Below are 57,671 nucleotides of genomic sequence, written 5' to 3' on the forward strand. Positions count from 1 at the left end.
TCACGGGAACGGCCCGGCGATCCGGGGGGGGGACCTGCTCGGGGTTCCGGGGGGATGTAACCGGGGCGGCCTACCGGATGTTCCCGGCGGCTGCCCGCGCCTGGCGGGTCCTGCCCGGCCAGCGGTTGGTTACCGGGGGGTGTAACCGTGCCGGCCCGGCGGGTGTTCCCACGGTCGGCGGCTACGGATGTATCCGGGGCGGCCGGTCGGGTGTTCCCGGCGGCTGCCGTGCACCGGGCCAGGGGGCCACGGTCGTATGCCAGGTATAACGACCCGGGCCGGCCCCCGATTCCGTCGTCAGGGTGGCCCCGACCACGGGACATCCAGCCCACGACCGGACAGCCACCCACCGGCCTCGCACCCCGAACCAGACACAAACCCTTACCCGGTCAGACCCAGCCTCGGGGGCACATCCGCACCGTCACCCCGGAACGCTTCCTCCCGACGCGGTGCAGGCAACACACCCCTGAAAACTGCGCCGATCATGGCCCACTTCAAAGCCCGTTAGGCTGGCCTTTCGCGAACAGTGGATCCGGCCGCCGGAGATCCCCTCCATCGCCGGCTGGATGGTCCGCCGAAGACTCCTCGCCACCCACATTCGGACAATTGACCCAAAAAGCACAGTCCGACGGGACTCTCGCTGCCCGATCGGCCCAAGATCGTGCTCGATCCAGGAAACAGGGCCCTCAGCCCGTGAACGAGGCAACTACAACCAGGATCGAGCACGATCATGCGAGGCAAACACGCCACCAACCGGCAGGCGCAGACGGGCAGCGCGCGTCGCAGACGGGCAGCGCGCGTCGCAGACGGGCAGCGCGCGTCGCAGACGGGCAGCGCGCGTCGCAGACGGGCAGCGCGCGTCGCAGACGGGCGGCGGGCACGCGAGCCTGCGGCAGACACACGGGCACGCGAGCAGCGGGCAGGCTCAGGGACTTGGCGCCGCTGTTGCGCTGTCGTCGGCTGTCGTGTCCTTGTCGAGGGCGGCCAGGATCGCCTCAGCGGTACGCCGACCCACCCCCGGCACCTCGGTGATCTCCTCAACGGTGGCGGCAGAGAGCCGCTTGAGCGAGCCGAAGTGACGCAGCAGCGCCTTGCGTCGCACCTCCCCCAGGCCGGGCACGTGGTCCAGCGCCGACTCGGTCATGCGCTTGGAGCGGCGCTGCCGATGGAAGGTGATGGCGAACCGGTGGGCCTCGTCGCGGACCCGTTGCAGCAGGTAGAGACCCTCCGAGGTGCGCGGCAGGATGACCGGGAACTCGTCGTCGGGGAGCCAGACCTCCTCCAGCCGCTTGGCCAGCCCGCACAGTGCCACGTCGTCGATGCCCAGGTCGGCGAGGGCCTGCGCGGCCGCCGCGACCTGTGGAGCACCGCCGTCGACGACCACCAACTGCGGTGGGTACGCGAATTTCCGGGGCCGGCCGGTGGTCGGATCGATCAGGACGCCGACCTGCGGTTCGACCGCGTCCTGAGGGGCGGCCGGATCGTCGGCCGACTCGACGCCCACCTCGCCCGTCTCGGCCCTCGCGTCCAGGTAGCGGGCGAAGCGGCGACGGAGCACCTCGGACATCGCGGAGAGGTCGTCGGTGGCGCCTCGGACGATGAACCGCCGGTACTCGTTCTTGCGGGGCAGCCCGTCCTCGAAGACCACCATGCTGGCGACCACGTCGGTGCCCTGGATCTGGGAGATGTCGAAGCACTCGATGCGCAGCGGCGAGGTGCGCATGCCCAGTGCCTCGCTGATCTCGTCCAGTGCTTTGCCCCGGGTGGTGAGGTCACCGGACCGCTTGAGCTTGTGCCGAGTGAGCGCGTCCTTGGCGTTGCGCTCCACCGTCTCCATCAGTGAGCGTTTGTCGCCGCGCTGCGGCACCCGCAGCGACACCCGGCTGCCCCGGTGGTTGGAGAGCCATTCGGCCAGCGCGTCGGCGTCCGCCGGCAGCTCGGGCACCAGCAGCTCCCGGGGCACGTCGGTTTCGCCGTGCTCGCCTCCGTACACCTGGGTGCAGAAGTGGTGTACCAGGTCGCCGGTGGTCAGGTCTTCGGTCTTCTCCACCACCCAACCGCGCTGGCCGCGGACCCGACCGTCGCGGATGTGGAAGACCTGCACGGCCGCTTCGAGGGGGTCGTCGGCGAACGCGACCACGTCGGCGTCGGTGCCGTCGCCCAGCACCACGGTCTGCTTCTCCATGGCCCGGCGCAGCGCGGCCACGTCGTCGCGCAGCCGGGCTGCCCGCTCGAACTCCAGTTGCTCGCTCGCCTCGGTCATCTCGCGCTCGATCTTGCGGACCATGGTGTCGGTGCGCCCGGCCATGAAGTCGCAGAACCCGTCGACGATGGCGCGATGTTCGTCGGCGGAGACGGTGCCGACGCACGGCGCCGAGCACTTGCCGATGTAGCCGAGCAGGCAGGGACGACCGACCTGGCCGGCCCGCTTGAACACCCCGGCGGAGCACGTCCGGGCGGGGAACACCCGCAGCAGCAGGTCGAGGGTCTCCCGGATCGCCCAGGCGTGCGAGTACGGCCCGAAGTAGCGCACCCCCTTGCGCTTCGCGCCGCGCATCACCTGCAGCCGCGGGTATTCCTCGTCGAGGGTGACGGCCAGGTAGGGGTACGACTTGTCGTCGCGGTAGCGGACATTGAACCGGGGATCGTACTGCTTGATCTCGGTGAACTCCTGCTGGAGCGCCTCGACCTCGGTGCCGACGGTGATCCAGTCGACCGACTCGGCGGTGGTGACCATCTGTCGGGTGCGCTCGTGCAGGTTCCAGATGTCGCCGAAGTAGGAGTTGAGCCGGCTGCGCAGGTTCCTCGCCTTGCCGACGTAGATCACCCGGCCGGTGCCGTCGCGAAAGCGGTAGACCCCCGGTGACTCCGGGATGGTGCCGGGTGCGGGGCGGTAGGTCGAGGGGTCAGCCACGCCAGCAAGCCTAGTCCGCAGCACCGACAACCCACCGCCAGCGCGTGATCGACTCGGTCTCCGGGAGGTCGGGGTGTCGAAGGACGCCGGACGCCCCGACCTCCCGGAACGCGAGTCGGTCAAGCGGCTGAGCCGCGCCGCGCGATCCGGCTGTGCCCGGCTAGGGGCAGGCGGGCGGACAGACCGCCCGACCAGAACTGGTCAGTCAGGCGGGCGGCCCGAGCCAGGAGTCAGGCCAGCGAGATCTGATCCCCGGTGACCTTGATGTCTTTGGGCGGCAGCGGCTTGGTGGCCGGGCCGGCCTTCACCGAACCGTCTTCGATCGAGAACTTGCTGCCGTGGCAGGTGCAGTTGATGGTGCCGCCGTCGACGTTCGTCACTGGGCAGTTCTGGTGGGTGCAGATCGGGCTGAAGCCCTTGAACTGGCCGGCAGTGGGCTGGGTGATGACCACGCCGTCGGTGGCGAGGACCTTGCCGCCGCCGACCGGGATGTCGGCGGTGGTGGCCAACGACTGGGCGCCCTGTCGGTCGCCGCCGCCCGCGTCGCCGGTGCTGGGCACCGCCGGGCCGCCGCTGGTCGGGGCGCCGCTGCCGCTGTCGTCGTCGCTGCCGCAGGCAGCCAGGACGACGGCCGCGCCGACCGCCCCGACGCCGGTGAGCAGGGTACGACGGGTCTGCGTACCCGGACCGGTCAGCGCCTGATCGTCACTCATGCCTCGCCTCTCTGTAGCCCACTGCGCCGGTCAGAAAGCCGGCCACACTTCTCCACACGGGCAACTGTGCCGGATGGTTCACCGCGGCATCTGTCCGACCCGGGAAATGGGACGGGGCGGGCCCGGACCGGCTCGCGCACGCCGCAGTCGACGTGTGTGAACCCGATCAGACCCGCCCCGGGGAGTCGAGGTCAGCGAGCGGCGGCCGGCACCTTGCGGCTGGCCCGCGCCTTGGTTACGCCGTTGGCCTTGGCCGCCCGGGTGGTGGCGGCGGCCGCCCCCTTGGCCTCGCCGTCGAGCTTGAGCACCTGGCGCAAGAACTGGCCGGTGTGGCTCTCGGCCACCTCGGCGACCTCCTCGGGGGTGCCGGTGGCGAGCACGGCGCCGCCCCGGTGGCCACCCTCCGGACCCATGTCGATCAGCCAGTCGGCCGTCTTGATCACGTCGAGGTTGTGCTCGATGGTGATCACCGTGTTGCCCTTGTCGACCAGCCCTTCCAGCACCATCAGCAGCTTGCGGATGTCCTCGAAGTGCAGGCCGGTGGTCGGCTCGTCGAGCACGTAGACCGTCCGCCCGGTGGAGCGCTTCTGCAGCTCGGAGGCGAGCTTGACCCGCTGCGCCTCACCGCCGGAGAGGGTCGGCGCGGGCTGGCCGAGGCGTACGTAACCCAAGCCGACGTCGACCAGGGTCTTGAGGTGCCGGTGGATGGCCGGGATGGCGGAGAAGAACTCTGCGGCCTCCTCGATCGGCATCTCCAGCACGTCCGAGACGGTCTTGCCCTTGTAGTGCACCTCGAGGGTCTCCCGGTTGTACCGGGCGCCCTTGCAGACCTCGCAGGGGACGTACACGTCCGGCAGGAAGTTCATCTCGATCTTGATCGTGCCGTCACCGGAGCACGCCTCGCAGCGCCCGCCCTTGACGTTGAACGAGAACCGGCCCGGGCCGTAGCCGCGCACCTTGGCCTCGGTGGTCTCGGCGAAGAGCTTGCGGACGTGGTCCCAGACCCCCGTGTAGGTGGCCGGGTTCGAGCGCGGCGTCCGGCCGATCGGCGACTGGTCCACGCCGACGACCTTGTCCACGTGTTCCAGGCCACCGACCCGGGTGTGCCGGCCCGGCACCAGTCGGGCACCGTTGATCTGGTTGGCCAACACCGCGTACAGGATGTCGTTGACCAGCGTCGACTTGCCCGAGCCGCTGACCCCGGTGACCGCGATCAGCTGGCCCAGCGGAAACGAGACGGTCAGGTTGCGCAGGTTGTGCTCCCGTGCGCCGTGCACCACCAACTCCCGTGCCGGGTCCTGCTGGCGGCGCTTCGTCGGCGTCGGGATCGACCGCCGCCCGGACAGGTACGCCCCGGTGATCGACTCCTTGTTCTTCAGCAGCGCCGGCACGGAGCCGCTGTGCACGATCTTGCCGCCGTGCTCACCCGCGCCGGGCCCGATGTCGACGATCCAGTCGGCCATGCGGATCGTGTCCTCGTCGTGCTCCACCACGATCAGCGTGTTGCCCAGCCCGCGCAGCCGGATCAGAGTCTCGATCAGCCGGTGGTTGTCGCGCTGGTGCAGCCCGATCGACGGCTCGTCGAGCACGTAGAGCACGCCCACCAGGCCGGAGCCGATCTGGGTGGCGAGCCGGATGCGCTGCGCCTCACCGCCGGACAGGGTGCCGGCCGGCCGGTCCAGGGAGAGGTAGTCCAGGCCGACGTCGAGCAGGAACCGCAGCCGGGCGTTGATCTCCTTGAGGACCCGCTCGGCGATCATCTTCTGCCGGTCGGTCAGCTCGATGCCGGCGAGCAGGTCGGCGCAGTCCCCCACGGACAGGTTGCAGACCTCGGCGATGCTCTTGCCGGCCAGCGTGACCGCGAGCACCTCGGGCTTGAGCCGGGCGCCGCCGCACGCCGCGCACGGGACGTCGCGCATGTAGCCCTCGTACTTGTCGCGGGACGACTCGGACTCGGTGTCGGAGTGCCGGCGCTCGATCCACTGCACCACACCCTCGAAACCGGTGTAGTAGGAGCGCTCGCGGCCGTACTTGTTGCGGTAGCGCACGTGCACCTGGTCGTCGGAGCCGTGCAGGATCGTCTTCTGCGCCCGCGCCGGCAAGGCCCGCCACGGGGTGTCGACGTCGAAGTGCTGGGCCTCGCCGAGCGCCTCCAGAAGGCGCAGGAAGTATTCCAGGTTGTGCCCGGAGGACCAGGGCTGGACGGCGCCCTCGCGCAGGCTGCGCTCCGGGTCGGGGACCAGCAGCTCCGGGTCGACCTCCTTCTTGGTGCCCAGGCCGGTGCACTCCGGGCAGGCGCCGTACGGCGCGTTGAAGGAGAAGACCCGGGGCTCGAGATCCTCGATGGCGAGCGGGTGGTCGTTGGGGCAGGCCAGGTGCTCGGAGTAACGGCGCTCCCGGTCCGGGTCGTCCTCCGGCAGGTCGACGAAGTCGAGCAGCACCAGGCCGCTGGACAGGCCCAGGGCCGCCTCGACCGAGTCGGTCAGCCGCTGCTTGGCGCTCGGCTTGACGGTGAGCCGGTCGATCACCACCTCGATGGTGTGCTTCTCCTGCTTCTTGAGCTTCGGCGGCTCGGTCAGCGGGTGCACCACGCCGTCGACCCGGGCCCGGGCGTAGCCCTTGGCCTGCAGCTCGGCGAAGAGGTCGACGTACTCGCCCTTGCGGCCGCGGATGACCGGGGCGAGCACCATGAACTTGGTGCCCTCGGCCATGGCGAGAACCCGGTCGACGATCTGCTGGGGGCTCTGCCGGGAGATCCGCTCGCCGCAGACCGGGCAGTGCGGCTCGCCGATACGGGCGTAGAGCAGGCGCAGGTAGTCGTAGACCTCGGTGATGGTGCCGACGGTCGAGCGCGGGTTGCGCGAGGTGGATTTCTGGTCGATCGAGACGGCGGGGCTCAGGCCCTCGATGAAGTCGACGTCTGGCTTGTCCATCTGGCCGAGGAACTGCCGGGCATACGACGAGAGCGACTCGACGTAGCGGCGCTGCCCCTCAGCGAAGATCGTGTCGAAGGCCAGGCTCGACTTGCCCGACCCGGACAGCCCCGTGAACACGATGAGTGCGTCCCGGGGCAGGTCGAGACTGACGTCACGCAGGTTGTGCTCGCGCGCGCCACGGATGATCAGTCGGTCGGCCACGGTGCGTGTACTCCCGGGAGAAGATAAAGCGGAGGATCTGTCCCGCTCTGGGGTGGTTCTGAGCGGTCGTGCGGGCGCGGAAAACACGCCTCGGCAACTCTAGCCCCGAGGTATGACAGTTTTCCCCGCCCGCACATTCCCCCAGCTCAGCCCGGTCGGCCGCGCCAATCAGAAGCCGCCGGCAGCGCCGGATGAAAGCCGCCGATCAGACGCCGCCGGGAGCGCCGATGAAAGCCGCCGCTCAGAAGCCGTCAGCAGCGCCGGATGAAGCCGCCGATCAGACGCCGCCGGCAGCGCCGATGGAAGACGCCGGTCAGTAGCCTCCGGGCGTCGGTGGCCGGATCGCCCGACGTCGGGCCGAACGCCAGCCGCCACGCCGTTCCGCCGCCGCCCTCGCCTCCCGCCGTCGACTCTCGTGAACAACCTCCCCCTGCAGCCGCTGCCAGTTTTCCCACCGACGGGTGGAGAGCTCGCCGGTGTGCAGGGCCTCGCGGACCGCGCAGGCGGGCTCGCCGTCGTGCCCGCAGTCGGCGTACCGGCAACCCTCGGCCAGCCCGGCGATATCGGCGAACGCCCGGCCCAGCCCGGCCGAGCCGTCCAGCAGGCCGACCGCCCGCACACCGGGTGTGTCGATCACCGCGCCGCCGCCGGGGATCGGTACGAGGGCCCGCCAGGTGGTGGTGTGCCGACCCTTGCCGTCGACCCGCCGGATCGCCTGGGTTGGCATCATCACCGCCCCGGCGAGGGCGTTGACCAGGCTCGACTTGCCGGCACCGGATGGTCCGAGCAGGCCGAGCGTGCGGCCGGGCGCCACTTCGGCGCGCAGCGGGTCCAGACCGATGCCACGCTCGGCGCTGACCGGCAGCACCGGCACCCCGGGAGCGACAGCGGCAAACTGGCGGGCCAGAGCGGCCGGGTCGGCCGCGAGGTCGGCCTTCGTCAGCACCACCAGCGGGCGGGCGCCGGACTCGTGGGCCAGGGAGAGCAGCCGTTCGATCCGGCCCACATCCGGCTCGGGGTGCACCGGCTCCACCACGGCGGCCGCATCGAGGTTGGCGGCCAGCACCTGGCCGCTGGCGTCCTTGCCGGCGGTACGCCGGATCAGCGCGGCCCGCCGCGGCAGCACCGCCTCCACGGTGACGCGGCGGTCCGGCCAGTTCGTGAGCAGCACCCAGTCCCCGGCGCAGGGCAGCGCGGACTGGTCCCGGGCGGCGGCGGCAAGCACCGCCCCGCCCAGGCTGGCCCGGACCGGGCCGGCGGCCGTGAGCACCGTGCAGACCCCCCGGTCCACCCGGGCCACCCGACCCGGGTGGTGCTCGCCGCGTCGCGCGGCGTACGTCGCCCACTCGGCGTCCCAGCCGAGGGCGGTCAGATCGATCGTCATGGCATCCTCATCGGTGTCGAAGCTGGTGATGGCGGAACACGCGTGCCACGTCCGGCATGATCACCACCTCCGTCCGATGTCCCGGTGCCGCGTATGCCGCTGACGGTAGGGTCCGCACCGACGCGCCGAAAGCGATTTCCCCTGCGACGGCGCGACGGCGGACCGCTAGGGTCGACGGGTGACCACGGATCCTCTGCTACTGATGGGCGAGGTGGACGCGGCCACCAGCCGACTACTCCGTACCGCCGCTTCTTTCGACGCCGCGGACCTGGCCGCCGCGTCGCTGCTGCCCGGCTGGACGCGCGGCCACGTGCTGGCGCATCTGGCCCGAAACGCCGACGGCTTCGTCAACCTGCTCACCGCGGCCCGCACCGGGCAGGCGCTACCGATGTACGCCTCGCTGGAGGCCCGCACGGCGGACATCGAAGCCGGTTCGAGTCGGCCACCGGCCGCGCACCTGGACGACCTGCGACGCACCGCGGACCTGTTCTCCGAGGCGGTCGCTGCGATGCCGGCCGAGGCCTGGGCGGCGACGGTGCAGGCGCGGAAGGGCCCGTGGCCAGCGGCGCTGCTCGTCTGGGGCCGGCTCCGCGAGATCGAGGTGCACCACCTCGATCTAGCCGCCGACTACCGGGCCGCGGACTGGTCGGAGACGTTCGCCCACCGACTGCTGCGCGAGGCGGCCAGCCATCACGCCATGGGGCCGACGCCGCCGTCGGTGGTGCTCCGCCTCGACGGCAGCGGGCATGAGGTGGTGATCGGGGAGCGGGTCGGCGCCCCGGTCGTCGCCGGTCCCGCCCCCGACCTCGCCGCCTGGCTGATCGGCCGTGCCGACGGCGCCCCGCTCTCCGTCACCCCCGACGGTCCCCTGCCTACTCCACCGGAATGGATATAGAAACGTCATGACATACAGCGGAGACGTCACGCACGGCGGCGCACCGGCGGTTCGGGAGCTGGACGGGCTGACCATCAGCAAGCTGTCGGTGGGCCCGATGGACAACAACGCCTACCTGCTGCGCTGCACGGGCACCGGTGACCAGGTGCTGATCGACGCCGCCAACGAGGCGCCCCGGCTGCTCGAACTGATCGGTGACGGTGGGCTCACCGCCGTGGTGACGACCCACCAGCACATGGATCACTGGGTGGCACTGGAGGAGGTCGTCGCCAAGACCGGCGCCCGGACGCTGGTGCACGCCGATGACGCGGCGGGGCTGCCGATCGAGGCGGAGCTGCTGACCGAGGGCGACACCGTGTCGGTCGGCGACTGCGCGCTGGAGGTCATCCACATCAAGGGGCACACCCCGGGCTCGATCGCGCTGCTCTACCGCGACCCGGCCGGCACCCCGCACCTGTTCACCGGCGACAGTCTCTTCCCCGGCGGTGTGGGCAACACCGACAAGGACCCGGAGCGCTTCGCCGCGCTGATCGACGACGTCGAGCACAAGCTGTTCGACCAACTACCGGACGACACCTGGTTCTACCCCGGCCACGGCAAGGACAGCACCCTCGGAGCAGAACGCCCAGCCCTCCCCCAGTGGCGAACCCGAGGCTGGTAACCCCAGGCGGCCGAGACGCCCCACCCGGGCCACCCGGCCAACCGGGGCCAGACGGCCCACCGGCCCAGCCGGATCACCAAACGCTGACCGAAAACCACCAAGATCCATAACCCACCGCTGGGCGCGGCACCCCCGGACGGACCCCCACCACGACGGGGGCGGGGGCCCGCCGTGCCCGGCGCAGGGATCAAGCCTGACCGCCCGGAGCCGGGCAGGGCGGGCCCCCGCCCCCGCACCGCAACCAACGGACCCCGCCGAAACCAAGGGCTCAACCAGTCAAAGAGAACAACCGCCGCCGAGCCCCCAGCAGCACGACGGAAGCCAACACCAGCCCGACCCCCATCGTGACCAGCAGCGGGTTGGGCGCCCCCGGCAGCAGCCCGGCCAGCGACCGGGACGCGGCGCCCAGCGCGAGGTAGAGACCGGCCCAGGCGGCCGCGCCGAGCGCGGCGCAGCCGAGAAATCGCCGGTACGACATCCGCAGCCCACCGGCGGCCAGCGGAAGCAGCGCGTTGAACACTGGCAGGAACGGCGCGACGATCATCATCCGGCCGCCTCCGCGACGCAGGATTCCCTCGGCCGCCGTCCAGCGCGTCTCGCCGATCCAGCCGCCGACCCGACTGCGTCGCAGCCGCTCGGAGTAGCGGCGACCGATCAGGAAGCTCAGTGACCAGCCGGCCAGGCAGCCGACCAGCACCGCGGCGAAGGTGGCCAGCCCGGTGGTCGGGCGGCCCACCCCGACGGCGGCCAGGATCGCCACGTCACCGGGGATCAGGACACCCAGCAGGGGTACGGCGTCGAAGAGCATGACGAGCCCGAGCGCACCCATCAGCAGCAGGAGGGGCAGTTCGCCGATCTGGGCCAGCCATTGCGTCATGCCTCGTACGCTATGGCCGCCGCACCACTCTGGACATCCGGTCAGAGCCCCCAGCGACCCCTGGTATCCGCCTCGGGGTCGCCCCTGAGGCGCGCTTGCGCTCAGGCAGGCCGCAGCACCTGCACCCGGCGTAGCGACGAGTCGACCGACGGTTCGGTGGTGGGCACCGGATAGTCGGTCAGCACCGTCAGGCGGTCCGCCGGTAGGTGCCCCCGGCCGGGGTCGCCGACCAGCACGTCGGCACCTCCGGCGGCGGCCCTCTGCAGGAACGGCAGCATCCGGTCTGCCATGGCGCGGTCGTAGAAGACGTCCCCGGCGACCACCAGGTCCGCCTCCGCGTCGGTGCTGTCGAGCAGGTCGTCCCCGAAAGCGTCGACGGCGACCCGGTTGGCCCGCGCGTTGAGTGTGACGGCGGCGACGGCGTACGGGTCGATGTCGTTGGCGACCACCTCCGCGGCGCCGGCCAGCGCGGCGGCGATGGCCACCAGGCCCGACCCGGAAGCGAGGTCGAGCACCCGGCGACCGGCGGCCAGCTCCGGGTTGTCCAGGAGGTGGCGGGCCAGGGCCTGGCCTCCAGCCCAGGCGGACGCCCAGTACGGCGCCGGCAGGGCGTGCCCGGCGGCGGCCTCCATTCGAGCCCACCAGACGATCGCGTCCTCGGCCAGGTACAGCCGCACCTCGGGAACGAACGGGGTGGGCGCCAGCCGGAGCCGGTCCAGGCCGTCGCCGGGCGTCTCGATCTCGCGTTCCAGTTCGGTCAGCGCGTCGGCTGCGGCACCCTTCATCGGCGCAAGCATGCCCCAGCGGCGGGTGGTCGGGGCGGCTTTCGCATGCCGGCGCGCAGAAGTTCACCCGACTTCACACAAAGACCTACGGCACTTCGGCCAGCGGATCCGGGTTTTGCCCGTTACTGTCGAACAGGTACGGGCGATCACCGGCCAGAGGTCGGTGGTCAGCCGCTTTGAACAGGGAGAGATGCATGGCAACCGGCACGGTTAAGTGGTTCAACTCGGAAAAGGGCTTTGGCTTCATCGAGCAGGACGGTGGAGGGCCGGACGTGTTCGTCCACTACTCCGCCATCGCTTCGAGCGGCTACCGGGAGCTCAACGAGGGCCAGAAGGTCGAGTTCGAGGTGACCCAGGGGCAGAAGGGTCCGCAGGCGGACAACGTCCGCCCGATGTAGCTCCGTGCCGGTGACGGCGGCCGGTCTCCGGCCGCCGTCGCAGCGCACTCAAGACGCCGCCGGGGCGGCGGGCAGGTCCCGCCGCCTCCGGATTGGCCCGATCAACAGAAGGACCGGGGTGACCGCCAGCCAGGCGGTCATCACGAAGATTGCCGTCCCGACGCCGTAGCGCGCGCCGATGGCACCGGCCAACACGGCCGCCAGCGGGATCGTGCCGTAGTTGAGCAGATGCATGCTCACCGTCACGCGGCCCAGCAGGTGGTGCGGCGTGTACGTCTGCCGGAAAGCACCCTTGACCACGTTCCCGATGGCCACGCCAAGGCCGATCAGCAGACCCCCGAGGGCCGGCCAGGCCAGCCCGATGCCGGGTGCGGCGAGCGGGATGAGCAGTGCGGGCGGGCCGGTGAGCGCCGCCCCGATCAGCAGTGCCCGCGCGGTGCCACAGCGGCGGGCCAGCGTGGTGGCGAGCAGCGCTCCGATGATTCCGCCGATGCTCATCACCCCGACCAGCGCGCCCACCAGGCCCGGCTCGAGGCGCAACTCGCGGACCAGGAAGACCACCAGGACGGCCTGGTAGCCGATCAGACCGATGTTGCTGGCCGCGCCGAAGACCGCCAGCACCCGCAGGTACGGGTCCCGGATGACGAAGCGCAGCCCCTCGGCGATGTCCCGACGCAGTGACCGGGACGGGTCCACTCGGCGTGCGCGTGGTTCGACGGTGCGGATCCGTAGCAGGAGGACCGCGGAGAGCAGGAACGTGAGCGCGTCCAGCAGCAGCGCGGCGACGGCACCGGTGAGTTGGGCGATCAGACCGGCGAGGCCGGGCCCGACGACGTAGCTCACGGTCTGGGTCGCCTGCAGCTTCGCGTTGCCCTCCGGCAGTTGCTCGGGTCGCAGCAGCACCGGCAGGTACACCTGGTCGGCGGTCTCGAAGAAGACCCGCGCGGCGCCGGCACTGAGGGCGACCAGCAGCAGGTGCACGACGGTGAGCCGGTCCAGCACGGCGGCCATCGGCACGCTGAGGAAGGCCAACGCGCAGAGCAGATCGCAGATCACCATCACCGGTCGACGGGGCAGCCGGTCCACCCACGCGCCGGCCGGCAGACCGATCAGCAGCCAGGGCAGCCAGGCCGCGGCGGTGAGCACCGCCACCTGGAAGGTGCCGGCGTCGAGGACGGCGACCGCGACCAGGGGCAGCGCGACCGTGGTGACGTTGCTGCCGACGCTGCTGACCGCCTGGCCCGCCCAGAGCAGCCTGAAGTCGCGGTGTCGCAGCAGCCCGCCGGCCTCTCGGACCGGGGGCGGGCCGCTGCGGGTGGCGGCGGTCACGGTCGGGCCGGTACGCCGTGCACGAACACGAAGACCGGCCGACGGTCAGCGCCGTCGTCGGGCAGGTCACGGTTGGCCCAGCGCGCGAGAAGGTCGATCATCTCGCGGCTCAGCTCGGCCAGTTCCTCGGGTGTGAGGCGCAGCCAGTGGTCGGTGGAGAACGGCGCGTCGTCCCAGGCGGCCTGTGCGGTCTCGTCAACGGCGTGCCACGCCCGGGCCAGGGCGACGTGCCGGTCCAGGTTGAGCGAGGTGGCCGCGTCGGCGACCGCGCGGGCGGCCGGGTCGGCGTCGAAGTCGGTGTTGGACCAGCGCAGCCCTCGGGTGACCAGCCGCCACCATCGTTCGCGCCGGTCCCGGGCCAGCTCGGGGGCCTCGGTGACCAGATCCGCGGCGGCGAGGACCTTGAGGTGGTGGCTGACGTTCGCGGGCGCCTGGTCGGTGCGCTCGGCGAGCAGGCCGACGGTCGAGGGCCCGTGCACCTTGAGCACGTCCATCAGCCGGCGGCGCAGCGGGTGGGCCATGGCGGCCAGCACCCGCGAGTCGGTGATCTGGCGTACGTCGGGTGTCTCCATGCCACCAGGATGGCATTCGCAACAACTATTGCGCAATATCTATTGCTCAACAGTTGTTGCGGAGTGGAGACGCTGGGAGGGGCGGCCCGGTGGGGGCGGGCCGCCCCTCGCTCAGGCGACGAGCCGGCGGGCCAACTCGTCGGCGACCTGCTTGGCGAGGGTGGGCGGGATGGCCGCGGCGATCTTCTCCGGCGTCAGCGAGGCCAGCACGCCCTGGACGATCGCCGGTTCGTCGGTGAAGTCCCGGCTGGACAACGCGGACAGCGCCGTCTGCAACGCGGTCAGCTGCGCCGCCATCGTCTTCAGGTTGTAGTTGCCGGTCACCGGTGCCCCGGTGTCGTCCCGACCCTCCGCGAGCCGGAGGTAGACCTGTCCGATCGGGTTGCGACCGTCCAGCACGGTGAGGTTCTTGTGAACGGTAGCCAGCCAGTTGTGTTCTTCGGGGGTCATGTCGTCGTCCTCCAGGAGTCCGATGGAGCTGAGGTAGCGGCGGAACATCGGCCGCTGGTCGCGGCCCGCCTTGATGGCGTCACGAAAGAAGCTGAAGTGGGTGTGCCAGCGGTGTGAGCTGTCGCCGGTGGTGCGCTTGCCGAGGCGGTCCCACCGCTTCACCGTGGTGCCGTCGGGGCTGTAGATGATCTCGCGGATGTCACGCGTGTCGGCGGCGTTCGCGGCGCACTGCCCCACACACCAGACCGCGAAGCTGGCCATGGTGTGTGTTCGTCCACCGGAGCGGACCTCGAACTCGCCGACGTCCAGCGCCGCCGCGTCGAGGGTCAGGCCGGCCCGGTCCCGGGGTGACTCCACCACCGAGTAGTCGCCGGTGACCACCCGGTCCGATCCACAGTGGTAGCCGCCCCGGTGGGACGGGTCGCCAACGATGCCGACCTCCGCCGGCTCCAGATCGTCGGGCCCGGGGGCGTTGTCGAGGTGGGTGAGAAGCAGGCTTCGGACGGCCAACAGGTTAGCCGGGGCCCGAGTCATGGGGTCCCCCTCTCTGATGGGCGGGGACCGGGCACGACGTCACACCGCGTACGCGGTGCGGGGCTTCGGGCGAGCCCGGCCTGTTGCTGCACGGCGCCGGGCGTTGGCTCAACGATAGCCCGCGTTTTGGAAGAATGCCCAGCTCAGAGCGGGTCAGTTCAGATTGGAGGTTGCCGAGAGCCAGAGTGGACGATCGGCAACAACAGCGCCGAGGGGTACGCCGGGTCGTGCAGAACCTGCCGCCAACCGGCACGCAGCGTCACCGCCGTACCGAGGGGTTCCCCGGTGCCGGGGTTGCGTGCCCACCGCGGATGGGCCCCACCGGCGACCTGCACCCGCAGCCGGTGCCCGACGGCGAACCGGTACGCGGTCGGCCAGAGCGGCACCGGGACCCGCAGGACCCCGGACGGGTCGGCCGGGAAGCGGTCGGGCGTGACCCGGGCCAGACCGTCGCACACGTTCCACGAACGACCCCGGCGGTCCACGTCGCACAGTCGGACGAAGACGTCCAGGTGCGGCAACTCGGTGCGGACGTGGATCTCCGCACGTACCGGGCCGATCACCTCGACCGGCCCGGTCAGCGGGGCGCTGGTGTAGGTCAGCACGTCGGGGCGCGCCTCGACGCGCCGGTTGTCCACCGGGCCGGCCCGCTGGGCCACGAGCAGCGGCCCACCCAGCGACGGGGTGGGGTCGGCCGGGTCGTACCGGAACTCGTCCGGCGCCGAGGCGACCGGCGGGCGCACCGCCAGCTCACCGCCCGGATGCAGGTGCCAGGCGGTCTCGGCCGCCGGCGGTGGCCAGTCGGGCAGGTCCCGCCAGCCACCGGCGGGACCACCCACGTACAGCCGGACCGGGGCGGACGCGTCACGGCGCGACCGCCCGCCCGCCGCTGGCGCGGCCGTCAGGTGCTCGTCGAGCCAGGCCAGCCCCTCCCGCAGGGCGGCCACGAACAGGCCGGGGCTGCCGTGCGTCCACGGGCCGATCACCAGGCGCGGCTCCGCGCCGACGGCACGCAGGGTGGCGTGGTCGTCGAGCTGAGCGGGCAGGAAGATGTCGTGCCAACCGGTGACCATGACCACCGGCGCTCGCACCCGGGCCACCTGGTCGGCGAAGACGCGGGTCCGCCAGTACACGGCCTCCGGGGTGTGGTGGCGCAACCACTCCTGGAAGAACGGGATCGTCACGCCGGTGGCCACCCGGTCGGCGGCCTCCAGCGGTAGGTGCTCCAGCGCGGCGGCCAGCCGGGGTTGTCCCCGCTTGAGCTCCCACTGCCGGGCCAGCCACGGCACGGTCTGCGCGTGCAGCAGTTCCGCCCAGGTCAGCACGGTGTCCAGGGCGAAGGACTCCCCCGCGTACGTCGAGTCCCGGGTGGCCGAGGCGGTCACCACCGCGACCATCGCTCGCAGCTCCTCGCCGGCGTCGGCGGCCAGTGCCCACTGCGCGAATCCCTGGTAGCTGACCCCGAACATCCCGAGCTGCCCGGACCACCAGGGCTGGCGACGCAGCCAGTCCAGGGTGTCCATTCCGTCGTCGCGCTCGTGCACCAGCGGGGCGAACGTCCCACCGGAGCCGTCGGTGCCCCGGCACGACTGGATCACCGCGTGGCGACCCCGCGCGGCGAGCAGCCGGCCGAGCAGTCGCAGCGGTCCGCCCCGCCCGTACGGGGTGCGGATCAGCACCGTCGGCGCGTCCCGAACGCCCGGGGCGTAGTGATCGGTGCGCAACATCACACCGTCGCGGGCCCGGACCGGGATGTCGCGGGTGACCCGCACCGGGCCGGGTCGGGTCGGTGGCAGCCGCAGCACTGCGCCGGCGAGGCGGGTGACGAGGCGGGCCGGCACCGGTCAGCCCGTCGGGCGGCGGGGCGGCTCGGGCCGGGTGGCGCGCACCTCGTCACGGTGCGCCCGCACAGACTCGCTCATCTCCGCCATGAACCGTTGCACCACTTCCAGCTCGTCCTCGCTGAAGCGGGCCATCACCGTGTCGGTACGGGCGCCCAGCGGCCGGAAGAACTCCATGGCCAGGGCGGCGCCCTGGTCGGCGTAGTGCAGCAGCACCTTGCGCCGGTCGACGGTGTCCCGGTCCCGGCGGATGTGGCCGGCCCGCTCCAGTCGGTCGATCAGGGCGGTGACCGAGCCGGAGGAGAGGTTGAGCCGCTCACCGAGGCGGCCGGGAGTGATCGGGGCGCCCAGCAGCTCGGCGTCCATCACCGCGATCAACGCCTGCAGGTCGGTCGGGTTGAGGCCGTGCAGGTTGGCGAAGGCGTGGCCCACCTGCTGGGCGTCCGCCGCGTACCGCCGGAGGTTGTTGGTGATCTCCGCGACCAGCTGCTCGCGGCGCGTGTCACGCCGCCTGTACATGCCGTGAGTCGCCACCTCGCGCCGGTTCTCCCCCCTCGTCGGTCCTCGGAGTTGCAGCATAGATCAGTCGTAGATAGTGTAGGTAATCAAGATACTCGTATTTCGAAGGACCTTGAGGTCACCTGATGTCTTTCTTCACCAGGGTCGCGCGCGGCCGGTTGGCCGCCTGGCTCACCGTGGCCATCGCGATCGTCGTCGGCGCCGCCGTCTTCGGTATGCCCCAGCCGGACAACCCCCAACCGGTCTCGGCCACCGGCCTGTCGGTGCAGTGGCAGTCGACACAGGTGCAACGCCTGCAGGACCAGCTGCCGTCCAACGAGGTCCAACCCGCCATCGTGGTGGTCAGTCGGGGCGACAGCGCCGCGTTGAGCGAGGACGACCGGGCCGCGGTGGCCACGCGCTCCGAGGAGCTGGGCCGCTTCGCGGTGGGCGGGCAGGTCAGCCCCCCGCAGATCTCCCCGGACGGCACGGTGGCGCTGGTCGCCGTGCCGCTCAGCACCGCCGGTGGCCAGGACGAGGTCGTCGAGACGGTCACTGAGCTGCGCGCCGCTCTGGCGGCGGACCTGCCCGACGGGCTGACCGCCGAGGTCACCGGCTCACCCGCGTTCACCGCCGACCTGTCCTCGGTCTTCGACGGCGCCGACGTCACCCTGCTCGCGGTGACCGCCGCCGTGGTCGCGCTGCTGCTGCTGATCACGTACCGCAGCCCGTTCCTGTGGATCGTGCCGCTCGTGGTCGTCGCGGCGACCGAGCAGATCACCCTGCGCGCGGTGGACACGATCGTGCCGGCCGTCGGCATCAACCTCCAGCAGGGCCAGGTCACCGGCATCGCCAGCGTGCTGGTCTTCGGCGCCGCCACCGACTACGCCCTGCTGCTCATCGCCCGCTATCGGGAGGAGCTGAGGCGCGAGGAGAACCGGTTCGCCGCGATGCGGGCCGCGCTACGCCGCACCGCCGAGCCCATCCTGGCCAGCGGCGGAACCGTGGTGCTCGGCGTCCTCACCCTGCTGCTCAGTGAGCAGGAGACGAACAGGGCACTGGCGGTGGCCTGCGCCACCGGTGTGGTCTTCGCCATGCTCTCCGCGCTGTTCGTGCTTCCCGCCGTGCTGGTGCTCTTCGGTCGTGGCCTGTTCTGGCCGTTCGTGCCCCGCGTCGGTGGCCCGGTCCGCGAGGGCCGGCTCTGGGGTCGGCTCGGCACGGCCGTGGAACGCCGCCCGGTGGTGGTCGCGGTGCTGGCCACCATGCTGCTCGGCGGCCTGGCGCTGGGCGGGCTCGGCATCCGCACGGGCCTGTCCGAGACCGAGCAGTTCCGGGCCGAGCCCGAGGCGGTGGTCGGCGCGCAGACCCTGGCCGGGGCATTCCCCGCAGGCAGCACCCAGCCGGTGGCCGTGATCACCACGCCGACGGCGGTGCGGGCGGTCACCGACGTGGCCACCACCGTGCCCGGCGTCGCCTCGGCGCGCCCCGGCGACGCCAGCGACACCGTCGCCCAGGTGGACGTGGTGTTGGACGCCGAACCCGGCACCACCGCCTCGGACCGCGCCATCGAGGCGCTGCGGGCGGCCGTCGCCGCCGTCCCCGACTCCGCACCGCCGGCCGCCGCCGGGGCCGACGCGCCGTCCGGGGCGCTCGTCGGCGGATCCGTGGCCGCCACGTACGACTCAGACGAGGCCAACGACCGCGACCTGCGGCTGATTCTGCCGATCATCCTGCTGCTGGTCGGCGCCGTCCTCGTGCTGCTGCTGCGTGGCCTGCTCGCGCCGGTGCTGTTGGTGCTCACCGTGATCGCGTCGTTCTTCGCCAGTCTCGGTGCGGCGTGGCTGCTCTTCGACCACGTGCTGGGCTTCCCCGCCCTGGACAGCGGCGTGCTGCTGCTCGCCTTCGTGTTCCTGGTGGCGCTCGGCGTGGACTACAACATCTTCCTGGTCACCAGGGCCCGGGAGGACGCCCGGACGGTGGGCACCCGGGACGGGATGCTCTCCGCGCTGCGGGTCACCGGCGGCGTCATCACGAGCGCCGGAGTGCTGCTCGCCGCGGTCTTCGCCGTGCTCGGCGTGCTGCCGCTGATCACATTGACCCAGATCGGCATCATCGTCTGCATCGGCGTCCTGCTGGACACCCTGCTGGTCCGCACGGTGCTGGTGCCGGCGCTGGCATTCCTGCTCGGCGACCGTTTCTGGTGGCCCGGCCGAATCACCCGCGACCCTGCGGCGGACACCCCGGTGTCGCGGGAGCTGGTCGCCGCTCGCGACTGACCGAACCACCGCGCATGCGACGGGGCCGAGGCGATCCGCCACGGCCCCGTCAGCGTCGGGTCAGTAGCCCAGGCAGACGCACTCGGTCATCAGTGCCCGCACGTTTCGCACGTACGACGGGTTGGGGATGACCAGCGGCTTTCCCTCCTGCGCCACCGCACCGTGCCCGAAGTTGTACGAGGCGATGACCGCGTTGAGCAGGCAGGAATTCAGCTCGGCGGTGCACAGGGCCGGGTCGAGACGGAAGTCGGACTCGAAGTACATGTCGCCGATGTACTTGGTCGCCCAGGCCAGGTAGGTGGCGCCGAGGTAGGCGTTGTCCCGGTAGGCGTCGATCTCGTAGCTCTTCTCGAACCGCTGGTTCATCCAGGTCGCGGTAGCCGGCATCACCTGCATCAGCCCGACGCCGCTGTCGCAGGCGTAGATGTTGGACTGCCAGCCGCTCTCCTGCCACGCGGTGGCCTTGAGCAGGTTGAGCGGGACCTTGATGTCCGGCGCGGAGGTCGGCCAGTAGGTGCGACCGGCCGCGTCGGTCAGCGCCGCCTTCACCTCGGCCCGGGTCGCCTGGGTGCCCTTGTAACTCGGCTTGCAGGAACTGGGCGCCGGCTTCGGCGGGGCCGGGGGGACCCTGGTCTCGGTGGGCGGCTTCGCCACCGCGCGCGGCTTCGGCGCCGTGCGGGTCGGCTTCTTCGTCGGCTTCGGGGTCGGGGACGCGCGGCGGCTCGGCGCGGCACCCATCGACGCCACGGCACTCACCGACGGGCTCGGCTCTTCGGTGACCTCATCGGAGGGGGCGTCCGTCGGCGTCTCGGCGACCGCGACCGGCGCCGCCAGGTCCTGCGGGCTCTCCCCCTTGCCGGCGCAGCCGGCCACGGCGCTCGCGAGCAGGAGCCCGGCGAGCACCGCAGCGCCGAGTCGAGCGGTCTGTCGAACCATGCCGGTGCCTCCCCCGTGTGACCGTCGCCGCACCCTAGCAAGGTTCGACCGGGCGGCGGTGCCCCTGCGACGGCGGCCGGGCCTGGTCCGCCGGCTGCTCCCGATCCCCCACCGCCCGGTTCCGGGTGGCCCAGGCGACCATGAACACGACCGTCCAGAGCACCCCGAGCAGCACCGCCGCGGCGGTCCCGCTCGCCGTGTCCAGTCCGAGGTAGAGCCGCGCGCCGCCGATGCCGAGCACGCCCGCGGCGGCGGCCGTCCAGGCGGCCACCGCCACCGGCCAGTGGGCACTGCGCGACACCAGCCAGGCCAGGGTGCAGAAGCTCGCCGCGACCACGGCGTTCTGGGCCGTCAGGGGGGCCGCCTCGCCGCCGCCCGGGGTGGTCCCGTGCGGCCCGGTCAGCTCGGCCACCACGGCCAGCACCACCAGCGGCACGAACGCACCCACCGTGCCGACCACGCTGAGCAGGTCCGCCCGCCAGGGTCGGTTGCGCCACGCCAGCACCGCGGCCACCACCGCCACCAGCACGATCAGCACCGACCCACGTACCACCGACACCAGGACCATCGTGGCGTCTGCGGCGTCCGGGGTGCGCCGGGCGGCGAACCAACCCGCGATCGCGCCGTCCAGCGCGGCCAGCCCACTGTTGCGTACCGCCACGGCGAGCAGACCGGCGATGGCGAGCCCGGCGGCGAAGAGCAGCAGAAGCCCGGCGGCCAGATTGAGCAGCAGCGTCCAGGCCGGCCCGATCCGCATGGCCACCAGGAAGAACAGCACCCCGTAGCGGGCTGTGAGCCAGCGCACCGGGGGCAACGCGCCCGCCCGGGACAGCAGCGCGCGTACCGGGTCGGGGTTGCGGCCCAGCCACCGGCCGGCGAGCACCACACCCAACAGGCCGGCGAGCAGCAGCAGCGCCGCGCCGGTGGCCCGGCCGAGCAGCCGGGAGACCGTGTCGTACGACTCACCGGCGAGGTGACCGAGCAGCACCGAGCCGCCCACCCAGGTCACCACCCCGGCCAGGTTCCACAGTGCGAACCGTCGGTACGGCATGCCGGCCGAACCGGCCAGCCGAGGCACCAGGGTGCGGGCGAAGGCCACCCAACGGGCGGCGAAGACGCCCCGACCACCGAGCCGGGCGAGCATGGCGTCGGCCCGGCCCCACCGTTCGGGCCCGACCCGGTGACCCAGCCCGGCACGCAGCCGCGGGCCGTACCGCCGTCCGGCGCGGAACGCCAGCCCGTCACCCAGGACCGCCGCGACGATCATCGCGAGCAACGCCGGACCCAGCCGCAAGGTACCGTTGTAGGTGAGGAAGCCGACGAGCAGCAGGGTAGCCTCACCCGGCACCAGCAGGCCGAAGATCACCGCGGTCTCGCCCGCCACGATCAGCGCGGCGACCAGGTAGATCCACAGGGTGGGCAGACCCTGCACCAAGGTCAGCAGGTCGTGCACTCAGGCCCCCGGGACACGGGAGTCAGCATGCCAGCCGGGGGAACGACCCGGACAGCAGTTTCACCAGAGATCAGGGGCACCTGGGGGTGACCCCGACGCAGCCTGCGCGTGCGCAGGCGGAAGGATAGAGGGTATGCAGCTTCGCACCGACCTCCGCAACGTCGCCATCATCGCTCACGTCGACCACGGCAAGACCACCCTGGTCGACGCCATGTTGCGGCAGGCCGGCGCGTACGGCGCGCGGGGTGAGACGACCGAGCGGGTGATGGACTCCGGGGACCTGGAACGGGAGAAGGGCATCACCATCCTGGCCAAGAACACCGGCGTGCACTACCTGCCGGCGGATGGCTCCGACCCGGTCACCATCAACATCATCGACACTCCCGGCCACGCCGACTTCGGTGGCGAGGTGGAGCGCGGCCTGACCATGGTCGACGGCGTGGTGCTGCTCGTCGACGCGAGCGAGGGCCCCCTGCCGCAGACCCGCTTCGTGCTGCGCAAGGCACTGCAGGCGCGACTCCCGATCATCCTGGTGATCAACAAGGTGGACCGCCCCGACGCCCGGATCAAGGAGGTCGTGGACGACACCTACGAGCTCTTCCTCGACCTGGACGCCGACGAGGAGCAGATCGACTTCCCGATCGTCTACGCCTGCGCCCGCGACGGCATCGCCTCGCTGACCCAGCCCGCCGACGGCTCGGTGCCGGAGGACAGCACCTCGCTGGAGCCGCTGTTCCGCACCCTGCTGGGCACCATCCCGCCGCCCGCGTACGAGGACGGCGCGCCGCTGCAGGCGCACGTCACCAACCTCGACGCCTCGCCGTTCCTCGGCCGGTTGGCGCTGTGCCGGGTCCGCCAGGGCACGATCAACAAGGGCCAGACGGTGGCCTGGTGCCGCACCGACGGCAGCACCCAGCGGGTCCGCATCTCCGAGATGCTGATGACCGAGGGCCTGGAGCGCAAGCCGGCCGAGTCGGCCGGCCCGGGCGACATCATCGCGGTCGCCGGCATCCCCGAGATCATGATCGGTGAGACGCTGGCCGACGCGGAGCACCCGGTGGCGCTGCCGCTGATCACCGTCGACGAGCCGGCCATCTCGATGACCATCGGCACCAACACCTCGCCGCTGGTCGGCCGGGTCAAGGGCTCCAAGGTCACTGCCCGGATGGTCAAGGACCGGCTCGACAAGGAGCTGATCGGCAACGTCTCGCTGCGGGTGCTCCCCACCGAGCGGCCGGACGCCTGGGAGGTGCAGGGCCGAGGTGAGCTGGCGCTGGCCATCCTCGTCGAGCAGATGCGCCGGGAGAACTACGAGCTGACCGTCGGCAAGCCGCAGGTGGTCACCCGGGAGATCGACGGCAAGACCTGCGAGCCGGTCGAGCGGCTGACCATCGACGCGCCCGATGAGTACCTGGGCGCGATCACCCAGCTGCTGGCCACCCGCAAGGGCCGGATGGAGCAGTTGGTCAACCACGGCACCGGCTGGATCCGGATGGAGTGGCTGGTCCCGGCGCGCGGCCTGATCGGCTTCCGCACCGAGTTCCTCACCGACACCCGGGGCACCGGCATCCTGCACCACGTCTTCGAGTCCTACGAGCCGTGGTTCGGCGAGCTGCGGACCCGCAACAACGGTTCGCTGGTCGCCGACCGCTCCGGCGCGGTCACCGCCTTCGCCATGATCAACCTGCAGGAGCGCGGTCAGCTCTTCGTCGATCCGACCACCGAGGTGTACGAGGGCATGATCGTCGGGGAGAACTCCCGCGCCGACGACATGGACGTCAACATCACCAAGGAGAAGAAGCTCACCAACATGCGGGCGTCGAGCTCCGACGAGACCGAGAAGCTGATCCCGCCGCGCAAGCTGTCACTGGAGCAGGCACTGGAGTTCTGCCGCGAGGACGAGTGCGTCGAGGTCACCCCGACCAACGTCCGGATCCGCAAGGTGGTGCTCGACCAGCAGCTGCGTGGTCGGGCAGCGGCCCGCCGTAAGCACACCGGCTGACCTCACCAGCACCCGGCACCGGGCGCGTCGGCCGCTTGCGGCCGGCGCGCCCGTCCGCTTTCCGGCGGGGGTACGCCGCCCCACCCGGTCGGCCGCCCGTGATCGGCTACGGTCACCGGCATGACCTGGGATGATCTCGACGCCCACCTGGCCACGGTGCCCGGCACCGTCTCGGCGTACGTGGGCCGGCTCGACGCGCCGCCGACCTGGACCCGCCACGCCGACGCCGCCCACTACGCCGCCAGCACCATGAAGGTGGCGGTGCTCGTCGCGCTGCACCGCGCGGCCGAGGCCGGCACGCTGGAGCTGGACGCCCCGGTCCCGGTGGTCAACGAATTCGACTCCGCCCAGCCCGGCGCACCCCGGTTCGCCTGCGCCCAGCACTACGACAACGACGACGCGGTCTGGGACCGGGTGGGTGGCACCGCGCCGCTGCGCTGGCTCGCCAACCGAATGATCGTGCGGTCCAGCAACCTGGCCACCAACCTGGTCATCGGGCACGTCGGGCTGCCCGCGGTGGCCGAGGCGTGGGCGCTGGCCGGCGCCCGGCACAGCGTCACGGGCCGGGGCATCGAGGACTTCGCCGCCCGCGAGGCCGGCATCACCAACATGGTCACCGCCGCCGACCTGGCCGCCCTGCTCGGCGCACTGGCCACCGGGGCCACCACCCCCGGCCGAATCGCCTCGCCGGCCGCCTGCCGAGCCATGCTGGACGTCCTGCTCGCTCAGGAGCACCGCGAGGACCTGGCCGCCGGCCTGCCCGAGGGCACCCGGATCGCGCACAAGAACGGTTGGGTGCGCGGTGTCCGGCACGGCGCCGGGGTGGTCCTGCCGGACGACGCCCCGCCGTACCTGATCGCTGTCTGCACCACCACCGACCTGGCCGACGGCGGCCCGAGCGGCGACGAGGTCGAGGACGACGCCTGCCGGCTGATCGCGAACATCTCGGCGCAGGTCTGGGCCGCACGCCACCAGCTCTGACCCCGCACCACCGACTCCGGCTACGCTGCTCGCACCCCCATCCCGGAGTCGCCGATGCCCCGCAGTCGTACCCTTCTGGCCGCCTTCCTCGTCGTGACGGCGGCGAACCTGCTGGCCAACGCCACCGGCGGCGGCGTGGCCGAGGTGCTCACCAAGCCACTGCTGATGCCGCTGCTCGCCGCGTACCTCTGGCGGGCCACCGCCGAGCGCGGTGCCCGTCCGGACCGGCTGGTGCTCGTCGCGCTGGCGTTCTCCACCGGCGGCGACGTGGCGCTGCTGGGCGACGGCACCGGCTGGTTCATGGCCGGGATGGTCTGCTTCCTCGCCGCGCACCTCTGCTACCTCGCGGCGTTCACCCGGCACGGCGCCGCGACCGCGCTGCGTCGTGCGCCGCTGGTCGCGGTTCCGCTGGGGTACGCGGTGCTGACCGTCATCGCGCTGAGCTGGATGTGGGCGGGGCTGACCGACGCCGGGCTGGCCGTTCCGGTGGCCGGGTACGCGGTCGCGCTGGCCGCGATGGCCAGCACCGCCGCCACCCAGGGCTGGCGGGTCGGTGTCGGCGCCGCGCTGTTCCTCGGCTCCGACCTGTTGATCGCCGCCGGGGTAGCCGGGGTGGCCCAGCCACCCGGCGCGCCGGTGCTGGTCATGGCGAGTTACGCGGCCGGCCAGGCGCTGATCGTCATCGGCCGGGCCGCCCGCGCAGCAACGCCGCCCGGCGCACCGGTCATTCCAGCAACCGCGCCCGTAGCCCGGTGAGGTTCTCGTCGGTGAGCCCCAGCCCGTCGCGCAGGTAGCCGTCGAACGAACCGTGCACCCGGCGCACCTCGTCGTACCCGGCGTCGAGGTACTCGGCGCGAACCTCCAGCACGGGCAGCACCGCGTTGACGTCGAGGTCGGGCTGCCGCCGCCGCATCGCCTCGATGATCACCGCGCGCAGGCTGTCGGTCAGCGCGTTGTTGCGCAGGTAGTCGGCGCGGATCGCGGCCTCGTCCACCCCGAGCGCGGTCAACAGGATGACGGTGAGCCAACCGGTGCGGTCCTTGCCGGCGGAGCAGTGGTAGACCAGCGGCAGGTTCTCCGGCTGGGCGGCCAGCCGCACCGCCTCGGCGAAACCGACCCGGGCCGACTCGCCCGTGATGAACCACCGGTAGATCGCCGCCATCGCCCCCGCCGTGCCCTGCCGGGCCAGCTCCGCGTACGCGTTCAGGTCGTGGCCGAGCAGCACCGCCGAGACGTACGTGAAGACCGGGTGCTCCGGGTCGTGCACCGGCAGGTGCACCACCCGTGGCTCACCGGCGAGCCGGTCCGCCGGGGCGACCGCGATCTCCGAGGAGTCGCGCAGATCCAGCACGCACGCGGGTCCGAGCTTCGTGAGCACCGGCAGGTCGTCGTCGGTCAGCCGACCCAGCGCCGGGGTGCGGATCAGCTGACCGTGGCGGACCCGCCGCCCGTCGGCGCCGACGAGGCCGCCCAAGTCACGGGCGTTCGGTGCGCCCACCAGCTCCCAGCCCTGCCCGGTCATCCGGTCTCCCCTCCCGCCGTGTACCTGCGTATAGGGTGCCCTACATGACGATCTCGGCGGTACGCACCCACCGGGTTTCCGCCCCCTTACACACCCCGTTCGTCACCGCGCTGCGTCGTACCACCACAGTGGACACGCTGATCGTCGAGCTGATCGATGCCGATGGTCGGTCCGGCTTCGGCGAGGCGCCCCAGGTCTGGCAGGTCACCGGCGCCTCAGTCGGCGGTGCGCAGGCGTGCGTACACGAGTTGCTCGGCCCACAGCTGATCGGCCGTGACCCGGACGACCTGGTGGCCCGTTGCGCCGAGGTGCAGCGCGCCGTGGTCGGCAACGAGGCCGCGAAGGCGGCGGTGGACGTGGCCCTGCACGACCTGGCCGCCCGGCGGTTGGGCGTACCCCTGGTGCGGTTGCTCGGGGGCACCACGCTGCGGGTGCCGACGGACGTCACGCTGGCGGCAGGCGACGCGGTTGACCTGGCGGCGGCCGGGCGGCAGCGGCAGGCCGACGGCTTCGGCGTTCTCAAGGTGAAGGTCGGCACCGACGCGACCGGCGACCTGGAGCGGGTGCGGGCCGTCCGCGCGGCCGTCGGCCCGGGGATCCGGATCCGGCTCGACGCCAACCAGGGCTGGACGCCCCGGGAGGCGGTCCGCGTCATCCGTGGCATCGAGGACGCCGGGCTCGACGTGGAGCTGGTCGAGCAGCCGGTGGCCCGCTGGGACCTGGACGGGTTGGCCTGGGTCAGCGACCGGGTGTCCGTGCCGATCCTGGCCGACGAGGCGGTCTTCGGGGTCCGTGACCTGGTGGAGGTGATCCGCCGTCGGGCCGCCGACCTGGTCAACGTCAAGCTGGCCAAGTGTGGCGGGCTGCATCCGGCGCGTACCCTCCTCGATCTGGCCACCGCCCACGGGCTCGGCACGGTGGTCGGCTCGATGATGGAGAGTCAGGTCGGCATCGGGGCGGCGGCGAGCCTGGTCGCCGCGTACGGCACCACAGCGGTCTCCGACCTGGACGCCGCCTGGTGGCTGGCCTGGTCTCCGGTGCAGGGCGGGATCCGCTACGACGGGGCGACCGTGGTGCTGCCGGATGCCCCTGGCCTGGGCATCTCCGGTCTCGCTGAAGCAAAGGTGCAGGCCCGCGGTTGATGATCGTTGGTTTTTTTCATAGGGTCCCCGCAACAGCCAACACGATCTGGGGGTTGACGTGGAGCTGCAACCGGGCCGTGAGGCCGTCGTCCGGGTCGCGGTGGCGACGCTGTGGGCCTCCCCCGAGGCGGTGCGCCCGGTCGACCGCCCTGCGCTGACCGCTGGCGTCGACATCCCGGCCTGGGTCTCCGGCCTGGACACCGACCAACGGGTGGGCGACTGCGTGCTGAGCCAGCTCCTGCTCGGCGAGCGGGTCCTCGTCAGCGAGCTGCGCCCGGACGGCTGGGCCCGGGTCGTCGCCGTCGAGCAGCCGGCCGCCAAGCTGGACCCGCGCGGCTACCCGGGCTGGCTCCCCACCGACCAACTGACCTCCGTCGCCCCGGTCACCGACACCGACACCGACGACCCCCTGGTGGTGGACGCCACGGTCACCGGGCTGCACGCCGCGCCGGACGGGCCGGTGGTGCTGCCCGGCGTGGTCGTCGGCACCCGCCTCGTCCCGGCTGGCCCCGCGCGCGACGGCTGGCGGCCGGTGCACGTCCCCGGTCAGGCCGCGCCGCTCTGGCTGCCCGACGGTCACCTCGTCGCGGCGTCGGCCGTGTCGCCGATCGCCGAGCAGGCGCTCGCGGTGGCGCAGCGGATGCTGGACGTGGTCTACATCTGGGGCGGGCTTTCCGCGCACGGCATCGACTGTTCGGGGCTGGTGCACCTGGCCTGGCGACGGTTCGGGGTGCTGCTACCCCGCGACGCCGACGATCAGGCCGTGGCCACCACCCCCCTGGCGCTGGGGGCGGAACGCCCTGGTGATCTCTACTTCTTCGCCCGACCCGGCCGCAAGATCCACCACATCGGCATTGTCACCGCCACGCCCGGCGACGGCGGCCAGCGGCGGATGCTGCACGCCTGCTACCGGCAGCGGGTCATCGAGGAGCCGCTGTCGGCCGAGCGGAACGCCACGCTCGTGGGCGCGCACCGGGTCTGACCGGCCGGGCGCGTTTCCGCACCCGGCCGGTGACGCGGCTCAGCGTCGGGCGTCGGTCAACTCGCGGCGCCGGTCCCGGGAGGACTTGATCAGGCTGGCCGCGGTGGCGATGCCCAGGGTGCCGATGATGATCAGCAGCGACAGCCAGATCGGGATGTGCGGCGCCCACCCGACGTGCTCGCCACCGTTGATGAACGGCAGGTTGTTGTCGGCCAACGCCTCCAGCACCAGCTTGACCCCGATGAAGCCGAGCACGACGGCCAGGCCGTAGCTCAGGTAGATCAACCGGTTGAGCAGGCCACCGAGCAGGAAGTAGAGCTGACGAAGGCCCATCAGCGCGAAGACGTTCGCGGTGAAGACCAGGTACGGCTCCTGGGTGATGCCGAAGATCGCCGGGATCGAGTCCAGAGCGAAGATCAGGTCGGTGGTGCCGATCGCGATCATCACGATCAGCATCGGAGTGAAGCGCCGCTTGCCGGACACGTGGGTGGTGAGCTTCGCGCCGTCGTAGTCCTTGGAGATCGGCAGCGCCTTGCGGCTCCACCGGATCAGCAGGTTCTCGGAGAACTCGTCCTCGTCCGGCTCACCCTGCCGGGCCAGGTTGACCGCGGTGTAGATCAGGAACGCGCCGAAGATGTAGAAGACCCAGGAGAACTGCGAGATCAGCGCCGCGCCGGCGGCGATGAACCCGCCGCGCATCACCAGTGCCAGCACGATGCCGACGAGCAGCACCTTCTGCTGGTACTGCCGGGGCACGCCGAAGCGAGCCATGATGATCACGAAGACGAAGAGATTGTCCACCGAGAGGCTGTACTCGGTGAGCCAGCCGGTGTAGAACTGCCCGGCCGCGCTGGCGCCCGCGCTCAACCAGACACCGGCACCGAAGAGCAGGGCCAGACCGACGTAGAAGCCGACCCAGAGGCTCGACTCCCGCACACTCGGCTCGTGCGGGCGCCGACCGATGATCAACAGGTCGACGAGCAGGACCGCAGTCAGTGCGACCAGCGTCCCCGCCCACACCAATCCGGACACGTCCAACGTTCATTCCTCCGGCAGACACGCGGCGTCGGGCACACCGTACGCCCCCGAAAGGGCTCGGCGTGACACTGTCGCTCACTCTGGTGACTGTCGGAGGTCTCTTCCGCCGCCGCCCGTGAACGGGACGGCGACCTACGGGGCCGGGTCGGGCCGCCGTGGTTCCGGCGATCGACCGTGCTGACGACTCCGTTGCGGGGGAATACTCCCCTCCTCGGTGACCATTGTTGCCCACCACGCCCCGTGATCACACCCGGGGCGGCCGGTGGGGCCGGCCACTCGTCGGCGGGAAATACCGCGCGCGCCACACCCGCTAAGCCGTCCTAGGAGGCTAGTGCGAGCCGGGTGCGGCGATCGGGTCGGCCAGCGACCAGCCGGCGGCGAGCAGGGCGTCGCAGGCCCGCACCGCCCGGGCCAACCGCTCGGCGTGTGACCCGGGCAGCTCCACCACCGGCACCCCGCACCCGGCCAGTTCGGTGCGGAACCGCTCGGTCATCCAACCCCGCAGGTGCTCGCCGTCGCGCAGCCCGTCATCACTGAAGGGCACGTCCCGGTGGTCGGTCAGCAGATACAACGCCGGCCGGCGGGCCGCCGCCCGTACCTCCGGCGACACGCTGCCGAGGTAGCGCTCCTCCCACACCGCGGTGGCCCGCGCGTCGGTGTCGCAGACCAGCAGCGGCCCGCTCAGCCGAGCCGCCGCGTCCTCGGCCACCTGCTGCTCGCGGACCACAGCGCGGAAGTCGTCCCGGTCCCAGGTGACGTCGAAGACGGTCGCCTCCGGTAACCGTTCCCGCAACCGGGCCAGCTTGCGGGCGGTCAACTCCCGGCCGTACTCCGGCACCCACGGCGTGCCGTAGTGCGCCGCGAGCGCCGCGGCCATCGTGGTGGTGCCGGTCGATTCGGCGCCGACCACCACCACCCGCCGGACGAACCAGGCGCGCACCGGCGGGCTCAGCCACCGCCAGTGACCCGCCGGGTCCGCGCGGACGGCCGTGCCGGACACCGGCACGGTCCGCCGATCCGGATCCACCGACACGGGTACGGCGTCGAAGCGGCGAGCCAGCTCGGCGCCGTACGCCTCGGAGGAGAAGACCACGTCCACCTGCCCCGGCCCGACCGCCTCGCGGAACACCGCGCAGTGCGCGTCCCAGACGGCCGGGTCGGCGTAGTCCACCGGGTGGTCGTCGTACCGGCCGACGAAGCGGACCCACGGCGTGTCCGCATGCACCTCCCGCAGCCAATCCAGCCGCAGCGTGAGCGGGACGGACTCCCGGCGCGAGGGCGCCACGACGACGGTGACCGTGGAACAGCGAGCGGCAGCGGCCGCGATCAGCGCGTGGTGCCCGGCGTGTGGCGGGTAGAACTTCCCCACCACCATCCCGTGCCCGAACTCAGGGGCACCCGCCCGCGCCGGCTGGCACGATGTCGGCGCACGGCCCGGCGCCCCGGCGCTCACGCGGTGACCGGGGCCGGGCCGGGTGGGACGGGCGTCGGCCGGGCGACCCGACGCAGGTCGGCCCGCCAGGCGCGCAGCCCGAGCACGCACAGGGCGAGGAAGACCAGATAGAGGACGGCGGTCAGGTGCAGCCCCTTGTACGCGTACAACGGGATGTAGATCAGGTCGGCGGCGATCCAGAGCCACCAGCTCTCCACCCGCTTGCGGGTCTGCCCGTACGTGGCCAGCAGGGACAGCACCGTGGTCAGCGCATCCGGCAGCGGCACGGTCGAGTCGGTGGCCCGGTCCAGCAGGACCCACAGCGCGCCGGTGAGCACCACCCCGACGACGGCCAGCGCCAGCCACTCCCGTCGCCCGGTCCGGCTCACCGTGAGTCGGCTCCGTCGTTCGCCACCGAACAGCCAGTGCCACCAGCCATAGCAGCCGAGCACGACGTAGACGACCTGGAGCCCCGCGTCGGCATACAGCCCGGCGGTCCAGAACAGCAGCATGAGCAGCAGCACGTTGGCGATGCCGATCGGCCAGTTGGCGATCTTCTGCCGGGCCACCAGCCACACGTTGAGCACGCCGGTCGCGAACCCCAGCAGCTCGGCCCAGGTGGTGCCCGTACCGGCCACCCGGAACGCGGTGCCGGTGAGCCAATCAATGATCACGACGCCACCCTAGGGGCACCGCCGACACCGGAACAGACCCCGCGACACCGTCGGCCCCGCCCTCCGTGGGAGGCTTTCGACATGGTGCTTGAGGTCGCGCTGATCGACGTACTACCCGGACACGAGGACGCGTTCGCCGCCGCGTACGCCGAGGGTCACCCGGTGCTCGCCGGGACGCCCGGCTGCCGGTCCGTACGGATGACCCGGGGGATCGAGTCTCCGACCCGCTTCGTGCTGCTGGTCGAATGGGACTCGGTCGAGGCGCACGAGGAGAACTTCCGGGCCACCGAGCGGTTCGAGCAGTGGCGGGCATTGATCGGGCCGCACTTCGCCGGGCCGCCCGTGGTCGAGCACTTCCTCGACGTACCGGCCTGAGTGGAGTTGTCGTACCCCGCGGTTATCGTGCCCTGCGCACGCGACGGCCGCCGGTCCCGACGGGCTCGGGGGCGCCGGGCCCGGTGGCCGCGCGGCGCGTCACCCTGGGCGTCATCGGCCCGGCGCGGCCCTCACTCGCCGACGCGGCGGGCCAGCAGGGTGACCGTCTCCTCCGGTGACAACGCGGCCGCGAGCAGCGCCTCGGTCATCCGCTCGTAGCGGTCGACGTCGAGCACGGTGGCCAACCGGACGTCGGTGGTCAACGCCTCGAGCATCACCGTCCGCGGGTCCGCGGGGTCGGGAAAGGCATAGCAGGAGTACGGCGTGAGCGGGTGCAGCCCGCCGCCGGCCACCCCGCGTGGCAGCAGCCGCACCGTGACATGGGACAGCCCGGTCACGGCGACCAGGTGCCGCAGCTGTTCACGCCAGACCGCTACCGGCAGGTCACCCGGGTCGCAGACCGCCTCGGCGAGCACCGCCGTGTAACGCGGCGGGTACGCCCGGCGCAGCACCTCCTGCCGCAACGCCCGGGCGCGCACCTCGGCCTCCACATCGACCTCCGGTGTGAGCTGGGCGCCGGCCGCGACCAGCAACCGGGCGTACGCGGGTGTCTGGAGCAGCCCCGGCACGATCGCCGGTTGGTATTCGACGATGTCGGCGGCGCCCGCCTCCAACTCGGCGTAGGTGCGTTGCCGCTCGCTCATGTCGCCCAGCGTCTTCCACCAGCCTCGGCTGGTCGCCGCGTCCCGGGCGATCACGATCAGCGCGTCACGGGCCGGTGTCGGCACCTTGTAGATGTCCAGCAGATCCAGCACATCGGCGAGGTCCGGGCGGCTCTGGCCCAGCTCGATGCGGGACAGCTTCGACGTCGAGGCCCAGCCCAGCCGGTCGCAGACCTGCTCCAGGGTCAGCGCCTCGCGCCGGCGTAGCTGGCGCAACTCTGCGCCGAGACGTGCACGTCGAATGACAGGACTTGTTGGCAGCGGCATCCCGGCCTCCCCATCGAGGGAGAGTACGCAGGACGATCACCCAGTGCAATAGATTGCTCGCGCACCGCAATCAGGTCCCATCCGCGCTGTCGACCGGTCGGACCGGCCCGTACCTGCTGTTTCCGCACGTCGGCGGCGGGTGCCGGCACGGCGTGAGTCCCATGCCCGCGCGGCGTGAGTCCCGTGCCCGGCACGGCCCGCCTCCCGTGCCCGGCACGGCCCGACTCCCGTGGCCGGCACGGGCCTGACTTTCGTGCCCGACAGGGCCTCAGTACGGTGCCGGTACGGCTCGGTCAGGGGCGGTAGGTGCCGAAGGACCAGACGGTGCCGGCCAGGTCGCGGGCGGCGTAGTCACGGGAGCCGTAGTCGGTGTCGAACGGCTCGCGTGTGATCTCGGCGCCGGCCGCGCGGGCCTGGGCGCAGTGGGCGTCGACGTCCGGCACCGCCACGTAGACCGACCAGGCGTCGTCGGCCGGCCGAGGCGTCGCGTCGGCCCGACCGCCCAACATGATCATGCCGGTGTCGAGGACGAGTTCGGCGTGCGCGATCGTGCCGTCCGGCGCCTCGTGCACCTCGTGCACCTGGAAGCCGAAGGCGGCGCAGAGCCAGTCGATCGCGGAGCGGGGATCGGGGTAACGGAGGATCGGATAGACGGTTCGCATGACCCGATTCTGCCGCCGGCGGCCCGGATCCGGATTGGACGAATGTGACCTCGGCGGGTCGCCCCTCGACTGCGTGGTGGTGTCAGCCCGCCATCGTCGACCGGGCGGCCAGCAGCGCGGCCGGAGTGGCCCCCGCGAACTGGTGGAAGTCCCGGATCAGGTGAGACTGGTCGTAGTAACCGCATCGAGCCGCCACCGCGGCCCAGTCGACGATCCGTCCCGCGCTGGCCGGGTCCTCACCGGCCTCGGACTGCCCGGACCCGGCCGGCGGCCCGGCACCCGGCCCGCCCATGGCGCTCGGCCCGCCCTTGGCGCTCGGTCCGATGGTCGCGCCGACGTCGGTCAGCGCCGCGCACGCGTGGTGGAAGCGCAGCAACCGGGCGGCCATCTTGGGCGGCAGCCCGACCTCCTGCCGGAACCGGGACGCGAGGTGCCGCCGACTCCAGCCCAGCTCGTCGGCGAGCACACCGACACTCCCCTGCCCACCGCTGGCGACGAGCCATTGCCACGCCCAGTCGAGCCGGGCGTCCACCGGCGGGGACGCCGCCAGCCGAGCGGCGAGCATCCTGTCGAGCAGGGCGAACCGCTCCGGCCAGCCCGCCGCCTCGGCGAGCCGGACGCGCAGCCGATCCAGCCAACGGCCCGGGAACTGCCCGACCCCGACGGCCCGGTTGGTCAGCTCGCTCAGCGGCAGACCGAGGAGTCGGCGAGCGGTCAGTGGCGCGAGCAGCAACTCGACGCCCTCCCCCACACCCACCGTGCGGGTGGTGCACCAGCCGTCGAAGGTGCCGGCCACGAACGAGTCGACCCTCTGGACGCCGCGCTCCGCGCTGCGCGGGTCGGTCACGTCCAGCGGCGCGCCCCAACCCAGGATCAGCACCACGAAGACGCCCGCCGACTCCCGGCGGACCAGCGGTGTGTCCGCCCGTTCCCGGTAGCCGACGTACCGGTCGACGAACGGACGGAGGCGGACGTCGGGAAGCCCGAGGACCATCTCGTCGACCGGTGCCACCGCCGTCAACCCCGCCCGCCCTTCGCGCGCCCCGGCCGACCGCGCCCCAGCCCAGCGCTGGTCGTGGCCTACCGGGTGGTCGTCACTTCACGCCGGCGGCGTCCATGCCGCGCAGCTCCTTCTTCAGGTCGGAGACCTCGTCGCGGATCCGGGCAGCCAGCTCGAACTGCAGCTCGCGGGCCGCGGCCAGCATCTGGTCGTTGAGCTCCTGGATGAGCTGGGCGAGGTCGGCGCGGGCCATCCCCTCTCGCGAGGTGGTGGCGGAGGCCCGGCTCCGGCTGCGGGTCTCCTTGACCGGTGCCTTGCCCCGGGAGAGCTGACGCACCGCACCGCCGACCCGGGAGTTCTCGGTGTCCTCCGCCTCGCGGTAGATGTCGTCCAGGATGTCGTGGATCTTCTTACGCAGCGGCTCCGGGCTGATCCCGTGCGCCTCGTTGTGCGCGATCTGCTTGGCCCGGCGCCGATCGGTCTCGTCGATGGCGTTCGCCATCGAGGGGGTGATCTTGTCGGCATACATGTGCACCTGACCGGAGACGTTACGGGCGGCCCGCCCGATCGTCTGGATCAGCGACCGGCCGCTGCGCAGGAAGCCCTCCTTGTCAGCGTCGAGGATCGCCACCAGCGACACCTCGGGAAGGTCCAGACCTTCGCGGAGCAGGTTGATGCCGACCAGCACGTCGTAGTCGCCCTTGCGCAACTCGCTCAGCAGCTCCACCCGGCGCAGCGTGTCGACCTCCGAGTGCAGGTAGCGCACCCGGATGCCGTTCTCCAGGAGGTAGTCGGACAGGTCCTCGGCCATCTTCTTGGTCAGGGTGGTGACCAGCACCCGCTCGTCCCGCTCGGTGCGCAGCTTGATCTCGTGCATCAGGTCGTCGATCTGACCCTTGGTCGGCTTGATCACGACCTCGGGGTCGATCAGGCCGGTAGGGCGGATGACCTGCTCGACGAACTCGCCCTGGGCCTGGCCCATCTCCCACGGACCGGGGGTCGCGGAGAGGAACACCATCTGGCCGACCCGCTCCAGGAACTCGTCGAAGCGCAGCGGCCGGTTGTCGGCCGCGCTGGGCAGCCGGAAGCCGTGGTCGATCAACATCCGCTTGCGGGACGCGTCGCCCTCGTACATGCCGCCGATCTGCGGGATCGTCACGTGCGACTCGTCGACCACGGTGAGGAAGTCGTCGGGGAAGTAGTCGAGCAGGCAGTGCGGCGGGCTGCCGGGCAGCCGCCCGTCCATGTGCATCGAGTAGTTCTCGATGCCGGAGCAGAAGCCCACCTGCCGCATCATCTCGATGTCGTAGGTGGTGCGCATCCGCAGCCGCTGCGCCTCCAGCAGCTTGCCCTGCCGCTCCAGCTCGGCGAGCCGCTCGGCCAGCTCCGCCTCGATGTCACGGATCGCCCGCTCCATCCGCTCCGGACCGGCCGCGTAGTGCGTGGCCGGGAAGATCACCAGCTGGTCGACCTCGCGGACCACGTCACCGGTCAACGGGTTGAGGTAGTAGAGCTTCTCCACCTCGTCACCGAACAGCTCGATGCGGACCGCCAGCTCCTCGTACGCCGGGATGATCTCCAGCGTGTCGCCGCGGACCCGGAAGGTGCCCCGCTGGAAGGCCATGTCGTTGCGGGTGTAGCGGATGTCGACCAGCCGCCGCAGCAACTGGTCGCGGTCGACCTCCTGGCCGACGCCGACCCGGATCGCCCGGTCGAGGTATTCCTCGGGGGTGCCCAGGCCGTAGATCGCCGACACGGTGGCCACCACGACCACGTCGCGGCGGGTGAGCAGCGACATCGTCGCCGAGTGCCGCAGCCGCTCGACCTCCTCGTTGATCGAGGAGTCCTTCTCGATGTAGGTGTCGGTCTGCGGAATGTATGCCTCGGGCTGGTAATAGTCGTAGTACGAGACGAAGTATTCGACGGCGATGTCCGGCATCAGCTCGCTGAATTCCTTGGCCAACTGCGCGCAGAGCGTCTTGTTCGGGGCGAGCACCAGGGTCGGGCGCTGCAGCCGCTCGATCAGCCACGCGGTGGTGGCGCTCTTGCCGGTGCCGGTCGCGCCGAGCAGCACGGTGTTGCGGTCGCCGCGCCGAACCCGACGCTCCAGATCGTCGATGGCGGCCGGCTGGTCGCCGGCCGGCTGAAAGTCACTGACGACCTGGAAGCGGCCGTCGAGCCGAGGAATGTCGAGCGCCATGACCTCAACGGTACGCCGGAGGTCCGACAGGAACGGCCGTCACGCCAGGTACGTGATCAGCTTCAATATTCCCATTGTGTGGCGCATGTCACCGGGACTACCCTCTCCATGTAGGCCGCTCGCGGCGGCCGACCGGGCCGGTGGCCAGGCCGTCATCACGGCCGGCCGCCCCCGGCACTGCGGTCGCAGCACCCGGCTCGCCCGGCGTGCGCACCCGTGTGGTCGCGCTCGAGGCGCAGACCGGCCGCCGCGAGCGCCCCTGCTCGTCACCCCAGCGCCTCCCCGCCCGTTTCACCTCCGTGGACACCTCCCCGACCCCGGAACCTGACACCACGCCCAGAGGCACGCCCCGGCCGGACGGCACCGCCGCCGGGCGACCCAGCACCCCCACCACCGGGCGGCCCAGCACCCCCACCACCGGGCGACCCAGCACCCCCACCACCGGGCGGCCCAGCACCCCCACCACCGGGCGGCCCAGCACCCCCACCACCGGGCGACCCAGCACCCCCACCACCGGGCGACCCAGCACCCCCACCACCGGGCGGCCAGGCACCGGGCGGCACCGCACCGGCTCGGCCAGCGCCTCCGAGGCCACCCCGACCACCGACACCGGCAGCGGGTCCACGACCGGGCGGCCCACCGACGCCCGCCGAGCCGCCACCGGTAGGGGGCCCGAGGAAATCGGGACGACCAGCCGCCTCGACGACACCGCAGACCCCGCCTCCCGAACGGCGGGCACCGCCGGTCCGGCACCGGCCAGCCGTCGCCGACGTACGGTGCTGCTGTTGCTCGCTCTGACCGCGGCGACGTCCGCGACGGCGTTGGTGCTCGGGCTGTTGAGCTGGGCACCCGATCCGCCCGAGCCGGCCCGGCCGCTGACCCTCGCGGAGGGCGAGCGGCTGGCCGCCATGCGGGTCACCAACCTGCGGGACCTGCGCACCGGAGTCCGCGTCACGGCCGGCACCGACGCCGCCCGAATCGAGCTGGTGGGCTGGGTCGACTGGTCTCGGTCACTGCTCTACGTCGACGTGGGCGGGCCCGGCGCGGGTGCTGAGCGCGGGCTGTTGCAGAGAAGCGGCCCGGTGCTGGTGATCCGGCCTGACCCGGCGGCGGTGCCCACCCCCGCCGCCCCGCCACTGGTGCCTCCGACGGACCGTTGGCGGCTGCACCGCCTGACATCCGGGGCAAACCTCGCACCGGTGCTCGATCTGCTCCTCGGCATCGCCGCCGACCGCCCGGACCCGACCCGGACGGTGCCTGGCGGCGACGCGCGGTGGATCTCCCGGGACACCATGGCGGGCGGCCCGGTGGACGTCCTCCAGGCGCCACTGCCCGCCCGGACAGCACCCGCCACCAGCGCAGCACCGGGTAGCACGGCACCGGGCACCGTGGCGCCCGTGCCGGACGCCGGGTCGGCGGGCACCGATCCGGACACGCAGACCCGGTACTGGCTCGACCAGGACGCCCGGCTGCACAAGCTGGTGACGCGGTTGCCCGGCGTCGGCCCGGTCACGATGATTCTCAACCGGGCCGACCGGCCGACACTGCGGCCGGTGGACGCGCTCGGCGGCCGGCCCGGCCTGCCCCGCGCGTTGACCAACGCCGAGCAGCGCCGGCTGGACCGGCTACCGGCCCGGCTACGCGCCCAGGGTGGTGCCACGGTGACGCTGACCGCGCCGGTAGGCACGGAAACGAACCTGCGGGGCGCCGGCTGGGTGAGCTGGACCGCGCGTACCGCGTACCTCGCGGTTGCCGATCTGGGCGTACCGGATCGGCGGACCCTGCTGCGGCGCGACAGCGTCGGTCTGGCCCGGGCGGACCTGCCGGCGGTCCCTGCTGGTGGTGGCACCGCGGAGGCGCCGGGCCGGCCACCGCTGCCGCCTCCGGCCGGGACGTGGCGGGTCTCCCGATCCGGCGGGGACGACCTGAGCCTGCTCGTTGACGCCGCGGTGGCCGCCGGGTCGGTCGGGCCGAACGGTGCGGCGGTGCGGGTACGCGAGGACGTCGTCGTCGGGCGGACCGTGGACGTCGTCGAGTCGGGCCCGGCCGACGCGCGGCTGCGCTACTGGATCGACCGGGACGGGTCGCTACGCCGGCTGGAGCTGTACACCGGCGCCAGCGCGTGGGCCCAACTGGATCTCAACCCCGCCGTGGTGCCTCGGCTGGCCCCGATTCCCCGCCCGGCCGCCAAGCCTCGGCCGCCGACCCCTCGGCCCGGCGCCCGCTGACCCGCCGACTCCTCGGCCCCGCGCCCGCTGACCCGTGACCCTCAGGGCCGCCAGTCGGCCTGTGCGGCCCACCGCTCGGCCCGCAGGTACTCCTCGTCGAACCACGGGTGGCCGGCCGTGCCGGAGTCGCCCGCCTCCGGCGCCGCGTCGACCAGGTCCCGCTTGAGCAGCAGGTACGCGGCCCGCTGATCCGGGTCGGCACGCAGGTGGTCGCGCATCAGCAGCGCGTACCGCCAGCCCGGGGAGCCCGCCGCCCGCACGTGCAGGCGCACCGGGCGGCCCGGGTCCGCGTTGCCGTGCAGCCGCTTCTCCCACCGACCACTGCCGGCCGGGCGCGGATCGTCCCACCACTGCCCCGGCACCCGCGGGAAACCGGCGTTCGCCAACCGGTCGGCCAGCGCCCCGTCGGCGTCGGCGAGGCTGGGCACGGCCACCTGGACGTCGATGACGTCCCGGGCGGCGAGGCCGGGCACCGCGGTCGAGCCGATGTGGTCGATCCGCAGGTCGTCCGAGCCGAGCGCGTGCCGGATCCGGGCGGCCAGCCGCGCGTACTGCTCGGGCCAACTCGCGTCGCTCCCCGCCAGGTCCACCCGACCCGGCGGGACCGCCCGCCGCTCGCGCAGGTTGTTCTCGTAGGGCAGCAGCCGCTGCCACCAGAGCGCGTCCACGGCGTCATGCAGCGCCGCCAGGCTCCCGTCGTTGGTCAGCACCACGTCCGCAGCCGCCCGGCGACGGGCGTCGTCGGCCTGGGCGGCGATTCGCCGCTCGGCCTCCGCGAGACCCATCCCCCGGTCGCGCGCCAGCCGTTCCAGTCGCGTCGTCACGGCCGTCTGCACCACGATCACGAGGTGGTACGTGGGCGCGAGACCCACCTCGACCAGCAGCGGTACGTCGTTGACGACGATCGCGTCGGGTGCCGCCGCGGCGGCCAGCTCTGCGGTGCGGGCCCGAATCCGGGGATGGGTGATCGCCTCCAGCCGACGACGGGCGGTCTCGTCGGCGAACACCACCGCGCCCAGTGCGGCACGGTCCAGCGCGCCATCGGCATCCAGCACCGCGTCGGAGAAGGCGGCAACGATCTCGGCCAGTCCTTCCGTGCCCGGCGCCACGACCTCCCGGGCCACCCGGTCGGCGTCGATGAGCACCGCGCCCCGCTCGACGAGCCGCGCGGCCACCGCGCTCTTGCCCGACCCGATCCCGCCGGTCAACCCCACCCTCAGCACCCGACCAGTCAACCGGATCACGAGCCCGGCCGCCAAACCCACCGACAACCCAGCAAGATCACCCGGCCCGACCCGACCCGACGCGGCCCGACCCGACGCGGCCCGGCCCGGCCCGGCCCGACCCGACGCGGCCCGGCCCGGCCCGGCCCGGCCCGGCGCGGCCCGGCGCGGCCCCGACCCCGACCCCGACCCCGACCCCGCAAGATCGTGCTCGATCCAGGATGTAGTGGTGTTCTGGCGGCACGGAGGCCCCTACATCCTGGATCGAGCGCGATCTTGCAATCAGCCGGCCTCCGCACGTGGCGCGCTGGCCGCAGCCCGCCGGAGTCAGCCGGCCTCCGCGCACGGCGCGCTGGCCGCAGCCCGCCGGAGTCAGCCGGCCTCCGCGCACGGCGCGCTGGCCGCAGCCCGCCGGAGTACGGCGAAGGCCCCGCCCCCAACGATCCGGAGATCGCGGGGACGGGGCCTGTCGTCGTTCAGCGGGTCACTTACCGCCGGCGAGCTTCTCCCGCAGTGCGGCGAGCGCCTCGTCGGTGGCCAGGGTGCCGGCCGGCTCCTCGGCCTGCCGGCTCGGGGCCGGGCTGGACGAAGAGGTGGTGCCACCGCCACCGCCGCCAGCGGCCGGGACGGCCGGAGTCGGGTTGGCAGCGGCCTCGGCGTCGGCAGCCCGAGAGGTCTGCACCTGCTTGGTGTGGGCCTCCCAGCGCAGACGAGCCTCGGCGTACTGGCTCTCCCAGGTCTCGCGCTGCTTGTCGTACCCCTCGAGCCACTCGCCCGTCTCCGGGTCGAAGCCGTCCGGGTAAATGTAGTTGCCCTCGGTGTCGTACGTCGCGGCCATGCCGTAGAGGGTCGGGTCGAAGTGCTCCTCGCCCTCGACGAAGCCCTCGTTGGCCTGCTTGAGCGACAGCGAGATCCGGCGGCGCTCCAGGTCGATGTCGATGACCTTGACCATGACCTCGGAGCCGACCTGGACGACCTGCTCCGGGATCTCCACGTGGCGCTCGGCCAGCTCGGAGATGTGGACCAGGCCCTCGATGCCGTCGTCCACCCGGACGAACGCACCGAACGGCACCAGCTTGGTGACCTTACCCGGCACGATCTGCTGGATCGCGTGGGTGCGGGCGAACTGCCGCCACGGGTCTTCCTGGGTCGCCTTCAGCGACAGCGAGACCCGCTCGCGGTCCAGGTCGACGTCCAGGACCTCGACCTCGACCTCCTGGCCCACCTCGACGACCTCGGACGGGTGGTCGATGTGCTTCCAGGACAGCTCGGAGACGTGCACCAGACCGTCGACGCCGCCGAGGTCCACGAATGCGCCGAAGTTGACGATCGAGGACACGACGCCCTTGCGGACCTGGCCCTTCTGCAGCTTGTTGAGGAACTCGGTGCGCACCTCAGACTGCGTCTGCTCCAGCCAGGCCCGGCGGGACAGAACCACGTTGTTGCGGTTCTTGTCCAGCTCGATGATCTTGGCCTCGAGCTCCCGCCCGACATACGGCTGCAGGTCGCGCACGCGCCGCATCTCGACCAGGGACGCGGGCAGGAAGCCGCGCAGCCCGATGTCGAGGATGAGGCCGCCCTTGACCACCTCGATGACCGAACCGCGGACGACGCCGTCCTCGTCCTTGATCTTCTCGATCGTGCCCCAGGCCCGCTCGTACTGTGCCCGCTTCTTGGAGAGGATCAGACGACCCTCCTTGTCCTCCTTCTGGAGGACCAGGGCCTCGATGTGGTCACCAACCGTCACAACCTCGGCGGGGTCCACATCGTGCTTGATCGACAACTCACGAGAGGGGATGACACCCTCGGTCTTGTAGCCGATGTCGAGCAGGACCTCGTCCCGATCGACCTTGACGACGGTGCCTTCGACAATGTCGCCGTCGTTGAAGTACTTGATGGTCTCGTCGATCGCGGCGAGGAATGCCTCCTCGGAACCGAGATCGTCGTGGGTGACCCGGGTGGCGCTCGAGGGGGCCTCGATGCTGCTCGTCATGTGGGCGGTTGCTCCGGTCGGTGGGTTGTCACAGCAGGCTGGTGTCGCAGTGACCTGTTCGCGCCAGCGGATCCGTCGCCGGGCACACCGAACGATCACAGTGGGATCATGATGTGACTCCGTCGACCGCGCACCTGCTCCCTGCCGAGACACACGATCCGCGAGCGCATCGTCTAGCCTACCGTGCGCATTACCACAGCGTGCAAGGCCTCCCGGCTTCTCTTCGTGCGATGACCTGCGAAAGCCGAACAATCGCCCGGAAACCACCCCTGCTGTCTCCTGCGTCACAGCGGTCCCAGGAGCACCACGGACCAGGTGGCCCGGCCGGCGGTGCGAGTGGGTCGGCGGGTCGGCCCCGCCCACCGCCCCCAGGAGCCGTCGCGGGGCCTAGCGTGAGCGCGTGGATGACGACAGCCGGGTCACCCGGCGCCGGGTGGGTGACGCCGAGGCCCGGCGGGCCAACCGCGGCTGGTGGGACACCGACGCCGACGACTACCAGGCTGAGCACGGCGCGTTCCTGGGGGACGTGGACTTCGTCTGGTGCCCGGAGGGGCTGCGCGAGGCCGACGCCCGGCTGCTCGGTGACCTTCCCGGGAGGCGGGTGCTGGAGGTGGGCGGCGGCGCGGCGGCGGCCGCCCGCTGGCTGGCGACCCAGGGCGCCTGGCCGGTCGCCTTCGACCTGTCCGCCGGCATGTTGCGGCACGCCGCCGAGGCTGCCGACCGCACCGGGGTACGCGTACCGCTGGTGCAGGCCGACGCGCTGGCCCTGCCGTTCGCCGACCGGTCGTTCGACGTCGCCTGCACCGCCTTCGGCGCGATCCCGTTCGTGGACGACTCGGCGGCCCTGCTCGCCGAGGTGCATCGTGTGCTGCGCCCCGGGGGGCGGTGGGTGTTCTCGGTGACCCACCCGATGCGCTGGATCTTCCTCGACGACCCGGGCGAGGGCGGACTGACCGCCGTGCACTCGTACTTCGACCGCTCCCCCTACGTGGAACAGGACGAATCCGGCGCGGCCACGTACCTTGAGCAGCACCGCACGCTCGGCGACCGGATCCGCGAGCTGGTCGGTGCCGGGTTCCGGCTGCTGGACCTGGTGGAGCCGGAGTGGCCAAAGGGACACGAGGGGATCTGGGGGCAGTGGAGCCCGCTACGGGGTCGGCTCTTCCCCGGCACCGCCATCTTCGTCACCGAGAAGCCCGCCGACTGAGCGCGTCGCACCCGCGGTCCGACCTTTGTCCCATCGATCGCCGGTAGGCTCGGCCCATGAGCGCGGAGCCCATCCCGACATCACCTGGCCCCTGGTGTCCGGACCCGACGCGGCAGCAGCGTGCCGACTACACGCTGGAGGACCTGCTCGCCCTGCCGGACGACGCCCCCCGCGTCGAACTCGTCGACGGAGTCATCCAGGTGACACCCTCCCCCACCCTGGGCCATCAGGACATCTCGTTCCTGGTACGTCTGTGGCTACACTCCCACGCGCCAGGAGACCTGCGGGTCGCCCAGGCCGTCGGTGTCGGGCTCGGCTTCAACACGAGCCGCCAGCCGGACGTCCTGCTGTACCGCGCCGAGGTGCCGTCCAATCGGTCCATGCTGAGGCCGGCAGATGTCGTCCTCGCCGTGGAGATCGTCTCGCCGGGCACCCGGCGGATCGACCGGTTCGCCAAACCCGGCGAGTACGCCGCCGCCGGCATCCCGTTCTACTGGCGGATCGAACAGGACCCGGTGCACGTCTACGCGTACCGGATCGGCGACCGGGTCGGGCCCGGCGGTGAGCGGCAGTACGAGCTGATCACCGACGGTGCCGACGTGATCGAGCTGACCGAACCGTTCGAGATCAAACTTCCGATCGCCGAGATCACGCCGTAGTCGGCCGCTTCGGCTGCTGTTTCACCCCTGCGGTGCCGGGTAGCCGGAGCGTATGGCCGAGCAGAGGGAATTCCGCGACGGCGACCACGTCTCCTGGGCCAGTCACAGCGGCCGGGCGTACGGCGTGGTCAAGGAAAAGCTGACCGATCGGACGCACGTACGCGGGCACCCCGTGAACGCGACCGACGACGACCCGCAGTACCGGATCCGCAACGACGACTCGGGCCGTGACGTGGCCCACCGACCCGAGGTGCTGCGCCATGAGCAAGGCTGACGACCAGGGCCGCGACACCTACCGGGAGTTCACCGAGGCGGTGAACATGAAGCCCGGCGAGTTGTCCGGCTGGCTGGAGACCGACGAGTCGAAGCAGGTCGGTTGGCACAAGGGCGGCCAGTCCGGTGGCGGCGAGTCCGTTGGGCACGACTCCGGCCGGAAGATCGTCAACCTGTTGCGTCGTAAGCGCGGCGACCTGTCCGAGGGCGACTACAAGCACATGCGCAAGGTGATCGGCTACGTCCGCCGACACATGGCGCAACGCCCGTCCGGCAACGTCCGCGACACCAAATGGCGCTGGTCCCTCATGAACTGGGGCCACGACCCCCTGAAGTAGCCGGCCAGGCCGGCCCCGTCGCAGGGGGCGACACGGAGCGTGAGGTCCACCCGGATCGACACCCCGACGAGCGTTATGACTCAACGGTATAAATATGCCTCTGAGTCATAGCGCTCACAACAGGTGAGTCGCCAGCCCAGCACTCTGATGACCAACGCCGAACAGCACCGATCACGGCAACCTCGTCAGGGTTCCGGGGCAGCCCGACCCGCGCAGAGATCAAGCCTGACCGCCCGGAGCGGGTCGGGCTGCCCCGGAACCCCCACCGCAACAAGAAAATCAGTGATCAGCGCTGTTCCAGTCCCGCCCTTCGCCGACCGACACCTCCAACGGCACCGACAGCGGATACGCCCCGCCCATCTCCCGCCGGACCAGTGCCTCCAACGCTTCCCGCTCACCGGGGGCGACCTCGAAGACCAGTTCGTCGTGCACCTGCAACAGCATCCGCGACCGGAGAGCGGCCTCGCCGAGCGCGGTGTCGACGTGCAGCATCGCCACCTTGATGATGTCGGCAGCGGAGCCCTGGATCGGGGCGTTGAGCGCCATCCGCTCGGCGATGTCGCGGCGCTGCCGGTTGTCGCTGACCAGGTCGGGCAGGTAGCGGCGGCGACCCAGGATGGTCGAGGTGTAGCCGTCCTGGCGTGCCCGGGCGACCACCTGCTGCAGGTAGTCGCGCACCCCGCCGAAGCCGGCGAAGTAGTTTTCCATCAGCCCGCGCGCCTCGTCGGTGCCGATGCTGAGCTGCTGGGACAGGCCGAACGCGCTCAACCCGTACGCCAGGCCGTAGTTCATGGCCTTGATCTTGCGGCGCTGGTCGGGGGTGACCTCGTCGAGCGGCACCCCGAAGACCGACGAGGCGGTGGTGGCGTGGAAGTCGGCGCCGGAGTTGAAGGCGTCGATCAGCGCGTCGTCCGACGACAGGTGCGCCATGATGCGCATCTCGATCTGGCTGTAGTCGGCGGTGAGCAGGCACTCGTAGCCCTCCCCCACCACGAAGGCCCGACGGATGCGCCGGCCCTCCTCGGTGCGGATCGGGATGTTCTGCAGGTTGGGCTCCGTGGAGGAGAGCCGGCCGGTGGCCGCCACCGTCTGGTTGAAGGTGGTGTGGATCCGGCCGTCGTCGGAGACCGACTTGAGCAGACCGTCCACTGTCGACTTGAGCTTGGCCACGTCCCGGTGGCGCAGCAGGTGGGCCAGCACGGGGTGCGGGTTCTGCGCGTAGAGCCACTGCAGGGCGTCGGCGTCGGTGGTGTAACCCGTCTTGATCTTCTTGGTCTTCGGCAGGCCCAACTCGGTGAAGAGGATCTCCTGCAACTGCTTGGGCGAGCCGAGGTTGAACTCCCGACCCACCGCCTCGTACGCGCCCTGCGCGGCGGCCTTCACCTCGGCGGCGAAGTGCGCCTCCAACTCGGACAGATAATCCGTGTCGGCGGCGATGCCGGTGCTCTCCATGCCGGCCAGCACCCGCATCAGCGGCAGCTCCACCCCGGCCATCAGCCGGGCGGACTGCTCGCCGTCGCGGGACAGCTCAGCGTCGATCGCGTCGGCCAGGTCGAGGGTCGCCCGGGCCTGGAGCATCAGGTTCTGCTCGACCACGCCCTCGTCGCCCAACCCGTCGAGGGTGAGCTGGCCGGACTCCGGGACGTCCACCCGCAGCTCCCGGTGCAGGTAGCGCAGCGCGAGGTCGGTCAGATCGTAGGACCGCTGGTCGGGGCGGGCCAGGTACGCGGCGATCTGGGTGTCACGGACGATGCCGGTGAGCTGCCAGCCGTGCGCGGCGCAGGACAGCACGGCCGGTTTGCTGTCGTGCAGCACCTTGGGGCGCTGGGCGTCGGCCAACCAGCCGGCCAGGGCGCCTTCGTCGGTCGGGTCGAGCCCTGCCGGGTCGACCCAGGCCGCGGCACCGCCAGCGGTGGCCAGCGCCAGACCGGTGATCGAGGCGGTGTGCCGGCGGTTCGGGCCGGTGTCGAGCTTGACCGCCAACCCGACCGGGGTGCCGGTCGGGGCGTGCGTGGTCAGCCAGCCCGCCAGCGCGCCGGGCTCGGTGAGCACCTCGCCGGTGAGGTCGAAACCGGACTCGGCCTCTGGCTCGACCGCCTCCAGGTATTGATAGAGACGGTCGCGCAGGATGCGGAACTCCAGGGTGTCGAAGACCTGGTGCACCGCCTCCCGGTCCCAACCGGTCCACCGGGTGTCCTCCGGGCGCAGCGGCAGCTCCAGGTCGGAGACGAGGCGGTTGATCTCGTAGTTGCGGATCACGTCGGCGAGCCGTTCGCGCAGGCTGTCGCCGGCCTTGCCCTTGATCTCGTCGGCGCGGGCGATCACGCCCTCCACACCGCCGTACATGGTGATCCACTTGGCTGCGGTCTTCGGACCGACGCCCGGGATGCCGGGCAGGTTGTCACTGGTCTCGCCGACCAGTGCGGCCAGGTCCCGATACTGCTGCGGCCCGACGCCATACTTCGCCTCGATCGCCGCCGGGTCCATCCGGGCCAGATCGGAGACGCCCTTGCGCGGATAGAGAACGGTGACCTGGTCGTCGACCAGTTGGAACGCATCCCGGTCACCGCTGCTGATCAGCACCGTCATGCCCTGGTCGCGAGCCTGGCAGGCGAGCGTGGCGATGACGTCGTCGGCCTCGTAGCCCGGCATCTCCACCACCGGGATCTGCAGCGCGGCCAGGACCTCCTTGACCAGGCTGACCTGGCCCTTGAAGTCGGTCGGGGTCTCGCTGCGGCCGGCCTTGTACTCCGCGTACCTGTCGGTGCGGAAGGAGTGGCGGGAGACGTCGAAGGCCACGACGATGTGGGTGGGCTGCTCGTCGCGCAACACGTTGATCAGCATCGAGGTGAAGCCATACACCGCGTTGGTCGGCTGACCCGTCGTGGTGGAGAAGTTTTCCACAGGCAGGGCGAAGAACGCCCGGTATGCCATGGAATGTCCGTCGACGAGGAGCAGGCGCGGCGTCGTAGCTGTCACGGCAGCGACTCTAGCCCGCCGCTACGACAGACCGGGACACCGGCACGGCACCCGGCGCGGCCGTCGTACGACCGCGCCGGGTACGGCTCAGAGCACCTTGGCCAGGAACGCCTTCGTCCGGTCGTGCCGGGGGTTGGCGATCACCTCGCGCGGCGCGCCGGACTCGACCACCACCCCGTCGTCCATGAAGATCAGCGAATCGCCGACCTCCCGGGCGAACCCGATCTCATGGGTCACCACGATCATCGTCATGCCATCGCGGGCCAGGTCCTTCATCACGTCGAGCACCTCGCCGACCAACTCCGGGTCCAGCGCGCTGGTGGGCTCGTCGAAGAGCATCAGCTTCGGCTGCATCGCCAACGCCCGGGCGATCGCCACCCGCTGCTGTTGCCCACCGGAGAGCTGCCCGGGGTAGCTGCTCAGCTTGTCGCCGAGTCCGACCCGCTGGAGCAGCGCGGCGGCCCGGTCCCGGGCGGCGGCCTTGCGCTCCCGGCCCAGCAGCACCGGTGCCTCGGCGACGTTCTGCAGGGCGGTCATGTGCGGAAAGAGGTTGAACCGCTGGAACACCATGCCGATCGCGCGGCGCTGGGCGGCGATCTCCTTCTCCCGCATCTCGTGCAGCTTGCCGCCGCGCTCCCGGTAGCCGATCAGGTCGCCGTCCACCCGGATCCGTCCGGCGTCGATCTTCTCCAGGTGGTTGATGCAGCGCAGGAACGTCGACTTGCCCGAGCCGGAGGGCCCGAGCAGACAGCAGACCTCGCCGCTGCGGACCTCCAGGTCGATGCCCTTGAGCACCTCGATCGACCCGAACGACTTGTGCACCTGCTCGGCCCGGACCATCACGCCGTCGCCGGTCGTCGTCCCCGCGGCCCCCGCCGATGTCGTCACCTGAGTCATCACCGACCCGCCTCGCTCACGCTACCGCCGGTCTCCGCGGCGATCCCGCGCAGTCTGATCTTCGCTTGGGCGCTCCTGCCGAACCCCCTGGAGAAGTGCCGCTCCAGGTAGTACTGCCCGACGAGCAGCACGCTGGTCAGCAGCAGATACCACAGGCACGCCGCCACGTACATCGGGAAGACCTGGAAGGTCCGGTTACCCACGGCCTTGAGCTGGAAGAACAGCTCGGTGGAGACCGGCACGAAGGCCACCAGCGAGGTGTCCTTGAGCATCGCGATGGTCTCGTTGCCGGTCGGCGGGATGATCACCCGCATCGCCTGCGGCAGCACGATGCGACGCAGGATCTGGGTACGGCTCAGGCCCAGCGCCTGCGCCGCCTCGGTCTGCCCCTCGTCTACAGACTGGATTCCGGCCCGGACGATCTCGGCCATGTACGCCGCCTCGGAGAGCCCGAGCGCCAGCATGCCGGCGACGAACCCAGTGAGGATCTCCAGCGCGGAGAAGCCGAAGAGACGTGCCTCGAAGTTGTCGACGCCGAAGAGCGCGCCGAGTTGCCGGTCGAACGGGAGACCGAACTCGATCCGGGCCCAGAGGATGCCGAGGTTGCCGAAGAGGATCGCCAGCACCAGCCGGGGCACCGCCCGGAAGAACCAGGTGTACGCCCAGGAGACGCCGCGCAGGATCGGGTTCTCCGACAGCCGCATGATGGCGATGACGACGCCGAGAGTGACGCCGATCAGCATCGCCAGCACGGTCAGCGCGAGCGTGCCGCGCAGTCCCTCCATGATCGGCGGTCGGAACATCTCGTCGACCATGAACGACCAGTTGAACGCCTTGTTCGTCACCAGCAGGTGGACGAACATGGCCACCAGCACCCCGATCACGGCAACCGCGACCCAACGCCCGGGATGCCGGACGGGCACGGCCTGGATGGGTTCCGGCCGTGCCCGCTCGGTTGTGTCCGTTTCCGACGACATGCGTCAGCTGGCGGGGTTCAGTGCCGAGGTGGTGATGGCGCCGCCCTCGACGCCCCACTTCTTCAGCGCGGTCTCGTACGTGCCGTCGGCGATGACCGCCTGGACGGCCTCCTTGAGCACCTCGGCGAACGCGGTCTGGTCCTTCTTGACGGCGTAGCCGTACGGGGCCGACTCGTAGATGTCGCCGACCAGCTCCAGCGCCCCGTTGCTCTGCTTCACCGCGTACGCCCCGACCGGAGAGTCGGCCAGCATGGCGTCGTTCTTGCCGCTGACCACGGCGGCGGTGGCGTCGCTCTGCGCCTGGTACTGGTCGATGGTGATCGCCGGCTTGCCGCCGGTGGTGCACTTCTTCGACCGGGCGGTGATGTCGTCGAACTGCACGGTGCCGGTCTGCACGGCGATCTTCTTGCCACAGGCGTTCTCAATGTCGATCTTGGCCGGGTTACCGGCCTTGGTCGCCCACTGGGTGCCGGCGGCGTAGTAGCTCACCATGTTGACGCTCTTGAGCCGCTCGGCGTTTATCGTGAACGACGACACGCCGATCTCATACTTGCCGGAGTCGACACCGGGCAGGATCGAGTCGAAGGGCGACGACTGGTACTCGGCCTTGAGGCCGAGCTTCTGCGCCACCGCGTTGAACAGCTCGACGTCGAAGCCGACCACCGTCTTGCCGTCGGCGTCGAGGAACTCCGCCGGGGCGTACGTCGAATCGGTGCCGACCTTGATCACACCGTCGGCCTTGATGGTGTCGGGCACCTTCCCGGCCAGCGCCGAGTCGGCCGCCGCCGTGACGGTCGGGCCGGCACCGGGCTGGGCGGTGTTCTCCTTCTCCCCACACGCCGTCAGGGAGAGGGCAAGCAGCGCCGCGCTGGCGGCGCCGAGGGCCGCCCGCCGGGCACCGTTGATATTGAACATGTCTCTGCACTCCTTGCGTGAGGGGTGTGACGGCCACTCAGGCCACGCCGAGGTATGCCTCTTTGACCGCCGGGTCGTGCAGCAGCTCGGCACCGGTTCCGCTCTTGACGATCCTGCCGGTCTCCAGCACGTACGCCCGGTGCGCTCGGGCCAGCGCCTGCTGCGCGTTCTGCTCCACCAGCAGGACGGTGGTGCCCTGCTCGTTGATCTCCTTGATGATGTCGAAGATCTGTTGGATCAGCATCGGCGCCAGCCCCATCGAGGGCTCGTCGAGCAACAGCAGCTTGGGCCGGCTCATCAGCGCCCGACCGACCGCCAGCATCTGCTGCTCGCCGCCGGAGAGGGTACCCCCGGGCTGCTTACGTCGTTCCGCCAGCCTGGGGAAGAGATCGAGCACCCGGGTCAGGTCCTGGGCGATCCCGGCCCGGTCGCGCCGGGTGTACGCCCCCATGTCCAGGTTCTCCAGCACCGACATGCCGGGGAAGATCCCCCGACCCTCGGGCGCCTGGCAGAGCCCTCGCCGGACCCGCAGGTCCGCCCGGAGCTTGGAGATGTCCTCGCCCTCGAAGCGGATACTGCCGGTGGCGATCGGCCGGATCCCGGAGACCGCCCGCATGGTGGTCGACTTCCCGGCGCCGTTGGCGCCGATCAGCGCGACGATCTCCCCCTCGGCCACGGTCAGGCTGATGCCGTGCAACGCCTGGATCCGCCCGTAGAGCAGGCTCACATCGTCGATCTCAAGCAACATCGTCCGGCACCCCCAGGTACGCCGCGACCACCTTCGGGTTGTCCCGCACCTCGGCGGGCAGCCCTTCGGCGATCTTCTTTCCGAACTCCAGCACGACGATCCGGTCGGTGACGCCCATGACCAGGCGCATGTCGTGCTCGATCAGCAGCACGGTCACGCCGGTGTCCCGGACCTGCCGGATGAGCTGGAGCAGCTCCTCCTTCTCCGCCGGGTTGAAGCCGGCGGCCGGCTCGTCCAGGCAGAGCAGCACCGGATCGGTGGCCAGCGCCCGGGCGATCTCCAACCGCCGCTGCTCCCCGTAGGAGAGGTTGCGAGCGAACTCGTGCAGCCGGTGCCGGATGCCGACGAACTCCAGCAGTCGCTCGGCCTTCTCCCGCCCCTCACGCTCCTCGCGCCGGTGCCGGGGCAGCCGGAACAGCGCGGAGATCACGCTGGTCTTGTGGTGCGCGTCCGCGCCGACCTGAACGTTCTCCAGGGCGGTCATCTCGGGGAACAGCCGGATGTTCTGGAACGTTCGGGCCATGCCCATCTGGGTGATCTGGTGGCGCTTCTTGCCGCTGATCCTGCCGCCACGGAACCGGATCTCGCCCTGGGTGGGCTGGTAGATGCCGGTCATCGCGTTGAAGCAGGTGGTCTTGCCAGCCCCGTTCGGACCGATCAACCCCAGGATCTCCCCCTTGTAGAGGGTGAAGTTGACGTTGTCGAGCGCGACCACGCCGCCGAAGCGCAGCGTGACGTTGTCGACCTCCAGCAGCGGCTCCCGGTGGGGGACCGCCTCCATCGCCGGCGCGCCGGCCTGCGCCGGAACAACCGGCGTCTGATCGGTGTCATTCACCGACGATCACCTCCTTGCGACGGTCCTTGAACTCCGCCGCCCGTCGTCGGTTCGGGATCAGGCCCTCCGGCCGGAAGATCATCATCACCACGAGGACCAGACCGAAGATGAGGAACCGGTACTCGTACAGCTCCACGCCGAACAACTCGATGCCGCGGAACCGCTCGATCATGTACGCCACCAGGCCACCGCCGACGATCGCGCCGACGATGTTGCCCGAGCCACCGAAGATCACCGCAGCCAGGATGATGATCGAGTTGAGCAGCTCGAAGTTCTGCGAGTTGACGAAGTTCTGCTTACCCGCGAAGAGCGCGCCAGCCAGGCCGGCGATCGCGGCACCCGAGGCGAACGCCCAGAGCTTGAACTTGAACGTCGGCACGCCCATCAACTGCGCGGCGTCCTCGTCCTCCCGGATCGAGATCCAGGCCCGACCGACCCGGCTGTGCGTCAGGTTCCGCACCCCGATCACCACCACGATGATCAGCGTGAGCACCAGCCAGTAGTACGGCCGGGCGTCCAGCACGCCGAAGAACGGCTTGCCGTCGGCGTACTTGCCGGGCGGGTGCGGGATCTGGTTGAAGCCCCGCTGGCCCTTGAGGAAGTCCGAGCTGACTGCGGCGATCCGGATCATCTCGGCGAAGCCGAGCGTCACGATCGCCAGGTAGTCACCGCGCAGGCGCAGCGTCGGCGTACCAAGCATCACGCCCGAGAGCATGGTCAGCCCGATCGCCAGCGGCACCACGAGCAGCCACGGCCAGAGCGTCTTGACGTTGCTGCTCGGCGAGGTCAGCACCGCGACGGTGTACGCGCCGACGGCGAAGAAGCCGAAGTAGCCCAGGTCGAGCAGGCCGGCGAAACCGACCACAATGTTCAACCCGACGGCCAACAGCACATAGATCGAGACGGTGAAGAGCACCTGCGTGAAGTTCGCACCGGGGGTCGGAATCGGCCCGAGGTACTGGTAGAACTCCCTGTTCGGCAGCGCGTAGAAGAACGCGATCAGCGCGACCAGCAGCGCCCAGCGCACCCAGCGCGGCGCGCCGTGCCACCGTTGCCCGGCCGCCTCGCGGCCGGAGCGCACCCTCTCCAGGACGGTCGTCATGCCCGTGCCCTCCCCAGCGATTCGCCCAGCAGACCGGTCGGTCGGAACATCAGCAGCACCACCAGCACCGCGAAGGCGGCGAAGTCCTTCCACTGGCTGCCGAACAGGCCGGCGGCGTAGTTCTCCACCACGCCCAGCAGCAGGCCACCAACCAGCGCCCCGCGCAGGTTGCCGATGCCGCCGAGCACCGCGGCGGTGAACGCCTTGAGCCCCAGCAGGAAGCCGACGCTGTAGGTCAGGGTCTGGATCCGCACGTCGTAGAGCAGTCCGGCCACACCGGCCATGGCGCCACCGGTGATGAAGACCATCAGGATGATCCGGTCCTTGTTCACGCCCATCAGCGCGGCGGTGTTGGCGTCCTGGGCCACGGCACGGATGCCCCGGCCGGTGCGGCTGCGGTTGATGAAGAGGTCCAGCAGGACCATCATCAGCAGCGCCGCGCCGATCGTCAGCAGTTGCACCGCGTCGATCGGCACGCCGAAGACGTGGAACAGCGGCTTGCCGCTCACCAGACTCGGCGCGCCCTCCGGCCGTCGGCGGGTCCAGATGCCGAACGCCTCGGAGATCGCGATCGAGGCGCCGATCGCGGTGATCAGGAAGGCCAGCGGCGGGGCATTGCGCTTACGCAACGGCCGGTACGCCACCCGCTCGATCACGGTCGCGGTGCCCGCCGATGCGATGGCGGCGACGATCATCGCCACCAGCAGGTAGAACAGGATCGAGCCGATTCCGCTGACCTGCGAGTTCTGGTCGAGTCCAAAGCCGTTCCAGGTCCAGATCGCCGCGAACGCGCCGGCGATGAACACCTCGGAGTGAGCGAAGTTGATGAGTCTCAACACGCCGTAGACCAGCGTGTAGCCCAGCGCGACCAGGGCGTAGATCGCGCCCTGGGTCAAGCCGGTCGTGGTGAGTTCTCCGAAGTTGGAGAACAGTCCATTGAAGTCCAAGGGAGGGACGCTCCATCACGTCTGGAGAGGGAAATGGGGTGCGGCCGGGAGCGAGCAGCTCCCGGCCGCACCCGCGATCACAACTCAATCGCCGTAGCAGCGACCAACATCAGGACTTGGGGATCTCCTGGTCCGGGACAACCTTGCCACCGGTGACCTTGAAGGCCCAGACCTTGACCTGCGCCGGGTCGAGCTCGCCGCCCTCGACGAACTTGTAGTTCGCCGCGACGCCCTCGCCGCTGTAGCCCTTCACGAACTCCAGCAGGCCCTCGCGGGTGGTCTTGCCCGCCTTGATGCCGGCGAGCAGGATGTTCGCGGCGTCGTAGGCGGTGTCGCTGTAGGTGCCCGGGTCGGTGCCGTTGAGCGCCTTGTAGTCCTGGCCGAAGGTGCCACGCGCCTCGGTGGCGGGCTGGCACGGGCAGGTGAGGATGGTGCCCTCGGCCGCCGCCGCACCGGCGGAGGTGATGTAGGCGCCGTCGTTGACGCCGTCGCCCGCGACCAGCGGAGCGGTGACCCCGGCAGCGGTGAGCTGCTTACGGATCAGGCCAGCCTCCTGGTAGTAGCCGCCGTAGAAGATCGCCTTGACGTTCGCGGCCTTGACCTTGGTGACCGCCCCGGAGAAGTCGGTCTGCTTGCCCTCGCCCTGGACCTTGTCCGAGCCGGCGACCGCCGGGCCGAGCACCTTCTTGACCTCGTCGGCCAGGCCGGCGCCGTAGGCGGACTGGTCGTCGATGACGTAGACCCGGTCGGCCTTCATCACGTTCTTGATGTAGTTACCGGCCGCCGGGCCCTGGCTGAAGTCGTTGCCGACCACGCGGAAGAAGGTCTTCCAACCCTGCTGCGACAGGCTCGGGCGGGTGGCGGAGGCGGTGACGGCGACCAGACCGGCCTCGTTGAACAGCGGACCGGCAGCCTCCGTCTCACCCGAGTAGGCCGGGCCCACGATGCCCAGGATCTTGGCGTCGTCGATGGCCTTCTGGGCCAGACCCGGCGCCTGGTCCGGGCTGCCCTGCGAGTCCAGGGGAACCAGCTCGACCTTGCAGTCGGCGTTCTCTTTGTTGTACTTGTCGACCGCCAGCTTGACACCGTTGTTTTCGTTGATGCCGAGCGCGGCGGAGCTGCCGGTCAGCGCGCCGAAGAATGCGATCTTGCTGCCGCAGGCGTCACCGCCGGCCGCCTTCTCTTCGCCACTGGAGCATGCGGTTCCGCCGGCGACGAGCGCCACCATGGCGACCCCACCGATCACACGCGCGAGCTTCTGCCTCAAGGCCCGAACCCTCCTCGTCCCATGGTCCGAACCACCCGCTGGTTATTGGCCCTTGCGGGGGCGGACGAACCAGACCGTCGTCGCCGGTCTGGGGCCGGACGTTATCCCACCGTGAAGCTGCGACGTAAGCCCCAAGCGAGCGGGTTGACCGAACCGTTACACGCCGTGGCGGATTGGAAACGATCCCTGTAAGAACCTTCGGTCGTGAGGTCTTTTCACCTTTGTTTCGTCGGCAGCGCTCAGCGGCCTTCCGCCAACTATCGATCAAGCTCTGATACCCCCGCCCACCAGGCACGCGACGTTCTCCCGTCGTCCGTCACCAGCAGCAGTCGATCTCCCGTCGAGGTCACCGCGACCGCGGTGTCCCCGCTATCGGGTATCGGCTGCGGCATGGCCATCGCCCGCCATGACTCGCCCACATCGACCGAGAGCCACAGTCCGTGACGGTCCCCGTCCCTCGTCACCGCCACCAACCCCTGCCCGACGGCCAGCAACCCGGCCGCCGACGCCACACCCGGTCCGGCCGCCCCGAATCCGCCCGCCGGCCGCCAGCCCTGCGTGGTCAGCCGCCAACTGCCGAATCCGGCCCGCACCGGCCCCACCGCCACCGCCACGTCACCAAGCACCGCCACCCGTTGCGCCTGCCCCCGCCCGTCCACCACCGGCAGGGCGGCCCGCCGCCAGCTCCGGCCGTCCGCAGAGGACCAGGCCAGCGGCGCCAGTGCGGTACCCCCGGGCGGCAGCAGCGCACCCACCACCAGCCAGCCCGACGGCACGGCGACCGCGTCGTACGCCGCCGTTCGCCCCCGCTCGTCACCGGCCAGCTCCGGTGCGCCCTCCACCAGCGCGAACCCGGCCGCGTCCGGGGAGATCCAGACCGCCGCCCCGTCGATCCGACTACCGGCGATCAACCAGCCCTGCGGCCCCGCCGCCAGCCGGGCCACGTTGACCGCGCGCGGCCCGGCGTACCGCTCGAAGGGCGCGTCCACCTCGTGCAGCGTGCCGTCCGGCGCCTGCCGCCAGGTGCCGGTGCGGGGATTGCCGTGCGCGCCCCCGCTCTTCGCCCCGACCGCCGCCAGCCGCCCGTCCCGGCAGGCCGCCGCGGAGAGCACGTGCTGCCGGCCGTAGAACGTCACCGGCGCCGTCGGCAGCGGCACCCAGGAAATGGCGTCCGGGCTGCTCCAGGCGGCCGGGCGGGTCTCCCCGGCCAGATCGACCACGCCGCCGACCACGTACCACCGGCCGGCACAGGCGGTGGCGTCGCGCAGCACCGGTCGACCCGGCGCACCCGGCGTGGCCGGCAGGACCACCGACTGCCAGGCCGGCCGGACCGGTCGCGGCTTCGGGCAGTCGGGACAGGTCGAGGATCCGCAGGCGGCCACCAGCACGGCGAGAACGCCGAGCACCGCCCCCATCCGCCGCGACACGGATCGAGGCCGGTCAGGAGGCCGGCAGGGTCACTTCCCCACCGGCGGTCTCCGTGAGGATCCGCTCGGCGACCTCTTTCATGGTCATCCGGTGATCCATCGCCGTGCGCTGGATCCACTTGAACGCCTGCGGCTCGGTCATCCCGTACGTGGTCATCAGCGCGCCCTTGGCGCGCTCCACCGTCTTGCGGATCTCCAGGCGGTCGGTCAGGCTCGCGACCTCGGCCTCCAGAGCCGCGACCTCCGAGTAGCGCGACAGCGCGATCTCCACCGCCGGGACCAGGTCGCTCTTCTGGAAAGGCTTCACGAGGTACGCCATCGCGCCCGCCGCCCGCGCCCGCTCCACCAGGTCACGCTGGCTGAACGCGGTCAGAATGATCACCGGGGCGATCCGCGCGCCGGCGATCCGCTCGGCGGCGGCCAGCCCATCCATGATCGGCATCTTGATGTCGAGGATGACGAGGTCGGGCTTCAACTCTTCGGCGAGGCGGACGGCCGTCTCACCGTCACCGGCCTCCCCCACCACCTCGTAGCCCTCTTCGACCAGCATCTCGGCGAGGTCCAGCCGGATCAGCGCCTCGTCCTCGGCGATCAACACGCGCCTGCGCTCGGCATCCGTCGGCATCCCAGCCACCAGCCCTACCCCCACCAGTCATAACCCGACACCCGCCCAGCCGGGTGTCGCCGCCCTCAGCGTAGTAGGTAACCTGTCCAAGGCGGGAAACTGAAGGCCCCTGTAGTCCAATGGCAGAGACAATGGTTTCAAAATCCATACAGTGTGGGTTCGAATCCCACCGGGGGCACCAAACGTGTCGTACGGCTGTTCCAAACTCATTTTGTGCATCCGCCTGAACTGCGCATACGGGCGCGGCAGCAGCACCTCGCCGGCCTCACGGTCGCCGAGGTCGCCCGACGCCTGAGACTTCCCTACCCAACCGTCCGGGGCTGGTGCAGGGAGCGGGCTGAGCCAGGAAGACACGACACCGCGTTACGCTGTTTTCGCT

49 protein-coding genes, 1 tRNA gene and 1 pseudogene are annotated in these 57,671 nt (G+C 71.2%); 16 read left to right on the forward strand and 35 right to left on the reverse strand.

The features are described 5' to 3' along the window. Positions 1 to 925: 925 nt before the first annotated feature. The 4 genes from uvrC to rsgA form a co-directional block, all read right to left on the reverse strand. Positions 926 to 2,914 (reverse strand): excinuclease ABC subunit UvrC, encoded by a 1,989-nt coding sequence (gene uvrC / locus ABZS37_RS18845; protein WP_355170518.1) that lies wholly within the window; start codon positions 2,912 to 2,914, stop codon positions 926 to 928. Positions 2,915 to 3,144: 230 nt separating this feature from the next. Further along, entirely contained in the window at positions 3,145 to 3,627 is a 483-nt protein-coding gene (locus ABZS37_RS18850; protein ID WP_355170520.1) for a Rieske (2Fe-2S) protein, read from the reverse strand. Between the two features lie 191 nt (positions 3,628 to 3,818). Next, complete coding sequence (gene uvrA / locus ABZS37_RS18855; RefSeq protein WP_355170522.1) at positions 3,819 to 6,764, reverse strand: excinuclease ABC subunit UvrA; 2,946 nt, start codon at positions 6,762 to 6,764, stop codon at positions 3,819 to 3,821. A 313-nt stretch (positions 6,765 to 7,077) separates the two neighbouring features. Beyond that, a complete protein-coding gene (gene rsgA / locus ABZS37_RS18860; protein WP_355170524.1) occupies positions 7,078 to 8,148 on the reverse strand; it encodes a ribosome small subunit-dependent GTPase A in 1,071 nt (356 codons plus the stop codon). A gap of 178 nt (positions 8,149 to 8,326) precedes the next feature. Between rsgA and ABZS37_RS18865 the strand changes: the two genes are divergently transcribed. Both ABZS37_RS18865 and ABZS37_RS18870 read left to right on the forward strand, forming a co-directional pair. Continuing rightward, complete coding sequence (locus ABZS37_RS18865) at positions 8,327 to 9,043, forward strand: maleylpyruvate isomerase family mycothiol-dependent enzyme (protein ID WP_355170526.1); 717 nt, start codon at positions 8,327 to 8,329, stop codon at positions 9,041 to 9,043. A 7-nt stretch (positions 9,044 to 9,050) separates the two neighbouring features. Then, a complete protein-coding gene (locus ABZS37_RS18870) occupies positions 9,051 to 9,704 on the forward strand; it encodes an MBL fold metallo-hydrolase (protein ID WP_355170528.1) in 654 nt (217 codons plus the stop codon). A gap of 268 nt (positions 9,705 to 9,972) precedes the next feature. Here the strand turns inward: ABZS37_RS18870 and ABZS37_RS18875 are convergent, their stop codons facing one another. After that, positions 9,973 to 10,581, reverse strand: coding sequence for a VTT domain-containing protein (locus tag ABZS37_RS18875; protein ID WP_355170530.1), 609 nt, complete (start codon positions 10,579 to 10,581; stop codon positions 9,973 to 9,975). Between the two features lie 101 nt (positions 10,582 to 10,682). Beyond that, positions 10,683 to 11,366 carry a 50S ribosomal protein L11 methyltransferase gene (locus tag ABZS37_RS18880; protein WP_355170532.1) on the reverse strand — a complete coding sequence of 228 codons (684 nt, stop codon included), beginning with the start codon at positions 11,364 to 11,366 and terminating at the stop codon, positions 10,683 to 10,685. Between the two features lie 194 nt (positions 11,367 to 11,560). On the opposite strand from ABZS37_RS18880, the gene ABZS37_RS18885 reads away from it, so the two are divergent. Continuing rightward, on the forward strand, positions 11,561 to 11,764 hold the full coding sequence (locus ABZS37_RS18885; RefSeq protein WP_007462771.1) for a cold-shock protein: 204 nt from the start codon (positions 11,561 to 11,563) through the stop codon (positions 11,762 to 11,764). 48 nt (positions 11,765 to 11,812) lie between these two features. Here the strand turns inward: ABZS37_RS18885 and ABZS37_RS18890 are convergent, their stop codons facing one another. The 5 genes from ABZS37_RS18890 to ABZS37_RS18910 all read right to left on the reverse strand — a co-directional run bounded on the left by ABZS37_RS18890 (position 11,813) and on the right by ABZS37_RS18910 (position 17,009). Further along, positions 11,813 to 13,093, reverse strand: a complete 1,281-nt coding sequence (locus tag ABZS37_RS18890; protein ID WP_355170534.1) for an MFS transporter — start codon at positions 13,091 to 13,093, stop codon at positions 11,813 to 11,815. Beyond that, positions 13,090 to 13,665, reverse strand: a complete 576-nt coding sequence (locus tag ABZS37_RS18895) for a metalloregulator ArsR/SmtB family transcription factor (protein ID WP_355170536.1) — start codon at positions 13,663 to 13,665, stop codon at positions 13,090 to 13,092. Before ABZS37_RS18895 ends, ABZS37_RS18890 begins: the two co-directional genes overlap by 4 nt. A 111-nt stretch (positions 13,666 to 13,776) precedes the next feature. Further along, positions 13,777 to 14,649, reverse strand: coding sequence for a hypothetical protein (locus ABZS37_RS18900; RefSeq protein WP_355170538.1), 873 nt, complete (start codon positions 14,647 to 14,649; stop codon positions 13,777 to 13,779). Positions 14,650 to 14,807: 158 nt separating this feature from the next. Further along, on the reverse strand, positions 14,808 to 16,490 hold the full coding sequence (locus tag ABZS37_RS18905) for a CocE/NonD family hydrolase (protein WP_355170540.1): 1,683 nt from the start codon (positions 16,488 to 16,490) through the stop codon (positions 14,808 to 14,810). Between the two features lie 3 nt (positions 16,491 to 16,493). Then, positions 16,494 to 17,009: a MarR family transcriptional regulator gene (locus ABZS37_RS18910; RefSeq protein WP_355170542.1), complete on the reverse strand. Its 516-nt coding sequence runs from the start codon at positions 17,007 to 17,009 to the stop codon at positions 16,494 to 16,496. A 125-nt stretch (positions 17,010 to 17,134) separates the two neighbouring features. On the opposite strand from ABZS37_RS18910, the gene ABZS37_RS18915 reads away from it, so the two are divergent. Next, positions 17,135 to 19,264, forward strand: a complete 2,130-nt coding sequence (locus tag ABZS37_RS18915; RefSeq protein WP_355170544.1) for an efflux RND transporter permease subunit — start codon at positions 17,135 to 17,137, stop codon at positions 19,262 to 19,264. A 60-nt stretch (positions 19,265 to 19,324) separates the two neighbouring features. Here ABZS37_RS18915 and ABZS37_RS18920 read toward each other — a convergent pair whose 3' ends face one another. Both ABZS37_RS18920 and ABZS37_RS18925 read right to left on the reverse strand, forming a co-directional pair. After that, positions 19,325 to 20,200, reverse strand: coding sequence for a lytic transglycosylase domain-containing protein (locus ABZS37_RS18920; RefSeq protein ID WP_355170546.1), 876 nt, complete (start codon positions 20,198 to 20,200; stop codon positions 19,325 to 19,327). 34 nt (positions 20,201 to 20,234) lie between these two features. Beyond that, positions 20,235 to 21,653 carry a DedA family protein gene (locus ABZS37_RS18925; RefSeq protein ID WP_355170548.1) on the reverse strand — a complete coding sequence of 473 codons (1,419 nt, stop codon included), beginning with the start codon at positions 21,651 to 21,653 and terminating at the stop codon, positions 20,235 to 20,237. A 133-nt stretch (positions 21,654 to 21,786) separates the two neighbouring features. Between ABZS37_RS18925 and typA the strand changes: the two genes are divergently transcribed. The 3 genes from typA (at position 21,787) to ABZS37_RS18940 (ending at position 25,392) form a co-directional block, all read left to right on the forward strand. Beyond that, positions 21,787 to 23,655 carry a translational GTPase TypA gene (gene typA / locus ABZS37_RS18930; RefSeq protein WP_355170550.1) on the forward strand — a complete coding sequence of 623 codons (1,869 nt, stop codon included), beginning with the start codon at positions 21,787 to 21,789 and terminating at the stop codon, positions 23,653 to 23,655. 120 nt (positions 23,656 to 23,775) lie between these two features. Continuing rightward, positions 23,776 to 24,636, forward strand: a complete 861-nt coding sequence (locus ABZS37_RS18935) for a serine hydrolase (protein ID WP_355170552.1) — start codon at positions 23,776 to 23,778, stop codon at positions 24,634 to 24,636. Positions 24,637 to 24,690: 54 nt separating this feature from the next. After that, positions 24,691 to 25,392 carry a lysoplasmalogenase gene (locus ABZS37_RS18940; protein WP_355170554.1) on the forward strand — a complete coding sequence of 234 codons (702 nt, stop codon included), beginning with the start codon at positions 24,691 to 24,693 and terminating at the stop codon, positions 25,390 to 25,392. Here ABZS37_RS18940 and ABZS37_RS18945 read toward each other — a convergent pair. Then, positions 25,361 to 26,158 carry a tyrosine-protein phosphatase gene (locus ABZS37_RS18945; protein ID WP_355170556.1) on the reverse strand — a complete coding sequence of 266 codons (798 nt, stop codon included), beginning with the start codon at positions 26,156 to 26,158 and terminating at the stop codon, positions 25,361 to 25,363. The genes ABZS37_RS18940 and ABZS37_RS18945 overlap by 32 nt on opposite strands. Before the next feature lie 44 nt (positions 26,159 to 26,202). Between ABZS37_RS18945 and ABZS37_RS18950 the strand changes: the two genes are divergently transcribed. Together ABZS37_RS18950 and ABZS37_RS18955 are read left to right on the forward strand one after the other, a co-directional pair. Next, the gene (locus ABZS37_RS18950) at positions 26,203 to 27,300 is read left to right on the forward strand and encodes a dipeptide epimerase (protein WP_355170558.1); all 1,098 of its coding nucleotides are present in this window, start codon (positions 26,203 to 26,205) and stop codon (positions 27,298 to 27,300) included. A 58-nt stretch (positions 27,301 to 27,358) separates the two neighbouring features. Then, positions 27,359 to 28,282, forward strand: a complete 924-nt coding sequence (locus ABZS37_RS18955) for a C40 family peptidase (RefSeq protein ID WP_355170560.1) — start codon at positions 27,359 to 27,361, stop codon at positions 28,280 to 28,282. A 39-nt stretch (positions 28,283 to 28,321) separates the two neighbouring features. Here ABZS37_RS18955 and ABZS37_RS18960 read toward each other — a convergent pair whose 3' ends face one another. From ABZS37_RS18960 to pnuC, 3 genes are all read right to left on the reverse strand, one after another. Beyond that, positions 28,322 to 29,320, reverse strand: coding sequence for a TerC family protein (locus ABZS37_RS18960; protein WP_355170562.1), 999 nt, complete (start codon positions 29,318 to 29,320; stop codon positions 28,322 to 28,324). A 328-nt stretch (positions 29,321 to 29,648) separates the two neighbouring features. Continuing rightward, positions 29,649 to 30,695, reverse strand: coding sequence for an AAA family ATPase (locus ABZS37_RS18965; RefSeq protein WP_355170564.1), 1,047 nt, complete (start codon positions 30,693 to 30,695; stop codon positions 29,649 to 29,651). Between the two features lie 74 nt (positions 30,696 to 30,769). Continuing rightward, positions 30,770 to 31,426, reverse strand: coding sequence for a nicotinamide riboside transporter PnuC (gene pnuC, locus ABZS37_RS18970; RefSeq protein WP_355170565.1), 657 nt, complete (start codon positions 31,424 to 31,426; stop codon positions 30,770 to 30,772). Positions 31,427 to 31,507: 81 nt separating this feature from the next. Here pnuC and ABZS37_RS18975 point away from each other — a divergent pair, with 81 nt between their 5' ends. After that, on the forward strand, positions 31,508 to 31,801 hold the full coding sequence (locus ABZS37_RS18975) for an antibiotic biosynthesis monooxygenase family protein (protein ID WP_354994743.1): 294 nt from the start codon (positions 31,508 to 31,510) through the stop codon (positions 31,799 to 31,801). 131 nt (positions 31,802 to 31,932) lie between these two features. Here ABZS37_RS18975 and ABZS37_RS18980 read toward each other — a convergent pair whose 3' ends face one another. The 5 genes from ABZS37_RS18980 to ABZS37_RS19000 form a co-directional block, all read right to left on the reverse strand. Further along, complete coding sequence (locus ABZS37_RS18980; protein ID WP_355170567.1) at positions 31,933 to 32,790, reverse strand: helix-turn-helix transcriptional regulator; 858 nt, start codon at positions 32,788 to 32,790, stop codon at positions 31,933 to 31,935. A gap of 293 nt (positions 32,791 to 33,083) precedes the next feature. Further along, positions 33,084 to 33,452, reverse strand: coding sequence for a VOC family protein (locus ABZS37_RS18985; protein ID WP_355170569.1), 369 nt, complete (start codon positions 33,450 to 33,452; stop codon positions 33,084 to 33,086). A gap of 82 nt (positions 33,453 to 33,534) precedes the next feature. Continuing rightward, positions 33,535 to 34,464 carry a helix-turn-helix domain-containing protein gene (locus tag ABZS37_RS18990; RefSeq protein WP_355170571.1) on the reverse strand — a complete coding sequence of 310 codons (930 nt, stop codon included), beginning with the start codon at positions 34,462 to 34,464 and terminating at the stop codon, positions 33,535 to 33,537. Positions 34,465 to 34,546: 82 nt separating this feature from the next. Next, a complete protein-coding gene (gene uvrB / locus ABZS37_RS18995; RefSeq protein WP_355170573.1) occupies positions 34,547 to 36,652 on the reverse strand; it encodes an excinuclease ABC subunit UvrB in 2,106 nt (701 codons plus the stop codon). Positions 36,653 to 36,749: 97 nt separating this feature from the next. Next, positions 36,750 to 37,292 (reverse strand): hypothetical protein, encoded by a 543-nt coding sequence (locus ABZS37_RS19000; RefSeq protein WP_355170575.1) that lies wholly within the window; start codon positions 37,290 to 37,292, stop codon positions 36,750 to 36,752. Between the two features lie 145 nt (positions 37,293 to 37,437). Here ABZS37_RS19000 and ABZS37_RS19005 point away from each other — a divergent pair, with 145 nt between their 5' ends. Further along, the gene (locus tag ABZS37_RS19005; protein ID WP_355170577.1) at positions 37,438 to 38,880 is read left to right on the forward strand and encodes a hypothetical protein; all 1,443 of its coding nucleotides are present in this window, start codon (positions 37,438 to 37,440) and stop codon (positions 38,878 to 38,880) included. Between the two features lie 41 nt (positions 38,881 to 38,921). On the opposite strand, the gene coaE is transcribed toward ABZS37_RS19005, so the two are convergent. Together coaE and rpsA are read right to left on the reverse strand one after the other, a co-directional pair. After that, positions 38,922 to 40,103 (reverse strand): dephospho-CoA kinase, encoded by a 1,182-nt coding sequence (gene coaE / locus ABZS37_RS19010; RefSeq protein WP_355170579.1) that lies wholly within the window; start codon positions 40,101 to 40,103, stop codon positions 38,922 to 38,924. Positions 40,104 to 40,587: 484 nt separating this feature from the next. Continuing rightward, positions 40,588 to 42,195: a 30S ribosomal protein S1 gene (gene rpsA / locus ABZS37_RS19015; RefSeq protein WP_355170581.1), complete on the reverse strand. Its 1,608-nt coding sequence runs from the start codon at positions 42,193 to 42,195 to the stop codon at positions 40,588 to 40,590. 301 nt (positions 42,196 to 42,496) lie between these two features. Between rpsA and ABZS37_RS19020 the strand changes: the two genes are divergently transcribed. From ABZS37_RS19020 to ABZS37_RS19035, 4 genes and pseudogenes are all read left to right on the forward strand, one after another. Next, entirely contained in the window at positions 42,497 to 43,303 is an 807-nt protein-coding gene (locus ABZS37_RS19020; RefSeq protein WP_355170583.1) for a class I SAM-dependent methyltransferase, read from the forward strand. 56 nt (positions 43,304 to 43,359) lie between these two features. Next, positions 43,360 to 43,962: a Uma2 family endonuclease gene (locus tag ABZS37_RS19025; RefSeq protein WP_355170585.1), complete on the forward strand. Its 603-nt coding sequence runs from the start codon at positions 43,360 to 43,362 to the stop codon at positions 43,960 to 43,962. A gap of 52 nt (positions 43,963 to 44,014) precedes the next feature. After that, complete coding sequence (locus ABZS37_RS19030) at positions 44,015 to 44,236, forward strand: DUF2945 domain-containing protein (protein ID WP_355170587.1); 222 nt, start codon at positions 44,015 to 44,017, stop codon at positions 44,234 to 44,236. Next, positions 44,223 to 44,570 (forward strand): annotated as a pseudogene (locus ABZS37_RS19035) (DUF3140 domain-containing protein); the annotation flags it as partial. The gene ABZS37_RS19030 and the pseudogene ABZS37_RS19035, both read left to right, overlap by 14 nt. Positions 44,571 to 44,852: 282 nt before the next feature. On the opposite strand, the gene polA reads toward ABZS37_RS19035, so the two are convergent. From polA to ABZS37_RS19090, 11 genes are all read right to left on the reverse strand, one after another. After that, complete coding sequence (gene polA / locus ABZS37_RS19040) at positions 44,853 to 47,552, reverse strand: DNA polymerase I (protein ID WP_355170589.1); 2,700 nt, start codon at positions 47,550 to 47,552, stop codon at positions 44,853 to 44,855. Between the two features lie 87 nt (positions 47,553 to 47,639). Further along, a complete protein-coding gene (locus tag ABZS37_RS19045) occupies positions 47,640 to 48,392 on the reverse strand; it encodes an amino acid ABC transporter ATP-binding protein (RefSeq protein ID WP_355170693.1) in 753 nt (250 codons plus the stop codon). Between the two features lie 56 nt (positions 48,393 to 48,448). Continuing rightward, entirely contained in the window at positions 48,449 to 49,426 is a 978-nt protein-coding gene (locus ABZS37_RS19050; RefSeq protein ID WP_355170591.1) for an amino acid ABC transporter permease, read from the reverse strand. Positions 49,427 to 49,429: 3 nt separating this feature from the next. Continuing rightward, positions 49,430 to 50,341 (reverse strand): ABC transporter substrate-binding protein, encoded by a 912-nt coding sequence (locus tag ABZS37_RS19055; RefSeq protein ID WP_355170593.1) that lies wholly within the window; start codon positions 50,339 to 50,341, stop codon positions 49,430 to 49,432. Positions 50,342 to 50,378: 37 nt separating this feature from the next. Next, positions 50,379 to 51,089 (reverse strand): ABC transporter ATP-binding protein, encoded by a 711-nt coding sequence (locus tag ABZS37_RS19060; RefSeq protein WP_355170595.1) that lies wholly within the window; start codon positions 51,087 to 51,089, stop codon positions 50,379 to 50,381. Next, positions 51,079 to 51,870 carry an ABC transporter ATP-binding protein gene (locus tag ABZS37_RS19065; RefSeq protein ID WP_355170695.1) on the reverse strand — a complete coding sequence of 264 codons (792 nt, stop codon included), beginning with the start codon at positions 51,868 to 51,870 and terminating at the stop codon, positions 51,079 to 51,081. Before ABZS37_RS19065 ends, ABZS37_RS19060 begins: the two co-directional genes overlap by 11 nt. A gap of 46 nt (positions 51,871 to 51,916) precedes the next feature. Beyond that, entirely contained in the window at positions 51,917 to 53,026 is a 1,110-nt protein-coding gene (locus ABZS37_RS19070; RefSeq protein WP_355170596.1) for a branched-chain amino acid ABC transporter permease, read from the reverse strand. Beyond that, the gene (locus ABZS37_RS19075; protein ID WP_355170597.1) at positions 53,023 to 53,973 is read right to left on the reverse strand and encodes a branched-chain amino acid ABC transporter permease; all 951 of its coding nucleotides are present in this window, start codon (positions 53,971 to 53,973) and stop codon (positions 53,023 to 53,025) included. Before ABZS37_RS19075 ends, ABZS37_RS19070 begins: the two co-directional genes overlap by 4 nt. Before the next feature lie 109 nt (positions 53,974 to 54,082). Beyond that, a complete protein-coding gene (locus ABZS37_RS19080) occupies positions 54,083 to 55,240 on the reverse strand; it encodes a branched-chain amino acid ABC transporter substrate-binding protein (RefSeq protein ID WP_355170599.1) in 1,158 nt (385 codons plus the stop codon). Positions 55,241 to 55,497: 257 nt separating this feature from the next. Further along, positions 55,498 to 56,667, reverse strand: coding sequence for a hypothetical protein (locus tag ABZS37_RS19085; RefSeq protein WP_355170601.1), 1,170 nt, complete (start codon positions 56,665 to 56,667; stop codon positions 55,498 to 55,500). A 13-nt stretch (positions 56,668 to 56,680) separates the two neighbouring features. Further along, positions 56,681 to 57,301 (reverse strand): response regulator, encoded by a 621-nt coding sequence (locus tag ABZS37_RS19090; RefSeq protein WP_355170603.1) that lies wholly within the window; start codon positions 57,299 to 57,301, stop codon positions 56,681 to 56,683. Between the two features lie 96 nt (positions 57,302 to 57,397). On the opposite strand from ABZS37_RS19090, the gene ABZS37_RS19095 reads away from it, so the two are divergent. Next, positions 57,398 to 57,473, forward strand: a tRNA-Leu gene (locus ABZS37_RS19095). The last annotated feature ends 198 nt before the right edge of the window (positions 57,474 to 57,671 follow it).

It is taken from the genome of Micromonospora sp. NPDC005413, from assembly GCF_040606435.1.
Lineage (GTDB): Bacteria > Actinomycetota > Actinomycetes > Mycobacteriales > Micromonosporaceae > Micromonospora.

Bases quoted from the DNA above. Each gene is read 5' to 3' on its own strand.
- ABZS37_RS18850 (WP_355170520.1), bottom strand. From the start codon at position 3,627: ATGAGTGACGATCAGGCGCTGACCGGTCCGGGTACGCAGACCCGTCGT.
- rsgA (WP_355170524.1), bottom strand. From the start codon at position 8,148: ATGACGATCGATCTGACCGCCCTCGGCTGGGACGCCGAGTGGGCGACG.
- ABZS37_RS18870 (WP_355170528.1), top strand. From the start codon at position 9,051: ATGACATACAGCGGAGACGTCACGCACGGCGGCGCACCGGCGGTTCGG.
- ABZS37_RS18875 (WP_355170530.1), bottom strand. From the start codon at position 10,581: ATGACGCAATGGCTGGCCCAGATCGGCGAACTGCCCCTCCTGCTGCTG.
- ABZS37_RS18880 (WP_355170532.1), bottom strand. From the start codon at position 11,366: ATGAAGGGTGCCGCAGCCGACGCGCTGACCGAACTGGAACGCGAGATC.
- ABZS37_RS18885 (WP_007462771.1), top strand. From the start codon at position 11,561: ATGGCAACCGGCACGGTTAAGTGGTTCAACTCGGAAAAGGGCTTTGGC.
- ABZS37_RS18895 (WP_355170536.1), bottom strand. From the start codon at position 13,665: ATGGAGACACCCGACGTACGCCAGATCACCGACTCGCGGGTGCTGGCC.
- ABZS37_RS18900 (WP_355170538.1), bottom strand. From the start codon at position 14,649: ATGACTCGGGCCCCGGCTAACCTGTTGGCCGTCCGAAGCCTGCTTCTC.
- ABZS37_RS18910 (WP_355170542.1), bottom strand. From the start codon at position 17,009: ATGTACAGGCGGCGTGACACGCGCCGCGAGCAGCTGGTCGCGGAGATC.
- ABZS37_RS18915 (WP_355170544.1), top strand. From the start codon at position 17,135: ATGTCTTTCTTCACCAGGGTCGCGCGCGGCCGGTTGGCCGCCTGGCTC.
- ABZS37_RS18920 (WP_355170546.1), bottom strand. From the start codon at position 20,200: ATGGTTCGACAGACCGCTCGACTCGGCGCTGCGGTGCTCGCCGGGCTC.
- typA (WP_355170550.1), top strand. From the start codon at position 21,787: ATGCAGCTTCGCACCGACCTCCGCAACGTCGCCATCATCGCTCACGTC.
- ABZS37_RS18935 (WP_355170552.1), top strand. From the start codon at position 23,776: ATGACCTGGGATGATCTCGACGCCCACCTGGCCACGGTGCCCGGCACC.
- ABZS37_RS18940 (WP_355170554.1), top strand. From the start codon at position 24,691: ATGCCCCGCAGTCGTACCCTTCTGGCCGCCTTCCTCGTCGTGACGGCG.
- ABZS37_RS18945 (WP_355170556.1), bottom strand. From the start codon at position 26,158: ATGACCGGGCAGGGCTGGGAGCTGGTGGGCGCACCGAACGCCCGTGAC.
- ABZS37_RS18950 (WP_355170558.1), top strand. From the start codon at position 26,203: ATGACGATCTCGGCGGTACGCACCCACCGGGTTTCCGCCCCCTTACAC.
- ABZS37_RS18965 (WP_355170564.1), bottom strand. From the start codon at position 30,695: ATGGTGGTGGGGAAGTTCTACCCGCCACACGCCGGGCACCACGCGCTG.
- ABZS37_RS18975 (WP_354994743.1), top strand. From the start codon at position 31,508: ATGGTGCTTGAGGTCGCGCTGATCGACGTACTACCCGGACACGAGGAC.
- ABZS37_RS18980 (WP_355170567.1), bottom strand. From the start codon at position 32,790: ATGCCGCTGCCAACAAGTCCTGTCATTCGACGTGCACGTCTCGGCGCA.
- ABZS37_RS18985 (WP_355170569.1), bottom strand. From the start codon at position 33,452: ATGCGAACCGTCTATCCGATCCTCCGTTACCCCGATCCCCGCTCCGCG.
- uvrB (WP_355170573.1), bottom strand. From the start codon at position 36,652: ATGGCGCTCGACATTCCTCGGCTCGACGGCCGCTTCCAGGTCGTCAGT.
- ABZS37_RS19025 (WP_355170585.1), top strand. From the start codon at position 43,360: ATGAGCGCGGAGCCCATCCCGACATCACCTGGCCCCTGGTGTCCGGAC.
- ABZS37_RS19030 (WP_355170587.1), top strand. From the start codon at position 44,015: ATGGCCGAGCAGAGGGAATTCCGCGACGGCGACCACGTCTCCTGGGCC.
- ABZS37_RS19045 (WP_355170693.1), bottom strand. From the start codon at position 48,392: ATGGTCCGGGCCGAGCAGGTGCACAAGTCGTTCGGGTCGATCGAGGTG.
- ABZS37_RS19050 (WP_355170591.1), bottom strand. From the start codon at position 49,426: ATGTCGTCGGAAACGGACACAACCGAGCGGGCACGGCCGGAACCCATC.
- ABZS37_RS19055 (WP_355170593.1), bottom strand. From the start codon at position 50,341: ATGTTCAATATCAACGGTGCCCGGCGGGCGGCCCTCGGCGCCGCCAGC.
- ABZS37_RS19060 (WP_355170595.1), bottom strand. From the start codon at position 51,089: ATGTTGCTTGAGATCGACGATGTGAGCCTGCTCTACGGGCGGATCCAG.
- ABZS37_RS19065 (WP_355170695.1), bottom strand. From the start codon at position 51,870: ATGGAGGCGGTCCCCCACCGGGAGCCGCTGCTGGAGGTCGACAACGTC.
- ABZS37_RS19070 (WP_355170596.1), bottom strand. From the start codon at position 53,026: ATGACGACCGTCCTGGAGAGGGTGCGCTCCGGCCGCGAGGCGGCCGGG.